This is a genomic window from Streptomyces sp. NTD91 (assembly GCF_059510455.1).
In genome coordinates this window covers 57,672-115,342 of sequence record NZ_JCAJZW010000010.1, presented here as the reverse complement: position 1 = coordinate 115,342, position 57,671 = coordinate 57,672, and the positions used below count along the sequence as shown (strand labels likewise).

Below are 57,671 nucleotides of genomic sequence, written 5' to 3'. Positions count from 1 at the left end.
GCTGCTGTTCCGCCCGGTGGCCGTGAAGGCGCTCCGGCCGGAACTGGCGGCCGATGCCGAACACTGGGCGCGTTTCCGTCGTGAGGTCGTCTCGGCGGCCCTGTTGGGCCACCCGTCCGTCGTCGCCGTCTACGACGCGGGGGAGGACGCGATCGACGGCCACCTCGTCCCGTACCTCGTGATGGAGTACGTCAAGGGCACCACGCTGCTCCAGTTCGTGCGCGAGGCACGGAACACGGAACCGGAACATGCCCTGGAACTCACCGCCGGCGTGCTGGAGGCGCTCGAGCACGCCCACCGCCACGGTATCGTCCACCGGGACATCAAACCGGCCAATGTCATGCTCTCCCACGAGGGCATCGTGAAGGTGACGGATTTCGGAATCGCCCGGTCGGTGGGTCGCACGGGTACGACCCTCACCCGCACCTCGGTAGTGGTGGGGACGGCCGAGTACCTCTCACCGGAACAGGCCCGGGGCGAGCAGGTGGACGTCCGCACCGACCTGTACTCGACCGGCTGCCTGCTCTACGAGCTGCTCACCCGCCGCCCCCCGTTCACCGGTGACACACCGCTGGTCGTGGCCATGAAGCACCTGTCGGAACCACCGGTGCCTCCCTCTGTCCACGTTCCGGAGCTGCCTGCCGTCTACGACACCCTGGTGCTGCGCGCGCTGGCCAAGGATCGTGCGGCCCGCTACCAGACCGCCGAAGAGATGCGCGACGCCATCGGGAAGGTGCTGGCAGGCCGTGCCACGGCGGTCACCTCGCCGCTGCCGGAACCGCCTGCGACGGTTCGGCACACCCAGGATCCCCGGAAAGTACGCCCCGCGCGCCGACAGTACATCCGCCGGCCGGTCCAGGCGATGGCAGTGCTGCTGGCAGCCGCCGTGTGCGCCTACGTGATCAACGGATCCCACACGCCTGCTCGGTCCCGGGTCGCGGCACCCTCGCTGATCGGCGAGACGATGAACGAAGCCCGATCGAGCGCCCAGGCAGCCGGCTTACGCCTCCAGCCCGTCCGACACCGAGTGTGCCCTCACCCCGGCACGCCCGTCGGCCGAGTATGTGAGCAGACGCCCCCGCCCGGCAGTGAGGTGCCACGTCACGCCATCCTGCGGGTCATCCTCTCCGCTGGCGCACCTCATCGAAGGTAGAACTTCTCTTGCGCCACCAAGACCGTATCGTCAGCCGCCAACTCCCGCCGACGGCCGGGACGCCTCGATCGCCGCCATCTCTCTGCTCGGCGGTGTGGTCGACCTCAAGCCGTACACCGACCTGGCGTCCTTCCCCGCCGACGCCGTCCACCGGACCCTGATGGGGGACTGGGGCGTAGCAGGTGTCCCCGGCAGCCTGCTCATCGGCCGCCTCGTCGGCCGCACGCCGCAGCCGCCCCCTTCGCCGTCGTCGCGTACGTACCCGCACTGCTGACGGCGGCTCACCCGGCCTGCCGACGGCGGCCGTGGTCGGCCCGTGGGCGATCGTGGTTCACAGGGCGTCGGCCGGCCGTCGCCCGGGGCGGGCGGGCTTGGTTGTGGCCGTCGGTCAGATCCAGTCCTTGCGCTTGAAGGCCCAGTAGAGCAACACGGATGCGACGACCATGACACCGGTGGAAGTGACGAAGCCCGCCTGGGTGTTGACCCCCGGGTAGGGAACGTTCTGTCCGTAGAAGCCGGTGACCGCCGTGGGTACAGCCACGATCGATGCCCAGCTGGTGACCTTCTTCATGATGAGGTTCATGCGGTTGCCCTGAACGGTGAGGTTGGTCTCCATGATGGACGTGATCAAGTCCCGCAGTGACTCTGTCCACTCGGTGGCCCTCAGGACGTGGTCGTACACGTCCTGGAAATAGGGAAGCAAGGGTTCGCCGACGATGTGCAGGTCGCGCCGGAGAAGGCTGTTGACGACCTCCCGCATCGGCAACACCACGCGGCGCAGTCTGGTGAGGCTCTTGCGCAGCGCGTAGGACTCCCGCTGGACGGAGTCCATCTGCTCGCGCCCGTCGTCGAAGAGCAGATCCTCCACTGCTTCGATGCGGTCGTCGAGGTCCTGCACCGCGGCGAAATGCCCGTCGACTATGTAGTCCAGCAGCCCGTGCAGGAGGAATCCCACTCCGTACTTGGCAAGATCGCTGTTGTTGTCCCAGCGTTCGACGACTTTGTCCATGTCGAACCGGTGGTCGGGGCGGATGGTGATCAACGCGGTGGGTGTGATGAAGACGGACAACTCACTGGCGGTGAGCTGCCCACTGGTCTCGTCCGCGCTGACGGCGTAGGCGCTCAGAAAGGCGTGGGTGCGGTAGCGATCCAGTTTCGGCCGCTGATGCTCGTGCCGTGCGTCTTCCACCGCCAGCTCGTGCAGTCCGAACTCCTCGCTGATCATCGCGAAGTCAGCGGAGCACGGGTCACACAGGTCGAGCCAGACCGCCACGTCCGGATCGTTCACGTATTCCGAGATGTCGGCGGTCGGAAAGTCCTCGAGGATCAGGGAGCCGTTGCGGTAGAGCCGTGTGCGCGTCATGCCGACGCACCATAAGGTGCCCTGGTAAGAGCACCGCCTCACCTCTTTTCGGGCGATGGGCGGCCTCTTCCCGGTTCCCTCGCGGCACTTACCTCCCCGGACGCCGCCCTGAGGACCGCCTTCGTCCGGGGCCACCCGACTGTGACGAGGTCCGGCGAAGTGTGCATACAGGTGGGAACCGAAAACGAAGCGTGAGCCACCGGGCCGGTTCCCGACTCCACCGCGCCGGCTGACCGGTCATCCGGTGACGAGGGTCCAATGCATGTCGTGCAGGGTCTGTCCGATCGGAACGTAGTAAACGCCGGCCAGGCACCAGGGTGTCCTGCGACGACCGTCGAGGACGCTGTCGCGGTTGTACGCGGGCGGGCAGGTGATGGTCCGGTCGAGGGCGGTGATGATTCCGCGTGCTTCATCGGCGGTGTGGTTGCGGACGCCGGCGAAGACGGGCCGCCGCTGTCGCCGTTGACGGCTGCGACACCGCCGGGAGTCGTGGAGGTGGCGTAGGCGAGGTCCACATCGGGGCGGTAGATGTGGTGGGGTCCGGTGACGCCGATGTCCGTCTGGGTGATCCGCACACCGCAGTGCACACCGGACGAATGCCATCCATCTGGGACGTGCAGCGTGCTTCATGTGCCGCTGTCTTTCTGCTGGAGCCAATGTGACGTGGACGTGCTTTTGCGGGCCCAGTCCGTCGGACAGAGAGGTGATCGGATTTCGGAGAAGGCCGCGAAGCGGTAGTCGCAGGGCCGAGGTGGACAGCGCGGTCCGGCCGGCCCCGTGCCGAAGTCCGTACGGTCTACGGAGGCCCGGCGTCGTGGCGACCACGCGGTCGGGCGATCCACGGCCCGCGCGTCGATCGAGAACCGCCTCCGGTCCCGCGCTCCACGGGGCGTCAGCGTCAATGGCTCAGTGTGCGACCAGTCGCTCGCTCAGCCACTGCAGCATCGGCGGGATCTCGCGTCGCCAGGTGTTGAAGTTGTGCCCGCCGCTCGGAAGGATGATCGACGAAATCCTGGTCACGTTGGTGTTCTGCACGCTCTTGATGAACTTGAGCGTGTCCTTGTAGTTGTGCTCACCGACCCTGCTGCTGGTGACGAGCAGCGACGTCTCGGGCGCGGTCAGATGCTTGAGCATCCAGAAGAGGTCGGATCGATTCCGCAGGTTCTTGTCGCCGTGGAAGAGGTCTCCGGTGGTGGGGTCGATCGGCGCCTTGTAGTACGGCGACAGGCCGGCGGCCGCCGCGTAGGAAGCCGGGTGGTGCATGGCGATCTTCAGCGCGCAGTAACCACCGGTCGAGTCGCCGGCGATGCCCCAGCTGGCGGGCGTCTTGTCCACCCGGTAGTGGGCCATCACCGCATCGCGCAGATCCTTGGCGAAGAACGTCTCGGTCTGCGGGCCACCGGGAACGTCGACGCACTCGGTGTCCCGCGGCGGCGCCACGGTGGGACGCAGCATCACCAGGATCATCGGCTGCATCTTCCCCTGCCTGGCCAGCTGCTGCGCCGTACTGGGGTAGTGCAGCTTGTTCACCAGCGCCTCGGCCGTGCCGGGGTAACCCGTGAGGACCACGGAGACCGGGAACTTGCGCGCGCTGTTCTTCGGCTGGAAGTACTCCGGCGGCAGATACACGAACGCCGGCGTGGCGAGGTGTGTCGTGCGGCCGATGATGTCGACCTTCTGGACCTGGCCGGCCACCTGCGGCAGCGTGCTGCTCGCACCGATGACCTTGGATGTGGCGACCACCTGGACGGAGCTGTTGGCGCCGCCCGCGACATGGTCGACGACCACTCCCTGGGCATTCTCCTGGCCGAACAGGTCGGCCCAGCTGGCGTAGAAACCGAAGGCCTGGTTGACCGCCAGGCCCACCGAGGCGAAGAGCGCCAACTGGGTGCCGAACAGCAGAACCACTCGTCCGCTGACGGCTCGCCAGCTCTGCCGGGCCAAGCGAGGCCACAGCCAGACCGTGCCGAGGAACAGGAGGACGGCGAGGACGACCGCCAGCACCAGCACTTTGTTGCTCGTGAGTCCCATGGGCTGTTTCCTGCCTGCGCTTTCCGCCCGGCGCCCGCACGCGTTTCGTTGCGAGGGCTTGTCCGGGGCTTTTCCTTGGTCTTTGACCCGTGGCAGATGTGCACATGTCGGTCGAGGTTCCGACTCGATCCAGCCGGCCCTGACGTATACCGCGCGGCCCGTGCCGCGAGCCCGAAAGAGTGCAACGGCTGCGAAGCACACTGGTCTCTGGCCGGTTCAGTGTCCGGTTGGCGGCTGGATGCAGCCCTCCAGGGGGGCCGCCGCGAAGCCCTGTTCCCGGATACGCTTGCGCGGATTCGCGAACGTCTGCGTCATGGTGGCGCGCCTGAGCTCAGCAGGGCCGTGGAAATGAGCGAGGATGATGTCGCCGCCGGGCCGCAGCTTCTTGCCCGGCTCCTCGTGCTGCACAGTGCGTACCTGCATGGACTCACGCCACTGGACGATCGTTCGTGGCCCGCACTTTCCCACCGTGATCCCGGTGTTGTCGTACGCCCCGTAGCGTGGCGCCGGAAGAGCAACGGAGCGGTGTCGAAGCGCCGGGTGAGGGTCTTCTGGCCGCAGTCCGGCTTGACGGCGTCGTTCACCAGGAACATCGTGATCGGGACCTTCAGGTCCCGCATCATCTCGATGCACTCGGGCTCCTTCTCCGGTCCGTCGTTGTCCGCCGGGGGCTCGGGAGCCGCGGGCAGGGGTGTCAGGCCCCACGTGTGCCAGGCGGCAGGCTCAGCCGTGACGTGCGACGCGGTCCCGGGCGTGCCACCGAGGGCGGCGGACGCCGACGAGGCGGCCGCCGGACCGGACGCGTCGCCACCGCTCAGGCCGCAGTCGCCCACGCACAGGGGCAGAGGCGTGCCGGCCGGCGGCGGGTGGAACCCGCCGTCCATGGTGCGTCGCTTCACCGTACCGGTCTCCTGACTGCCAAGCTGTCCTCGGCCCTGCCGGGAAAGTAACCGCGGCATGAAAGGCGAAGTTCAGCTGCATGAAAGGCGAAGTTCAGGGGAGGGTGAGAATGTCACCAAGGCGCCGTCGTCCCCGGCGCCGTGCGGGCCACCCCGGCCGACCCGGGCAGGAGGCGCCGGGTGCGGCGGGTGAGCCGCGCAGCCGCTCGGCGGCCGAGGCCTCCTCCCGCGCTCGCCGTCGGAGCCTTGTGGGCCAGCTCGAGTGCGCGCGAGATCGATCTCTCTCCTCCCGGTCCTGGCGACCGCCTACGCAACGACGCCCGGCCTGCTGCTCTGCCGCAGGTCCACGGCCCCTCACACCGCAAGATCGACGAGCGGCCGCAGGAGACGAACATGGCGTCTGCCACCGGCATGACGCCGAGCGCCACGCCGATGTTGTCGAGGCTGATCGTCGCGCGGATCGCCACAGCTGCTCAGGGGCGGAGCACAAGCCGTTCGGGTACGGCTCGCAAGCCCATGACGTCGCCGACCCGGCGGCGGCACCGTCGCCAGTGCCCCGGCGGGCAACGTTTGCCCGTCGAGGAGCGGCGTCCGGTGCGTGCTGCACCTGACGCCGCGCGGCCGCCCTGCGGGCAACGACGGGAATCGTCGGACAGGCCCTGGGTGGCCCCTCGACGGAGGCAGGGACGGGCTCGCGCACGTAAGAAGGACGTTGCCTCCGCGTGTGACCTCTCAGCAGTCTCGAGGCCAGAGGGTGAATGCGCCGGGTGATTGCATCCAGTCGAAGGTGGTGACGCTGGAGTGGCCTTGCCGGGCGAGGTACTGCACGCGTTGGGCCGCGGCGGTGGGGTCGGGGTTGGTGTCGTCGAGCGTGGGGACGACGCTTTCGGCCGAGCCTTCGACGGTGAGGTAGTGGCTGCGGCAGTACCACGACATGGTGTACCCGTCGTTCAGCCAGCGGGTGGCCTGGGTGTCGAAGACGACGAACCAGGGGCGCAGTTCGGCGTCGTAGATGAGGCGGGGGTCGCCGTTCGGGCTCGGTTTGGTCATGGCAGGCCACATGGAGCCATCTCCCAGTCGGCCGGCTGCAGACAGGTCGGCCAGGTGCTGGGCGTATTCCTGTTCGGTGGAGAGGTTGTCCAGCTTGTAGGCCGCGAGCTTGTTCTCGATGGTGCCGGTGATCGGGAAGACGATGAACTTTCCTCGCAGCTGGTTCCAGGTGGGCCAGGCTCCGGCCTTGGCCGCGGCGTCGAGGGTCGCATAGGTGGTTCCGAGCATGTCCGCGGGAGTGTAGAGGTTCCGGGCGCCGAGGTGTCCGGCCACCAACTGGTCCAGTTGGGTCGGCCCCATTCCGGCATCGGACCGGAAGCCCCATTTGAGTTCGATCTTGATGTAGACGGGGTCGTGGCGGGGGTGCGCGTCGCTCCAGGCCCTGAGGTCGTCGAGGCAGGTTCTGAGGCTGCCGTTCTCCCAGGTGGTCTTGAAGATGCCGGACCCGGTGGTGTAGGTGCAGTTGTTGTCGTTGACCAAGGGGTCGGAATGGCTGACGATCCATCCGCCGGGGTTGCCGTAGGTGCTGTACGCGTCGATCTCCAGCAGGTGCGCTCCGAGGTCGAGGCCAGCGGTGATCGACTTGGACTTGCCCTTGTCGTAGGCGTTGTGCAGTCCGGACGCGGAGACCTGGTCCAACGGAACATTGTCGAAGGCCGATGTGTCTGCCGCCGTCTCGACCGTGGCGGTGTGACCGGGCGTCGCGGAGGCCCGTGACGAAGCCAGGCCGAGCAGCATGACAGCGGCCAGAACACAGGTCCTGCGGCGCCAAGGACGGGCTTGCGTTCGTGGGGAGGGCATCGGAACTCCTTACGTCTGGGGGAGTCGTGCGCGTCGCGAGCCGGCAACGAAGGTGGATCGCTTCGCCGTCGGCCGTGCCCTGGGCCGTCAGGCTCGGCGCGTACCTGGTTGATGTCCGCGCGTACGGCGGGCGAGGTGGGGTCGTCGGGGGCGGCCGGTACGGCGAACTCCGCGAGGTGGCCGGCGATCCTCAACCCGCCCGCGCCGGCGTGCTGTCGGGCCGCGCCCGCCAGAGCTTTCGCACCGCTCGCGAGGTCCCCGCCCGACCACGCGCTGTGGGACTCCCCGGCGGCGGCCGCCCAGCGCCCGCGCAGCCGGACACGTCCGTCACCGGGGTGCCGGCCGGTACGGCGGTGGTGTGACGCTGACCGCGCCGGGGGTCGTCGCCGTCGGTGCGACCTTGCCGGTCACGCCGACGCGGTGGCGAGCCGGCTTGCGGGAGCCGGTTCGAGGTGCGCGGGGTCGCCGTCGTACCACTTGGCACGGCGCCGCCAGAGGTCGCGCACCATGAACTCGGTTTCGTCGTACCTGGCTTGCAGGTGGAGGCGGTCGGCCGGATGGGCGGGTGGTCGCACGGAGTGGATCAGGTCGTCCAGCCGGGCACCGGAGTCGAGTCCGTCGAGCGTCTGCCGGACCAGGCTCTCCAGCCGTTCCGCGGTCTCGGTGAGCGCCCGGCGGATCCGGCCGGCGCCGAAGACCGGCGCTCCGTGCGAGGGCAGCATGATCTCCGCCCCCCAGGGGGACGACGCTGTCGTCGACGGCGCCGTGCCAGGCCCGGTCCGCGTAGTCGGTGAGGGAGAAGCCCATGGTGCTCATGCCACCGCGAGCGCGGGCAAGAGGCAATCGGCCGCGAAGCCACTGACAGCCGCCCAGTGTTGTGACGTGTCACAACCAGATGCCGTACCGGAGGTGTGCGATCCGGCCGGCCGCACGCCTCGAACCGCGGGTCAACCAGCCGGCCACGGCCATCGTGGAACGTCAGCGGTCCGAGGTGCCCGGCTTCGATCTCCTGCCCGGAGAGATGCGGGACGTGGAGATCGCGGCGACGGCCCGCCACGCGATACGCGGGTTCCTCCGCCACGTGCAAGGCATGCCGGACACCGACAACGGGGGTTCCGGGAACGCGCCGCCGAACGCGCCGAGGTAGGCCCCCGCTGGTGCAGCGGCTCAGGGGCCACCACGTCGATGCCGAGGTACTGCTGTACGTACTGGGCCAGTTGGCCGGAGGTGGTGCCGCACCGACTCGATGAGGCCGGCCTCACCGACGTCTCGCGCGTGGTCCTCGGCCCCGCTCTCTTCGCTGCCGCCGACCCTGCGCCGGACCGCCGGCCGAGACCACCGGTGACGACTCCACGCGGCGGTCCCTCCCCGGGCCTCCGGCGGGCTACCGGCGCAGGTCGACCACCGTGCGCAGCTTGCCGCTGGTGGCGGTGCGCTCGAAGGCGGCCCGCGGCACGATCTCCACGGTGAACGACAGCAGTTCCTCCGCCTCGGCCGTAGCCACCTCCGCCACCTCGGTGGCAAGGGTCTCCCGCGCGGCCGCGGCGTCGGACACGTACTGCTCGTCCAGACGCACCGTCAGCCGCTCACGGCCGGAGCCGGGGGAGACCAGCAGCTGGACCTCACCGCGGTACCCCAGCCGCTCCTGCGCCGCCTGCAGGAAGCGCCGGTAGTTGAAGAAGTACGTGCCGGCGCGCACCACATCGCCGTAGCGGCCCAGAAGTTCCAGACGCGGTACGTGGCTGCCGCACGGGCACGGGCCCGCCACGGCACGGCCCAGGTCACCGATCTCGTAGCGCTCCAGCCGCTGTCCGGTACGCGCCCGCGAGGTGAAGACCAGCCGGCCGATCTCACCCGGCGCCACGGGCACGTCCTCGCCCGGGTCGAGGATCTCCAGTGTGTGCAGGTCGGTCAGCACATGGTGGACCGACCCCCGCGACGCGGCGCACTGATAGCCCAGCGGACCGAGGTCGGTGCTGCCGTACGCGGCCGAACGGATCGACTCCACGCCGAACTCGTCGGTCAGCACTCGGCGTTGCTCCGACGTGAAGTGCTCACCGCCGTAGAACACGGTGCGGATGCCGCCGTAGGCACGCAGCCGGTCCGCCTCGGCGTGGAACAGCTGCCACAGATAGGAGGGCATCCCGAACACGGTATCCACCCGGTGTCCGACCAGCGCTTCGGCGACCATGGCGTGGTCCGGCCCGGCGGCCATCGGGACCTGAGTGGCGTTCAGCCGTTCCAGGATGGAGAAGAAGCTGATGAAGCTTCCGTACATTCCGCCGCAGTAGAACAGGTTGGCCGCCCGGTTGTGGGCCGGGTCGAATCCCGCGGCGAGCAGCCCGTCGGCGGCGGCCCGCATCTGGTTGTCGTAGTCGTCGCAGGTGAACACCGACAGGGCCGGGGCGCCCGTGGAGCCCCCGCTGCGGAAGTACAGGTGCGCGTACTCGTCGGGCAGCGAAGTGAGCGCCCGCTGCACGTCCTCCTTGCCCAGCGGCCGGCCGTCCGGCGGCGGGGGCAGCACGGGCGGCGCCACCAGGTCGTCCAGACAGGGCACCGTGCGGAACGCCACCTCGGCCGCGCGGACGCTCACCCGCCGACTGTAACGCTGCAACGCGTAGACCCCGTCGTGCGGTTCGCCCTCGTAGCCGTCCAGCATGGAGCCGACCGGAGTGACCCGGGTGACGCCCGCGGCCAGCACGGCTCGCGAGAGCTCGGCCACATCCGCCGGTCCGCCGCTGATCGCCGCGGTCTGCAGGTACCGCCGCATCGGCCGCAGGGTCGCGGCGACCGCGCGCCGGGGCAGCGGTTTCACCCAGACGCTGCGGTGCAGCGGGGAGGCGGTCAGCGCGCTGCGGGCGTCGGCCAGCACCCGCCAGGTGCCGTCGCCGGCCGTGATCACCCGGGTCAGACCCAGGTGCTGTTCGAGTCGGGTGAGCTGTTCCACGGTCGTGATCTCGGCCTGCTCGGCCGGGCCCGGCAGCGACGCCCGCCGGGTGTCGGAGACCTTCGCGAGCCGCTCGGCGAACCTTCCGGCGAACGCGAAGAGCGCCTCCTTGTCCTCGGTGTCGAGGTAGACCGCCTGCGGACTGGAGCACGCCTGCTGCTCGAAGCGGCAGACGTCCTCGGCGAGCGCGTCGAGGACGGCGACGTCGGCCGCCGCGTCGCGGGTCAGGTAGGCGAAGGAGATCCGGTGTCCCCACTCGACGACCCGGCAGCCGGGCGGCGCCAGGTCGCTCACGGACCGCACGGCGTCCTCGCCACCCCACACGGCGATGGCGTCGGCCTGCCCGCACAGCGTCTGCAGCCACTCCCGACGCGACGAGGGGAACCGCAGGGCCACCACCCGCTCGCCGATCATCCCGGTGGGATCGGCGGCGCACAGCGCGGCGAGCAGCTCGACGGCCGGCGAGGCGCCGGAGCTGCTGGTCTTGAGCACGTTGAGGTTGCCCGCCAGCAGCCCCTCGACGACGCTCAACGGCGCGACGGTGGCGGCGTTGCCCGGGGCGATGTGCACCAGCAGACCCACCGGCGCCCAGGCCTCGTACACCGTCCTGCGGGCGTCCGGCCGCGTCAGCCGCTCCGGGCGCAGGCCCCCCAGCTCCCGCCGCAGCTTTCGCTCCAGGGCCTGCCGGGTGAGGCCCGCGGCCAGTTCGACGAGGACGGCGTCGGCCTCGTCCGCAGGCAGGTGCGCCGTCAGCCGGGCGTGCAGCGCCGAGCCCGGATCGGTCAGTTCGGTGCTCACCGCGGCACAGGCGCCGATCACCACGTCGGTGGGCAGCGGTCGGACGACGACGCGCCCGGCCAGCTCGGCCAGCCCGGCGAGCCGCCGGCCGGCCTCGGCGTCGTCGACGAACTCGCCCTGCCACAGGTGAGGTTCGGGATGGAGTACGGAGGTGGTCACGGCGTTCCCTTCAGGAGTTCGGCGGCGGCGACCGCACAACTGCGGTTTCGGCTCACCCCGGCCCGGCCGTGCACGGTGAACCAGTCGGTGGACAGCGGGCAGCCGCACTCCTCACCCGGGTGCAGTGACGCGAGGTCGCCCATCACGACGCTGTGCGCCGGTACGGAGGTGATGTAGGGGCTCACCAGGTGCAGGAAGCCACGCTCCCCGTAGGGCAGCGGGTGCAGCGTCGCAGTGTCGCGGACGGCGGCGCGCGACCACACCGGAACATGGAGACGGTGATGTGCGCACTCGACGTACGGCACGCAGTGTTCGACGGAACCGAAGGTGTCGCGGATGCGTGCACCGGGGATTCCGAGGAGTTCGGTGACCTCCGCGTAGAAGGCCTCCTTGCCGATCCGCCGGTCGGCGTGGCCCTTCCAGCCGCCGCCCAGCACCACCAGCGACCCCTCCGGCAGCCGCAGCGGCGGCATGCCCATGGCGCTCATCCGCTCCAGCGTGAAGTGCAGGAACGCGGGGAAGCCGAGGATGCGCACCGGTATGTCGTCCTCGGCGTACCGCCGGAGCGCCGCGATGCAGCCGTGCACATCGAACTCGTGGCCCGCACCGGTGTGCCGCAGCGCGTGCGTGGTGTGCCGGGCGGGAGCGAAGTCGCACAGGTAGTTGTCGGTGAACGAGGTGCCCAGGTTCAGGGACGGCGCCGGCTCGTAGCTGTAGAGCAGATAGTTGACCGGCTGATCGGGGGTGATCCAGCCGTAGTGGTCGAAGATGCGGGCCACCATGCGCTGTGCCGAGCGGATGGTCCACTCGTCGAAGAACATCTGCGACTTCTGGCCGGTGGTGCCCGAGGACGTCAGATGCAGGAAGACGTCGTCGCGGGGGATGGACAGCACCTCGTGGCGCTTGAAGAACGCGGCGGGCACCAGCGGAGCGCGCACCCGTTCGCCGACCGTGGGCGACGCCTTCTCCGGCGGATCCTTCAGGAGCGAGGCGAAGAACGGCGAGCGTCGCGCGTGCCAGGCATTGGCTTCCGCCATCGCGGCGGCGAACAGTTCGTCGGCCTCGGTCCCCGTCGCGTACGGCGACCGAAGGTCGCACAGCCGCTGGATGTGGCCGAGCGCCGCCGGGTCGGGGACCTCGACGGGAGCGAGATGGGGGTTCATCGGGACACCTCGTGAAGGGGCAGGTAGGTGGCGGTCCAGACGGTCAGGTAGGCCCTCAGGTAGGGCTGGAGCAGCGGGCTGACGGCCGTCGTCCTGAAGTCGATCTGACGGCTGGTACGGGACAGCACCACGTAGTCATGGAAACGGTCGTCGATGCGGCGCATCGCCGGGTACACCGCGCTCGGCACGAAACCCGACATCAGGAAGACCTCCAGGGCCTCGGTGTCGGTCAGCGGCAGCAGCGTCTCGGCGTAGTCCGCGCCGGCCCGGGTGACCGCTGTCATCAACGCCTCGAGCGCGCCGGCCACGGCCGCCGGACGCGGGTGGACGGCGACCAGGGCGCAACTGCCCGCCACCGGATCGAGGTCGGCGTACGCCTCGAAGCCGCCGTCGGCCGCGACCAGCAGCGCGTTCGGAGTGTGCAGGGGGAAGAAACGGTCGTCCGCGTCCGGGAACCGCTCCAGGAAGCGGCGGCGGACGAAGGCCGGGGCCGCGATCAGTTCGATCGGCTCGGCTTCCGTGACTGCTCGAGTCGCGGGAGGGGTGGGGACCCGTCCGGTCCCTGCGCAGTCGATGCCGATGCCCGAGGCCGCCGCGTACAGCAGTGGCGCAAGGCGTTCCGGTACGTGCCCGAGGGGGGCTCGGCGCTCCAGCACGCCGTCCGCGTAGCGGGCGAACAGTGCCAGACTCTCGCAACCCTCGACCTCGACCGCGTTGGGCAGCAGGCCGAGCGGCCGGAAGCCGTTGCGTACGACGACGCTCTGCGGGCCCTCGGTGACGACACGCACGGTGGCGAACACCGAGTCGAGGCGCCCGGTACCGAACGCCTCCTCGCACACCGTGCCGGTCAGCCGGGAGGCGAGTCCTCCGCCGCGGTGCGCGGGGTGAACGGCGAGTCCGACGAGCTTGCCGACGCGGCTGCCGGGATCGGTCTGCACGACGGCGGAGCCGACCAGCTCGCCGTGGTCCGTGCGGGCGGTGAGCCAGTGGGCGGTGCCGTCACTGATCAGCCGGCGCATGACGGCGGGATCGCTGCCGAGCGGCACCGGATAGCCGTGCCCGTACACGTCGAAGTACAACTGCCGCAGTTCTGCGATGTCGTGGACCGCGGCGGGCGTGAGGACGTCGGTCACGACGCGTCTCCCGTCAGGGCCGCTGGGTGAGCGCGCCGGTCGCGCCGCTGCGGTCCGGCGTCGTCCGCACAGCCGCGCAGCCACCACAGTGCCGCCGCGACCGGAAGCAGACCGGCTCCCTGCACCAGACACAGCGTGCGGGCGGTCAGATGGTCGCCGAGTGCGCCGAAGACGAGCGAGGAGACGGGGAACGTCGCGCCGAGCAGCGCCTGCATCACCGCGAAGAAGCCCGGTTTTTCCTCGGCGGGTACCCGACGCTGGAACAACGCGACGAACCGGACGCCGATCACACCGACGCACCAGCCGACGACCAGCAGCGAGCCGACCGCCACGACGTGACCGGTGAACAGGCCCGGTACAGCGAGCGCGGCCGCCATGGCGGCCAGGCACGCGCTGCCCACGGCGATCGGACTGCCCGGAACGCGCCCGCCGGTGAACGATCCGACGAGCGTGCCGGCGCCCAGCGCCGCTTCCAGCAGCGCGGCGGTCGAGCCGGTCGAGTGCAGGGCGCCCCGGGTGTACAGGGGCATGACGACGTAGACGGCGGTGGTGAAGACATTGGCTGCGGCGAAGCAGACCAGCACACGGCGGACGAAGGGCAGGCCGGTCAGGACCCGGCGCAGCGTCCGCGGCCGGGGCGCGTCCTCGCTGGCCCGACCGCTGCCCGCCGTGGCACGGGGGAAACGGGCCGAGGCGATCAGCAGGGCCGCCGACAGGTAGGCGCCGGCGCACCCGGCCACCACGCCCGCCAGGTCGTCCGCGTCCACCACCAGCGGGCCCAGCAGTCCCCCGACGAGCCCGGCCAGCGACTGGGTGGACAGTTCGAACGCGGTGGCCGCCTCGATGTCGGTGTCCTCGACCAGCGCGGGCACCGAGGTCGTCAGACAGGGGTCGAAGACCGCCTGGCAGGTCGCCAGTGCCAGCCCGGCGGCGTAGAGCGCGACCGTCGGCAGCGTGGCCGTGTACGCCCACACAGCAGAGGCCGCGCCGCCGACGCCCGCAGCTGCCGTGGTCATGACCAGCACCGTGCGGTGGGCGTGGCGCGCGACGACGCGCGCGACGACGGGGGCCAGCACGACCGCCGGCAGGCTGCTCACCATCAGGAAGAGACCGGAATCCAGGCCCCGGTGATCGCTGCCGGCGCCGCCGACGAGCCACCAGACTGCGCCGACCTGGAACATCCTGCACGCCGCCTGGCTGAGGACCTGACCGGCCCAGACTCTGCCGAAGGACGGGTTGCGCAGCACCACGGGCAGACGCCGTGCGCGCGGAGCGGCGGCGCTCATGAGTGCGGCCGTTCGTCGACCACGCGGATCAGCTTTCCGGAGCGGGCGTTGACGGCCAGGTCGCGGTGGTTCACCCACTCGACGCCGAGGGGATTGATGTGCCCGGCCGCGGTCGCGCTCGCATAGAGCGGACGCTGCTCCAGCACCGCCGTGACGATGGACTCGCCCAGCGCCGTCCCGCGTTCCGCCGGCTCTGCCGTCGCCAGCCGCAGCAGCAGGCCGTCCCGACCGTCCTGACGGCGCACCACGAGTTGCAGTCCGCTCACCCGGCCGGCCACGTCGGCAGCCGTCACGATGTCGTGCACGTCCTGCGTGTACAGCGAGACGGGGCCGACCCGCACGCCTTCCTCGGCCCGGCCGAGGATGCGGAACACGCCCGCCTCCCGGTCCACCCATTCGGCCCGGTCGCCGACGGGGTAGCGCAGTACGGGCATCAGCCGTCTGCGCAGGTCGGTCACGACCAGCCGTCCCGGCACGCCGTCGGCCTCGACCGGCAGGCCGGCCTCGTCGTCGAGGATCTCCACCACCGTGCATCGCGTGAACGCGCGATGCGCTCTCGGGTCACCGCCGGGTACCGCCTCCCCGAGCAGTCCGGCGTCCACACTCGCATAGCCCAGGGAACGCGCCTCGGCGTGGGGGAAGGCGGCCTTCAGGAGTGGGAGTTGGTCCCCGAACAGGCACTCGCCGCCGAAGAAGAGCAGTTCCACGTCCGGCAGGGTCCGGTCGGCAGAGGCGAGCCGCTCGGCCAGCGAGCACAGCGTCGTCGGCGTGCCGGCGAGGACCTGTGCCCGGAACTCCTCCAGGGTGGCCGCGGTGGATTGCCAGGGCGCCGCCCCGCCGATGGGCAGCCGCACATTTTCCACGGGAGAACGGTGCAATGAATCGAGAACGAAGCTGAAACTGGCGTAAAGGTCACCCGCGTAGAACAGGTCGGCCACTCGGTGACCCGGCCGCAATCCCGCGGTGACGAGTCCGGCGCCGAACGCCGCAGTGAATTCGCGCCACTCCGTGCGGGTGTAGTACGAGAATTTCGGGGATCCCGTGGTGCCGCCGCTGCGGAAGACGACCGCTTCATTCAGCGGTGCGGTCAGCAGCCTGTTGTCACGGGGCGAGTTCGCCTGCCAGAAACCCGTCTGCGGCACCACCGGAAGGTCCGTGAGATGCGCCACGTGGTCAGGGAGGTGAGCATAAAGGTCCTGGTAGAAGGGGGAGTTGTGACGCGCGAAGCGTATGAGCTCCGCGAGTGGTTGAACGGGCATCAATTCCTGCTCGAAGCCTGCGGAAGTGGTTCACTCCGAAACAATGGAGAACCTGTCACTCATGAGATGGTTCAGCCGGGCACCCGGCAATTCGCGGTGCCTCGAAGTGTGACGTCATCTCACCATTCGAAACACTCTTGCGTCAACTCGCAGAGTGTCCACCGGACTTCAGGCCGCTGCGGTCGGACGGAATCCGGGCGTGCTCGGTTCCGTTCCGTGACGGAGCCATCCGTCACACAAGGCTGCCGACCCATAAGGAAGGGTTGAGTACTCCAGAACCCGCGATTATGGACCTGCGGCAGCGGGATTCAGAACGGCGCCGCGGGCATCGTGCAAGCGCGTGTGGCAGGAAGGGGCAACGAGTCGACCCACCCGGACGGCCTGGGGCGAACTGACCGGCGGCGACGGGGACTGCGCGTGGCAATGTGGAAGTGTCGGGCCGCCCGGGCAACGGGTTCCCTCGGGACGGCACGTCCTGGTCGACTCCCCCTGCCAGGGATCCCGTTCCGCGGCGGCATCGAGCTGGTCCACCTCCTCGCCACCATGACGGAACCAGGTTCCCCTTGACTTGGCGGCAGCGGCGGTTGGAGAGGCTGCGCCGGGCGGGATGCCCGCGGGTCCTGTGACTGCCGCCCCGGCCCCGACCGGATTCCAGGACTACCTGGACGGCCACGAAGTCCCTCGGCCGGGAACCTGTCGAGCCGTCAGCGGATGAGCTCGACGACTGCACGATCCCGACGGCGTCGAGCTCAGGCCGGGAAGCCGTAGCCGTAGCCTTGAGAGTCCAGCTCGTCGAGGAGGCGGGCGAGCGCCTGCACCGTCTGCGAACGGTCACCGCCGCCGTCGTGCATCAAGATGATCACGCCGGGTCGCAAGTCCTGGTTGATGTTGCGCAGGATGCCGTCCACACCCGGGCGCCGCCAGTCGTTGGCGTCGTCGCTCCAGCCGAGCGACTGCAGGTGGTTGGTGCCGGCTATCCCGCGGATCGTCGGGCTCCAGTCGCCGCCGGGTGCCCGGTAGTACATCAGCTTCACGGCGTTTCCCGCGGCGTTGGTGATCTCCCGCTTGGCGTCGGTGATCTCGTGGATGTTGTACTCGACCGACTTGCGGTTCTGCTGCTCGTCATGATGGACCGAGTGGTCGCACAGCCGGTCCCCGTCCGCGACGATCGCCTTGGTCAGGTATGGGTAGCGCTGGGCGAGCGGCCCGATCTCGCAGAAGGTGGCCTTCGCGTGGTGCTGGGCGAGGAGTGAGAGTACCTGCGGGGTCCATCGCGGGTCTGGGCCGTCGTCGAAGGTGAGCGCTACGGATTTGCCGCTGCCCTCCACTCCGTGGCTGATCAGCGCGTCGGAGCCCGTCGGGGCGCTCGGCAGCTGCCCGAAGGCGTTCGCCGAGCCCGATTGCGAAGGGGGCCCGGACGGCACCGCGGGGGAGGCTCCACTGCGGCCGGACTGCGTTCCTCCTGCGGTGCGGCCGGATGTCGACGCGGACGGGGAAGCGTAGGAGGGTGAGGGCGCCTGGGAGGGCGAGTGCGGCCTGGAAGAGGACGGCGTCGTCGAGGGAATCACGCTGTCGGGCGAGCTCTTGGGTGTGTGCCCGCCTGCGTGGTGCCCGCACGCCGTGATCACGGCTCCTGCGATCGCCGCCGTGAGGACGGTTGCCGTCGCCACTTTGATTCTGGCCAACGCCACAGATCTACCTCCGTCGGCACCACTCGGTGCTCAAATCGGTGCTGGTACTGGTCGTGTCGAGGCAGGGCCGAGCGCAGGCCCGCTGCCGGTCGACGGCACGGCGGCATCCATGGTCGGGATCCGCTGGTGATCTACGTCCCTGTGCGCCGGTGCCCAGGGGTTGCCGGTCGCTCCAAGTGCTGCGGGGCCGGTCCGGCGGCGGGCTTCGTCGCCCGGCCCCGGATCCCCGCTGCCGATGGAGATGGCTGGTACATCCGGTTTATTCCTGATGTCCGACCACACTAAGGGGGGCCTGCCGCCTTGCTTAATAATTCCGGTCTGTGATGAATGTCGCTTTGTCTCTGAGGTGTAAGGGGGAGTGCCGAAACAAGCCGTTCGGCATCGAATCGGAGGACGAGAAGTCAGGGTCCGTAACATTGTGTGATGGCCTGATCGGAGCTGTGGTGGCTGCATGTGTAGCGGTCCTGCGCCGGTAGGACGATTGCCCGGGATGCGCCGACGAAACCTGGTCGCTGCGGCCGGCAGCCGACAGGCAGAGCACCAGGGCCCGGCCTCGAGACGATGAGGGCCTGCGGCGAGGTGGGGTGTCGGCGGGCGTGCAGTACCAGCTGTTCGGCGGCTTGGGCGCTGCCCCGGGCCGGGCCGGGGCTGGGGTCCTCGAGGGTCATGCGGTCCATGAGAGCGGCTCGACGCCGTGGTCAGGCGCGTTCCGTCGTGGCCGCGTCCATGAGCGGCTCGGTGGCGTCTCGTGGCCGGCGGCCGTCGCGTTCGGAGAGGGCGAGCAGCTGTGTGTCTCGTGGCGCAGGCCGGGAGCGTCGGCGTACGCCTCCTGCGCGAAGGAGACGTCGTCATCGCGGTCCCGGCCGCGTGGAGCCTGGACGGCGGGCGGCGGGTGCGCGCCGCAACGTCGACAGGGAGTCGCCCCGTGCGCGGGGTCGCGAGCAGCGGGATTCCCCGGACTCTCCGCCGGCGGGGTGTCCGCGCGGCCGGACCGCAACAGCCGTCCACGGGACAGGGTTTGTGGATGGGCGCGACGAGTACCGCTTCATCCGCGTCGTGGGTCTCCTGTTCCTGGTCCAGGCGGGCGGCTCCTTCGCGCTCGCCGTCCTGCTGCTGGCAGGGGCGCCGCCGATGCCGTGGTTGAGGGCTGCCGTGGCCGGCGTGGCGTCGGAGCCCTCGGCGGCTTCACCGCTTCACGCACCGTAGGGATGCTCATACGGTGGCGCAGCCGCTGGCCGGACAGTTGTCGCCGACCTACTGGAACGTGAGCTCGCTGGCGACGCTCTCGCGCCCCGCGAGCCACATGCTCAGCGCTTCGGTGGTGCCGCGGACCACCTGGCCGCGACCGCGCGGCTTTCCGCCCGGTGTGAGGGGGACGACCCGGTAGCGGGTGAGCTTGCGGCCGAACGGCCAGCTCCAGATGACTCCTTCACGGTACAGGGCGCGGGCCACCGGCTCGGGAATCTCACGGTTGCGCCCGAGGCCCCGCAGAACGTCCTGGTGATGCATCGCCATGTCTCCGGTGAGCAGCCATGCCATGGCCTGTGCCTGGCCGGAGGGCTTCGTGGCGGACTTCCACCCGAGGTCGGTCAGCTCCGCACGGCTCAGCGTCCTGCCGTGCGCAACCATCCGTGCGTTGCCCCGGTTCACCGTCAGTGTCGACGGCCGCACATAATGGGATGCCATTCGGTCCAGACCGACCACATGTGCCAGGACGTCCCGTGGGGCCCAATCCGCACACAGGGTTTTCGCGTTGTTGAACTCGTCGTCGGTCAGCTCGCTCATGGTCTCCATGAACCGAGTGCGTTCCCGACGCAGTTCCAAGTGCCAAGCGGTGGACACAGTGCCTGCGGTTCCTTTCCTGGATGAGTCTGCTCCGCGACCACGGGCCGGACCGCGCGGTTCGGAGAGGTGACTTGTGCAGCGCACGGACGGCAGCGCCGCTCGCCTGTCCCGCAGGTTGTGCGGCAGCACCGGAGCGCCGAAGTGGTGAAGCGTCCGCGTGCGGCACGGGCCGCTCGGGGGCCCGGTCGTCTCACAGAAGTGCGAGGACGCTCCGGAGAAGCCGGTTCGTGCCGGCAGCGTCGTGAGGACACTGCTCCTGCGGCGTCCGGTTTGTCATGCACGGCTCCGTGCGGGACCGGCTCCTTCCCGGTGGTGCTCCGGCGCGGGGTCAGCAGCAGGGCGCCGGCGTTCTACGCCGTCGCCCAGGGGTCGGACCGCTCCTCGGCGGCGACGGGCCGGCCGGATCGTAGGCCTTCGTGGCCGCGGCCGGCGTGTCCTTGGCCGGCCGCGTGATCCGCAGCGTCAGCCGTTCCAGCAGCGCGATCCGTTCGGGCGGTCGACCGCGGCCACGCCGAGCGCCCGGCCGATCGCGGCGGTGCCGAAGTCCGGTGGCGTGCTCACTGCCGCGGCTCCTGGTCGGCTTCCGGTATCTCTGCTCGCACGGCCGAGGCGGTGCGGGCGGCGCCGCGGGCTGCGGCCCGGGCCGCGGCCCGGGCCGCGCGGCGGGCTGCGAGTTCCTCGGCTTCGCGCCGCTCCAGCCGCGGTACGTAGGTCCACACGTACACCGCCACCAGCCCTGCACAGGCCAGCAGCAGCACCAGCGGGGCCACGGTGAACTGAGGGCCGACGCTGACCGAGGCCAGCAACCCCATCAGGGCGAAGACCACCATGAGTACGGCCGCCACGGGCACGCCGCCGCGCAGCCGGTGGGGGCGGTGCGTGCCGGGCTCGCGGCGCCGCAGCTTCCACACGCAGTACCCGGCGGCGCTGTACACCCCCATCTCCAAAGCCGCGCACAGGGAGACGATGACGGCGAAGGAGCCGGTGGCGGCCACGACCGCGGCCAGAACCAGGGAAGCGCCGCCCAGGATCCACACCGGGAGCACCGGCACCGCCTGCTCGTTGAGCCGGGTCAGCGGGCGCGGCAGCTTGCCCTCGCGGGCGACCGCGTACATGAACCGGGAGAGGGTGACGAACCCGCCGTTGAAGGTGTTGACCGCGGTCAGCGCCGTGACGGCGAGCATCACCAGCATGCCGGCCCGGCCCAGCGCCTGCTGGGCGACCAGCAGTTGCGGGTAGGCTGTGCCGAGCGCGGTGGCGTCGAGAGTGGCGCCCATCGCCACCGCGAACACCGCCTGGCAGCCGGCCAGGACCAGCACGGCCACGAGCATCGCCCGCGGGATGATCCGCGGCTCGGTGACCTCCTCGGCGTTCGTGGTCACCCACTCGAAGCCCGTGTAGACGAAGATGCCGAGGACCAGAGCCTGGACCGGCGAGCTCGACGAGCCCGCGCCGAGCGCGGCGTGGTGGCCCGGGTGCGCGATCGCCGCGACCCCGATCGCGACGGTGGCCAGCACCACGATCGTGGTGACGATCCGCTCGGCTGCTCCGGCGAGCTTGATCCCTCGCAGATTCAGCCAGGTGGCCAGGACGAGCAGCAGGGCGACGTAGCCGATCGCGATCAGCCGGCCGTTGCCGAAGGCGTACGCCAGGGCTTCGCCGATGATGTAGGCGTCGGCGGCGATCACCAGCACGATCGCGACCATGTAGGTCAACGTGATGGTCAGCGCCGCCTTGTCCGGCATGGCGCGGGCCAGCCACAGCCGGATGCCGGCAGCCGTCGGGTGCATACCGTTCAGCTCGGCGAACACCGACCGCACTGCCAGGATGACCAGCCCGCCGGCCGCGACGGCCAGCCAGGACATCGGCCCGCTGACATAGGTCAGCAGCTGCGCGAGACCCAGGAAATTGATCGCGGCGAACGCCAGTCCGGTGGAGATCGCGGAGGCGCCGCCGAATGACAGCGCCCGGCGCAGCACCGGCTGCGCCAACGGTTCGGCCATGGTGTTTCCCTTTCGGATGCTCAGTTGCAAGATCACGGGCTTCGTGAGGTGCCGTGGCGCGGGCTTTCCGGCCGGCCGCGCCGGATGCCCTCGGCCGAGCCGTCGACGGGCGGAGGGAAGGCGGGCGAGCGTGCCGGGGCGTGGGGCCACGCCCCGGCACGAGCCGTTCCGCGCGGTGCCGGTTACTGGCCCAGGAAGACGAACATCGCCATCGCGTCCAGGCGCATGACGTCCTCGGCCCGGCCCTGGGTGCGGATCGCTCCTTGCATGTAGTTGGACACCGGGTTCGCGTCGCCCCAGAAGATCTCGGCCAGGTCGAAGCTGTGGCCGCGCACCACCAGATCGGCCGCGCCGGACATGCCGGCCGTCGGCGTTGCGGGCCTTCCGCCGGAGATCACCAGGGTGAAGGCCGCGTCGTGGTCGGTGGCCAGGATGTGGATGCGGCAGTTCCAGCCGCCGAGGGTCTTGCCGACCCGGGGACTGGCCCCGGCCTTGGCCGCGTACTCGCTCAGCGCGTCCAACAGCTCGTCCGCCCCGACGCTCTCACGCATCGCCTCGCTCATCGGGCGGCCTCCACCGGCCCGCTCAGTTCGGCGCCCATGTCCAGCTCGGCTGCCACCGCGGCGGCAGCCTGCTCGCCCGAGCGCACCGCGCCGTCCATGTAGCCGCTCCACACGGTGGCGTACTCGGTGCCGGCCCAGTGGATCCGCCCGACCGGCTCGCGCAGCGCCGGGCCCAGCGTGGACCAGGAACCCGGGCTCAGGATCCCGGTGTAGCAGCCGCGCGACCACTCCTCCTCGAGCCACACCTTCTCGTAGGTCGCGATCGGGTGCGCTGCCTCGGGGCCGAAGACCGAGACCAGTTCGGCCACGACCTGCTGCTGCCGTTCCTCGGGGCTCATCCGCAGCGCGCGCCGCGCGGCGTCGCAGTCGGTGAAGCTGACCAGCACGCCCTCCGCACGGTCCGGGTGGCTCTGGTCGAAGGTCAAGGTGTTGTGTCCCGTGCTGTGCCCGGTCAGGCCGTCGGCGCGCCAGAACGGCTCGGGGTAGACCACGGTCGTCTTGATGGCCGAGCCCATGAACACCCGCTGGGTCAGCTGGTCGCGCAGGCCGGGCAGCGCCGGGCTGTAGCGCAGCCGGCCGGCCAGCGGCGGCGGGACGGCGACGACGGCGTAGCGTGCACGGACCCGGCCCTGCTCGTGGTGCACGACGACACCGCACTCGTCCTGGTCGATCCGGTGGACCGGGCAGGACAGACGGACCCGGTCGCCGAGCACCCCGGCCAGGGCCAGCGAGACGCCCATCGCTCCGGCGCTCAGGCGGGTCTCCTGCGCGCTGTTGATCACTCCGATCATTCGCTCCACGCCGCCGCCGGAGGCGATGTAGAACAGCGCGTGCAGCAGCGACACCTCCCCGGGCTCGGCGGGGAACAGGGCGCGGGTGAACGCGCGCAGCCACTCCTTCGCGCCCGCGCAGTACGGCTGCGCGCCGATCCAGCTCTCGACGGTGGTGGAGTCCAGCACGGCGGCCTGCGGGTGGGCCCACGGGGCCTCGGCGCCGACCTCGGCGGCCAGTGCGGTCAGCTCGACCATGGCCTCCATGAGGTCCGCGGCCACCACCGGGTCCCCGGTGGGGATCGCCCCGTGGTAGCGCAGCAGTCTGCCGTCCTCGGTGCGTTGCAGGTTGTCCCCGTCGCTGTACTGCGTGAACGTCGCCAGACCGAACTCCTCGACGAGCGCGTTGATCCGGTCCTGGGTCGGGCCGATCCACTGCCCGCCGTACTCCACCAACCGCCCCTCGTCCTCGACAACGGAGCAGGTGCGCCCGCCCACCCGGTCACGCGCCTCCAGAACGAGCACGTCCACGCCTTGGGCGTGCAGGGTGCGGCCGGCGGTCAGCCCGGCCAGTCCAGCGCCGACGATGACGACATCGGTGTCGTAGTTCTCGGGCACGAGGCCACCATCCAGATTTGGTCAGATGAACAGGTCGGTCGACTTGGGCAGCTGACCAAGTCGGGTGGCCAGAGTGAAGTATGCTTCGCTGAGGGTGTCAAGGGGTGACCGGAAGACCCGGTCGCGGACCTGGGAAGAAGGTGACGGACCTGCCTCGGATGAAGGTCGAAGAGCGCCGCGAGCAGTTCGTGAAGGCCGCCATCGAGGTCATGGCCCGCGAAGGTCTGGACCGCGCCACGACGCGCCGCATCGCCGAACAGGCCGGAACGGCCCAGGCCGCGATCCACTACGCGTTCCGAGGCAAGGACGAACTGCTGACCGCCGTCATCGGTACGGTGACCGAGCAGGTCGAGCAGATCCTGCGCGACGCGGTGACGCCCGAGAACGGACTGGCCACGGCGATCGGCGACGCGGCACGCGCCTTCTGGGCCTTCGTGGTGGGCGACGACGGGCTCCAGCTGATGCAGTACGAGCTGATGATCTACTGTCGCCGCAACCCCGGCTTCGAGTGGCTCGCCGCCTGGCAGTACACCCGCTACTGTGTCTGCGTCGAAGACGTCTTCCGCTCCGCGCTCGCCCACGAGACCTCACCACCGCCGATCGACCTGGCGGCGCTGACGCGGTTCCTCGTCGCGGCGATCGACGGACTGATCATCCAGTACGAGGTTCACCACGAGGACGAACAGTCCCGGCGCGACATCGAGAACGTGATCACCTGCGCCCTCTCGCTGGCCGGCCTCGCCCCCGCGCTTCCGTCCGTGGAACCTGAAAGCCCTGTGTAGTCGCGACCGGCGGTTACGCGACCACAGCCCGGGCCCCCGCACGCGCATCGATCAGGCCGTGGGGCAGGGGCGCCGCGTTCTGCTGCTTCAGGACATCGCGACGGTGACGGGGGCCTGGCGGGAGGCAGGGCCATGGAGACGGGCAGCACTGGGGTCCCTCGCCGGTCGGGCGTGCGCCGCGGCCGCACCGGGCCGAGCGGGCGCCGCACCTGGTGAGGTTGCTGCGCCGGGCTGTTGCGATGTTCGGTTGCGGAGATCCGGGTCCGTGCGAGACGCGTACGCCCCGTCCGGCACGCGGAGGTGACGCTCCGGCAGGTCAGCGGCGGTGCCCGCCGGAGAGGGCTGTGACTGGTGACGGTGCTGGTCATGCAGGCCGACGCATCGTTGTGTCGGCCCGGGGACGTGTCGGGCCGCCCCGTGCTACGGCGAGGTGGGCAGGTGCGGGGAGCGGAGCACGAGCAGGGTGATCTCGCTGGGGGCGAAGACGCGGAACGGCGGGCCCCAGAAGCCTGTGCCGCGGCTGGTGTAGAGGAGGGTGCGGGTGCCGTGCCGGCTGAGGCCGGCGAGGGCGGGCTGGTCGATGCGGACCAGGTGGTGGAAGGGCCAGATCTGGCCGCCGTGGGTGTGGCCGGAGAGCTGGAGGTCGATGCCGGCCGCTGCCGCTCGGTCGACGAACTTGGGCTGGTGTGCAAGGAGCAGGACGGGCAGGTCGGGGTCGGCGCCGTTCAAGGCGCCGGCGAGGTGGGCGCGGTGGCCTGCCAGGCCGGAGGACTCGGCGGTGACGTCGTCCACGCCGGCGACCACGAGGGTGTCGCCTCCGCGTTCGAGCAGCAGATGGCGGTTGCGCAGTGGCTCCCAGCCCAGCTCGTCCATCAGGTCCACCCAGCCCTGGGCCTCGGTGTAGTACTCGTGGTTGCCGGTGACGTAGACACGGGCCCGGGTGGCCCGCACGGTACCGAGTGGGGCGGCCTGGGCGCGGCGGCGTTCGGCCGTGCCGTCCGCTATGTCGCCGGTGTGGCAGACCAGGTCGGGCTGCAGAGTGTTCACCGTCTCGCATACCCGTGCCGACCAGCGGGCGCGATCGAGGGGACCGTAGTGGGTGTCGGTGATGAGGACGACGCGCATCCCGTCCAACCCGGCCCCCAACCGTGGGAGTTGAAGGTCGAGTCGGCGCACGCGTGGCACGCGGAGGGCTTCGGCGTACCCCCAGGCGAGTAGTACGGCGGTCATGCCGAGGACGGCCCACGTGACGATTCTGGCCCGGTCCTGGCTCCCGTCGACGCCGGCCACGGTCAGGGCGAGCCGCAACGGGACGCCGATCAGAACGGACCAGGTGAACAGGATCCAACTGGTGCCCAGCAGGGTGTCACCGACGATCGCCGCCCGGTCGTGCCGGCGCCGGCCGTGGCCGCGCACCATCGCGAGCGGCATACCGATGAGGCCGAGGACGAACAGGGCGGTGCCGACCAGCGTGACGGGCAGCGGCCAGTGCTGGCCGCTGTGCAGGAGCACCCAGCAGGGCACGGCCCACAGCAGGACGGGGGCGATCAGGGGGATGCAGCGCATCAGGCGGTGCACTCGGCTCTGCCGCGGCGCTTGCGCTTCCTCCTCGGCGGACCGGGTGTTGCTGGTGGCGGTCATGCGTCCCCTCCCTGACCAGGCTGCCGTCCCGCGCACTGTATCCGGTTGCCCGGGGGCGGCCGGGCCGGCGTTCACGAGCGCGGCCCCTTGGGGCGAAGGATTCAGTGCGGGATGGCGAACGGCGCCGCAAACACCCCCCTCGGCATGAGCCGCGATCAGGGGTGCTGCAGGCCCTGCTTGGTACTGCCGTCGGTGGAGCGCGCGCCGGCGGGACGATGGCCCACGCCGATGACGGCGAGTGATGGCCGCACTGGACCGGTCGATGCGCTCCCGTAACGGGACTTCGCTGACTGCGGGTCGGGGCGGACGTGCTCGATGGCGACACGGTTCGTGCGAATCTGTCGGTGCATCACGTCATCCGCCTGCACCCTGAACTCCAGGAGCCGTTGCGCGTACCTCCAGTCCGCCTTGGTCCGCTTGCAGCTGCTGGGGACATCAATGCCGTGCCGCAGTCGAGGACGCCCCTGTTCCGTCTGATCCTGGATGGGCGAGGTACCCGGCAGGGGACGGATGCCACCGCGGCCTTGGTCGTCGTGCGCCGAAAATACCTGAGCGACCGCTTACCGCCATGCCAGCCGGTGCATGCCTCCACCCCCCGTCATGCGCTGCTGCCGCGGCCGTCACGGAGAAGGGATCTCGCGCGGCTGCCGAGCGGTCACCAGGCGGAGGACGTCGGCGAGACCGCGTTCGCCGGTCCGGTTCTCGGCGGGCAGGATGTAGGTCCGCAGGCCGCATGCGGTCGCGCCGCCGTCACGGGCCGGGTTGTCGCCCACCATGAGGGCGGCCCGGGGCTCGGTGCCGAGGTCGGCGCACGCCTTGAAGAACAGGTGAGGGTCGGGTTTCTCGCGGCCCTGTTCGTAGGAGATGACGCAGCTGTCGATGAGGTGGCTCAGGCCGTGGTGGGCGAGGTGGGTGCGCAGGTCCCAGGCGAAGTCGCTGACGATGGCGATGCGCAGGCCGCGTGAGCGGAGCGCACGCAGGGTGGGTTCGGCGTCGGGGTACGGGGTCCAGGCGTCCGGGGCGGTGAGTTCCAGGTAGGCCGCGTCTTCGGCGCCGCGCAGGAAGTCCACGTGCCCCCACCATCCGAGCATGGCCTGCCGGTGCCGTTCGGGAGACAGGTCGCGTCCCTGCTGCAGTGCGACGACCGATGGCAGCCGGAAGGCGGCGCGCAGCTGACGGGAGATCTCGGCCTCGGCGCCGGGTTCGTCGAGCAGGGCGAGGCGGCCGGATGCGCGGCCCACTCGGCGCAGCCATGCCTCCAGGGAGATCATCTGGAAGAGCGTGTTGCTGAAGTCGAAGAGGACGGCCTGCACACGGGGTACCGGCGCGGCCTTCTCGGCGTCGCTGGGGCGATAGGCACTGGGCGTTTCGAACAGTGTCTGCATCACGAGGGGGGCTGTTCTTCGGGGGCGACCGTCTCCACGGGCACTCCCAGGTCGCGGATGGCGGCGAGCTCGGCGTCGGGAGTGCGGGAATCGGTGATGACCGCCTGGTAGTCGGTCACGGTGCCGTAGGCGTACGTGGCCGTCTTGCCGAATTTCGAATGGTCCACCAGGAGCAGGGCCTGGTCGGCGGAGGCGAGCATGGCCAGTTTGACCTCGACGTAGTCGGTCATGGGGTGGAAGAGCCGGCCCTCCAGGATGGCGGTGGCGGACATCAGCGCGAGATCGGCGTGGATCTGGGACAGGGCACGGGTCACCGCGGGACCGGTGCAGGAGTTGAAGTCGCCGCGGTAGCGCCCGCCCAGAAGGGTGATGTCCGCCTTCGACTCGGATCCGAGGCGCTGCGCCAGGCCGACCGAGTTGGTGACGACATGCAGCTGGTCCAGCCGGGCCAGTACCGGGACCAGCGGGAACAGGGTGGTGGAGTCGTCCATGAGGACCGTGGTGCCCGGCTTGATCCGGTGGGCGACGGCCGCGCAGAGGGCGTTCTTGGCCGGGAGGGAACTGCTCTCGCGGAAGCGGGTGGCCATCTCCATGGTGAGTGCGGGAAAGGCGACGGCCCGTCCACGCTCCTTGCGCAGGAGATGACGTCCGGCGAGGTCGTCCAGGTCCCGGTGCATCGTCATCAGGCTCACGGCGAAGTGCTCGGCGAGGTCGTCGATGCGGGTCTCTCCATGCTCGGCGACGTAACGCAAAACGGCCTTGCGCCGCTCCTCGACAACGGCGTGCGACGATCGCGTGCGGGCGGCCACAGCGCCCCTCCTTCCCTTCGGTCGTGCTTGTTCGGCGGCGGGGAACGTACGCCGGCCTCACACACGGCTGCGATTGCGGCGTTGTCGACGTGAAGCGGTCGCTGACGCCGGTCTCGCAGTCTCGCACATGGGCCCGGGCGGACAGGGGCCCTGCCCGGGCCCTGGGACGAGCGGAGCCGGGGCAGGGCGAGTGCCCTCCCTGCCGAAGCATCAGCGGCTGTCCACGGTTACCAGGACCTTGACGTGTTCGGGATCGAGGGAGGCGGAGAAGGCGGCGGCGGCTTCCTCCAGAGGATGGGTGGCGGTGACGATCTCGGCGGTGTCGAAGCCGCCCGAGGCGATGAGGGACATGGCGACGCGATAGTCGTCGCTCGTGTACATGAGGGTGCCCTCGATGCGGATCTCCCGGTCCTGGACCAGGTCGAGGCGGACCGGGGTGGTACCGGCGGCACCCACTCCCACGACGACGACATGGCCGCCCTTGGCGACCACGTCGGTGGCCTGGGCCATGGACTGTTCCCGGGCGACGCAGTCGAAGACGACATCGGCCGGGCCACCCAGTGCCTCCCGGGCCAGGGGAACCAGGTCGGATGCGTCGGCGGGCAGTGCTGCGTCGGCGCCGAGGCGCAGTGCCCTGTCCCGTTTGCCCTGCCGCAGGTCGGTCACCACGATCCGGCCGGCACCTGCGTGGCGGGCGGCGATGAGCGTGAACAGGCCGATGGGGCCGGCACCGAGGACGGCGACCGTACGGCCGGTGAGGTCACCGGCCTTGGCCACGGCGTGCACCGGGGTGGCCAGGGGCTCGACGAGGACGGCCTGGAGGTCGGTCATGCCGTCGGGGACGCGGTGGACGCGGTCGGCCGGGACGGTGAACAGGTCGGCCAGGGCGCCGGGTGTCTGGCAGCCGAAGACCTTCAGTTCCTGGCAGATGTTGTAGCGGCCGGACCGGCACTGCGCGCACCGACCGCAGTGGAGATTCGGTTCGACGATCACCCGGTCGCCGGGGGCGAAGTCCTCGGCCCCTCGGCCCGTGGCCACCACGACACCCACCGCCTCGTGACCGGGGTGGTAGGGGAGGTCGATGAACGGATGGTGTCCGGCTGCGGCGTGGGTGTCGGATCCGCACACGCCGACGACCGCGGTGCGTACGAGGAGTTCGCCGTCCCCGGGGACGGGGGCGGGCACCTTCTCGACGACGATGTCCTCGAGGGAGCGGACGAGGACGCGGCGGATCAACTGGGTCATGAGGTTCCGTTCAGTTCGGGCGTTCACGCGGCGAGAGGGCCGGGTCAGGTGTGGGACTGGTAGCCGTGCCGGGTGTGCGGTGGGCGATCGTGCGAGCCGGCGGTGAGCGCCCGGTAGCGGTTCTCTGCCTCTGCCGGCGGCTCCGGGCCGCACCGCTGCGCGGGGCCGGACGGCACGAGCGGCGGCCCTCATTTGACGGCTCCCAGGGACAGGCCGCGCACCAGCTTGTCCTGGGCGGCGAAACCGGCGATCAGAACGGGCAGCGAGACCAGCGTGGCCGCCGCGCACAGCCTGGCGAGGAACAGGCCCTCGTTGGTGATGAAGCCCACCAGGAACACCGGTGCGGTCGACGCCTGCGTAGCGGTGAGGTTCACCGCGAACATGAACTCGTTCCAGCTGAAGATGAAGCAGATCAGCGAAGTGGCGGCGATCCCCGGCATGGCGACCGGTGCGACGATCCGCAGCAGCACCGTGGGCAGTCCCGCGCCGTCGACCTCGGCCGCCTCCAGGATCTCCCTGGGCACCTCGGCGAGGAACGACCGCATCATCCATACCGCGATCGGCAGGTTCATGGCGGTGTAGAGGACGACGAGGGTCCAGATGTTGTCGAGCATGCCGATGTCCTTGACGATCATGTAGATCGGCAGCAGGGCCGCGATGAGCGGCAGGAACTTCGTGGACAGGAAGAAGAACATCACGTCGGTCCACTTCTTGACCGGCTTGATGGACAGCGCGTAGGCCGCGGGGAGCGCCAATGCGAGGACCAGCAGGGTGGAGAAGACGCTGGCCATGGCCGAGTTGAGCAGGAACGGGGTGATGTCCCGGCCCAGCAGCAGCTTGTACTGGTCCAGTGTCAGCGGTGCGAAGGGACTGGGCGGGTTGGTCGCCGCGTCGGACTCCTGGTGGAAGGACGTGAGGACCATCCAGGCCACCGGCGCGAAGAAGGTCAGGGTGACCAGCCACGCGAGGAAGGTCCACAGGGGCGACAGACGCGGCGACTGTCCGGGCTCCTCGCGGTGGTGACGCCGGAGCCGGCGCAGGACGGTGCCGGACGAGGTGCGGGCAGCTGCGGTCGTGCCGGTCATCGGGACACCTCTTCCCGGAACAGGGAGGCGACCACGCGCAGGGCGAACGTCGCGATGACGATCGAGCCGATCACCACGACGACACCGGCGGCCGCGGCCTGGCCGTACTCGAACTTGCGGAACATGGTCAGGTAGATCTCGTAGGGCAGATTCGTTGTCTGTGAGCCGGGGCCGCCCTGGGTGATCGTGTAGACGGCGTCGAAGGTCTGCACCACGAAGATGCTGCCGAGCACGATGCCCAGCTCGATGTACTGCCGCAGATGCGGCAGGGTGATGAGGCGGAAGGTCTGCAGCGCCGAGGCCCCGTCGACCCTGGCGGCCTCCAGCACGTCACCGGGTTGCGCCTGCAGGCCGGCCAGCAGGATGAGCATCATGAACGGTGTCCACTGCCACACGAGCGCGACCACCACAGAGGGCATGGGGAAGGACGACACCCAGTCGACGGTGGGGCCGTTCGCCACCCCGAACAGCCGGTAGACGGCGTTCAGAGTGCCGTTGAGGAGCCCGTAGTCCGGGTTGTAGATGGCGTGCTTCCACACCAGGGCGGCGGCGACCGGCATGACCAGGAACGGCGCGATGAGCAGGGTGCGCGCCAGGCCCCGGCCGAAGAAGTGGCGGTCGAGCAGCAGTGCAAGGCCCAGACCCAGTACCGCGCTGAGGACCACGACGGATGCGGTGAGGACGACGGTGTTGATGACCGCGTTGCGCAACCGCTCGTCGGTGAACACGAAGGCGTAGTTGGACAGGCCGGTGAAGTGGCGGTCACCCGGACGCAGGATGTTCCACTGGAACGTGGAGATGACGAGCGTGGCCACGAACGGCAGCTGAGTGACGGCGATGGTGAAGATCAGTGCGGGCAGCAGCGGAAGGCGAAGCCGCCACGTGCGTTCACCCATGGACTTGAGCGGACGCCCGGCCGGTCGTCGATGCCGCGTAAGGGGACGGTCTAGCGTGATCATGAAGTGACTTTCTTCCGCCGCGGAGCGGTGGGGGCTGGGACGGCCGCTCCGGCCGGCTCGGGCGTCGGCCGGAGCGGGTGGCTCACTTGTAGTTCTTGGCTACCTCTTCGGCCTGCTTCTGGCCGTCGTTGAGTGCTGTGTCCACGCTGGTCTTGCCGGCGATGGCGGCGGAGATCTCCTGCGTCGTCTTGGTCCCGAGGTCCTGGAACTCGGGGATGGCGACGAACTGGATGCCGACCGTGGGCCGCGGCTGCACACCCGGGTTCGCGGGATCGGCCTGCTGGATGGACTTCAAAGTGATGTCGCCGAAGGAGGCGGCGGCCTTCTTGTACTGCGGGATCTGGTAGGTGCTGGCACGCTTCCCCGCGGGCACCCGCGCCCAGCCGAGCTTCTCGCCGACGAGCTTCTCGTACTTCTTGCTGGAGGCCCAGAGCATGAACTTCGAGGCGGCGTCGGCCTTCTTGGTGGTCTTCGGCATCGCCCACGCCCAGGCCCACAGCCAGCCGCTGCTCCTGGTCTTCTCCACGGGGGCGTACACGTAACCGATCTTTCCGGCAGCCTTGCTGGTGCTCGGGTCCTCCAGTGAGCCGGCCGCGCTGGTGGCGTCGTACCACATGGCGACCTTGCCCTGGCTCATCGCGTTCAGGCACTCGGTGAACCCGGCCTGTGCGGCGCCCGCCTCACCGTGCTTGCGGACCAGATTCACGTAGAAGTCGGTGGCGTTCCTGAAGCCTTCTCCGTTGACCTCGGCCTTCCAGTCTTTGGTGAACCACGTGCCGCCGAAGGTGTTGACCACGCTGGTCAGCGGCGCCCCCAGCTCACCCCATCCCGCAAGGCCGCGCAGGCAGATGCCCCTCATTCCCGGCTGCGCGCCGTCCACCTTCGCCGCCAGGTCGGCCACCTGCTGCCAGGTGGGGTGCTCCGGCATCCTCAGGCCCTTCCGGGCGAACACGTCCTTGCGGTACATGAGGAAGGACGATTCGCCGTAGAACGGCAGGGCGTAGAGCTTGCCGTCCGAGCCGGACACCGATTGGACCATCGGCTTGAGCAGGTCGCCCTCGTCGAAGCTCTTGTCCTTGTCGGCGTACGAGCTGAGTTCGTGCAGCCAGCCGTTCTTCTGCCAGATGGGCACCTCGTAGGCGCCGATGGTGGCGACGTCGTACTGCCCGGCCTTGGTGGCGACGTCCTGGGTGACCTTGTCGCGCAACTCGTTCTCGGGCAGCACGGTGAAGTTCACCTTGATGCCGGTTTCCTTGGTGAAGGTGCTCTGCGTCAGCTTCGCGATGTCCTCCATCTGGGGGTTGCCGACCATCAGCACGTTGATGCTCTTGCTGTCCGACGAGGAGCCGCCTGCCCCGGCGCCGGAGCAGGCGGTGGCGAGCAGGGCGGTGGTGGCGGCGCATGCCGTCAGGGCATATCTCGTCGATCGGGTGAAGCGCGTCGGACGCATGACGGGGACCTCTCGTGCGGGTGGGTCGGGAAATGGCCGGTGAGGCACTCATGGCGGCACGGCTCGTGGGTGCAACCGCTCAGCGAGGGCTCTCGTCCGTGATGTCGCCCGAGGCTCGCCTGAGGAAGGGGATGCCTCCCTGGGTGTGGGGTGCGGCATCGATGCCGGAATTATTAGCACCACAGAGGCGCTTTGTTAACACATCTTGCGAGAAAAGTTTCTGAGATCTATCGTCAGCCGTCTTGCGGGCATTCATCTGTTGGCGTTCCGCGCCCGCCCTGCCCCCGTCCCCGAGGAGACCCGGATGCGCGCCAGGCCCGACTCCTCCAGGCGACCCCGCGGTCGTCGTCGCCGGAGGTGCCCTGGTGGATCTCACACCTGTCCGGACGGTCACCGGCACATCGCCCACCAGCCACGGCCGGGGGGTGCCTGTCTCGATGCCGCGGCGGTCCTCGTCGCACCGGGTGTCCGGGCGGCCTGCTCCGTGGGGTGCGGTGCTCGCAGGCGCATGCCCGCGCCGGCGGCGGACATTGTGGACACCGTGGGGGCAGGGGATGCGCTCACTGCGGGGGCGACCGCCCTTCTGTACCGGACCGGCCGTCTCGACAGGGAGAGTGTGGCCGCCCTGTGCGCGAGGGGGCTCGCCGGGCTGCTCGCCTACGTCGTCGCGGTTGCGGCTGACACCTTCACTCGGGCGCGTGCGCAGCCGCCGTCCCGTCACCGCGGCGTGCCGATTCCTTCGCGGCAGCCTTGGCGCGCCGGTCGGCACGTCGGGCTCTGGCTGCTTCCCGTTCATCGGGCATCGCCGGACTCAGTCCGCTCCGATGAGGGAGGCCGTGACGGCGAGGCAGGCCAGAATCCAGGTCCCGTGGTCGTCGTGGTGCAGGTCGACCCGCGTGGACAGGGTGTGGACGATGTCGAGACCGCGGCCGTGCTCGTCCGGATCGTCGTCCGAGGGACGCCGGTGCGGGGGAGCGGGATCACCGTGGTCACCCACGATGATGCCAAGAGTGCCCGGGGTGAGGACCAGATGGACCGACATCTCGCTGCGCCCGTGGGCGGCCGCGTTCGCAGCCAACTCCCCCACTATCAGGAGAGCCGAGTCCTGCGCGTCGTCGGACAGTTGCCAGCGTCCGAGCACTGTTCGGGCGGCATGTCGCAGGCAGCCGACGAGTGACTCGTGCGCCGGAAGTGTGAACCGGGCCCTCACCGGGTGGTGCGGGCTCGAGGAGCGGGGCCCGGGGCAGTGGATGCCGCTCCACGGAGGGACAACCGGGGTGCCGTGATCGATCGGCGGGGCGGTCTCGGAAGGCATGGCCGGAGCTTTCGGACTGGGTCGGGGAGTCGGTGCCACGTCGAGTGGCCGGTGACCGGGCCGCAGAGAGCCGGGCCGAAGTTTCTCCTTATGTCTGTCTACGCCGCCTCTTGGTCATATGCAATAGAAACTCGAAGAATGTCACAGAAAATGTGATAAAGGACTGACTGCACCCTGCCCGGAGCCGTAGCGGTGCCACCGATGTGTCCTGCCCGGCTGGTCACTCCGCCGCGCTCGTCGAGTCCAGGCGGGCCCAGACCGGCCAGAGCGCTTCCTGGGCCTCTCGATAGGCGTGGTAGGCCTCCTCCAGTACCGCGACCCGGTCAGGGGCCGGGTCGTGGCGCCTGATGACCGGGGCGACGGCAAACGGGGCCGTCCCGTCGCCGACCGGTCCGACGGCCCTTGCGGCGAGCAACGCGGCCCCGCGGGCGGCGCTCTCCTCGACGCCCGTCACCAGGACCGGCCGCTGCAGTGCGTCGGCGAACATCTGGCTCCAGACGGCGCTGCGCGCGGCACCGCCGGTCAGCATGACCGGCCCGGTGAGGTGCAGGCGGGACCGGAGCACGTCGACGTGCCACCGGTGGTTCAGGACGACGCCTTCCAGCAGGGCACGCAGCAGGTGCCCGCGACCGTGCCAGCCGCGCAGGCCGAGGAAGCCGGCGGAGGCCGGCCGTTGGTGGGGGGAACCGTAGACGAACGGATGGAACAGCACCTCCGACGGGCCCTGCAGGTGTTCCCCGACCTCCCGTCCGATGGCGCCGTAGATGTCCTCGCCGTGCCCGGCCGGTGCACCCATGGCCCGCAGGAACCACCCGAGGTTCGCCACCGAGGCGGGCGAGGTGGACATGATCATCCACTGCCCTGGGTGGAGGAAGCTGCGGCACTGCCAACGGAGGTCCGTGACGGGGCGGTCCCAGACCACCTGGTTGATGCTGAACGTCCCCGCGATCAGGCAGAGCTCACCCACCTCCGTGGCCCCGATACCCAGCGCCGCCGCGTCGACGTCGTGCGCGCCGGTGATGACGGGCGTGTCGGCGGCGAGCCCCGTGAGGGCCGCGGCCTCCCGGGTCACCGTTCCGCACACCGCGTCGCAGGCCCGCACAGGGGGGAGCTTGTCGGCCAGCCGTCCGAGCCCGAACAGATCGAGCAGTTCCTGCGAGTACTCACCCCGGCGCATGTCGGTGAACGAGGCGCTGGCGTCCGTCGGATCGGTGGCGACCACGCCCGTCAGATGCCAGCGCAGCCAGTCCTTGCAGGACAGCAGCCAGCGGGCACGTTCCAGTTGGCCCGGCTCGTGCCGGTCGAGCCATGCCAGCAGGGCGGCCGGAGAACCCGCGAAGGGGACCGTGCCGGACACGGTGAGAGCACGGTCCCAGACCGGAGAACCGCGCCACTGTGCCAGCACAGGCTCGGCGCGCGTGTCCATGGCGACGATCGCGGCCCGCACCGGCCTGCCGTGCTCGTCGACGAGGTAGAGGCCGTCGCCATGTCCGGCCAGGCCCACCGCGGCGACGGCCCGTCCGTCGACGCCGAGCGCGGCGAGGGAGGCTCTTATGGCTCGGTGGGTGGTTCGCCACACCTCGTCCATGTCCCGCTCGACCCAGCGGGGACGCGAGGTGTCGAGCGGGACCGTGCCGACACCCTGCGCCACCTGCCGGCCGGCGGAGTCGAAGAGCACGGCCTTGGTCACGGAATGCCCCGCATCGACGCCGAGCACCAAGTCGCCGGCCACCGCTCACACCCACCCCAGCTCACGGGCGTTGATCGCGGACACACACCGGCCCGTGGCGGACAGTTCCGCTATGGCTTCGGCGACCAGCCGCGCCGAACGCAGGCTTGTGGTCGTCGTATCACCGGCGAAGTGCGTGGTGAGCGTGACATTGTCCAGCCGCCGCCACGGGCTGTCCGCCGGGAGAGGTTCCTGATCGTGCACGTCGAGCGCGGCCCCGGCGATGCGACGGTCCGCGAGGACGTCGTAGAGAGCGGTGGTGTCCACCAGGCGGCTGCGCGCGGTGTTCACGAAGTAGGCGGTCGGCGGCATCAACGCGAAGTGGCGCGAGCCGATGAAGCGCTCGGTCTCGGCCGTCAACCGTGCGAAGACCTGGACGAAGTCGGACTCCCGGAACACGGTGTCGAGGCTTTCGGCCCGTACGACCGAGTGCTCGGCCAGAACGGCGTCGGACACGTACGGATCGTAGGCGATCAGGCGCGTGCCGAAGCCCTGCAACACCGTAGCGAACGCCCGCCCCACATGGCCGAAGCCGACCATCCCGACCCTGCTGTCGCCGATCTCGCGGCCAGGCCGACCTCCGGCCTTGCGCCAGCCACCGGCCTTCACCGAGGCATCCACCCGGGCGATGTCCCGTGCCTCCGTCAGCATCAGAGCGACAGCGAGCTCGGCCACGGCCGTGGCGTTGCGGCCGAACACGGGCACGACGCCGACTCCGCGGGCGGTCGCAGCAGCCACATCGACGTTCTCCAGCCCCGTGCGGGCCACACATACAGCCCGCAGCGCCGGGGCGGCCACGAGCACCGCGCGGGACACCGGAGCGAAGTGCACCGCCAGCACGTCGGCCTCCGCCACCGCCTGCAGGATCTCATCGGGCACCGCCACGGCGTCGGGACCTTGCCACTCCATGGTCTGCTGCGCGGCGTGCTGTTCCGCCTTGGTCCCCGGCCACTCCACATTGCGAACGGGGCCGAAGCCCGGGCTGCAGGCCTTCGCCAGGGCGTCGGCATACAACTCGGCAGGAATGAAACGGTCACCGACAATCACGACACGCAACGCGACCTCCAGGCGTGCCCTCTCCCGCTCTTCCGCAATCGTCCCACGCGCGCATGCGAGGCGCCCGGCGTCGTCACCGCGTCGCCGAAGGCGTCCGTTCTCGGGTGCCCCGCGCGCGGCGCCGACACGTCCAGGCACCGGCGGCGGGGTCCGTTCGCAGATCGGTACGCGTGGCGGTGCCGATGCGCTCCTCCGGGCACTCGACGACCCGGCGAGCCGTGGCGTCGGCGGTGCCGGGTGCGGTGGTCGCCGGGCAGTTCGGCACGACCGCCGGCCGGCTGCGGGTGATCACGCCGGCACGTTTCCACGTCAAGCCCGGGTGTCACAGCTGCCGGGGGACCGGGCCACCTTCCTCGTCAAGAGCGGGGCGCCACCCACCACCGGATCCGGGCACTCCGTGCGCAGTACCCGTCCGGTACTGGCTTGAGGGCTTCTCGGCGGCATGGGCGGTTCCGGGCAGCCCTGCTCACCCCGTTGCCGTCGGACGCAGCGCGGTGCCGGCTGCTCCTCGGGTGAAACGGGTGACGCCGACCGCCAGGCCTCCCCGCTCGGTCGACCAGCTGAAGAGCCGTCCTGCCGGATGCGAAAGATCACCGCGTGTCCCCAGTGGCCGGCCCGACGGTGACTGCTTCCCGACCGCCTTTCAGCCGTACCGACCCGCGGAAGCGCCCTCGTGACCACCTGGCGGCTCGGGGGGCGGGGCCGTGGTGGCCCGGGGAACCAAGTGCGTAGGGAGGACGATGTGTTGCTTGTGGTCCGGGGCCGAATCATGGATGAGCTTCAGGGCCAGTTCGCCGGCGAGGCGGCCCATGTCCGAGGGTGACTGGGCGACCGTGGACAGGTCTGTCCATTCGGCCATCTGATGGTCGTCGAATCCGATGACGGACATCCGCTCGGGCACCTGTACCCGTGCCTTGCCCAGACAGTGGACGATGGCGATGGCCAGCTCGTCCGTCTCGGCGAAGATGCACGTGGGCGGCTCCCTCAGGCTCAGCAGGTTCCCGAGTCCCTCGGTGATGCTCCGCCCGTCCTCGAAGGACATCGTGACCACGAGGTCGTCGTCCAGAGGAATATCCGCTTCGGTGAGTGCCTGCTGGTAGCCGAGCAGCCGTTCGCGCGAGCTGAAACAGAAGCCGCTGGCCCCCACGGTCGGTGCGAAGGCGATCCGGCGGTGGCCGAGGTTGAGCAGGTGCCGGGTGGCCTTGACGGCTCCGGCCACGTCGTCCACGTACACGCTCGGGCGGCCGTCGACGTGCTGGCTGACATAGATGACCGGCATTCCGAGGTCATCCAGTCGCAGGGTCTCCTCGTCGGTCAGATCGAACCCGAACACCACGAGCGCGTCCGCGTTCCGCCGGGCCGGAAGACGCTCGAAGAACGCGGTGCGCTCGGCCATGTCAGGTATCACGTAGACGGACAGCTCCATGCCCGCGGCGCGCAGCAGCGGGCCCAGGCTGGACAGTGCCGACCCGTGGAACCACGAGTTGAGCGTGGGTACGAGCACCGCCACGACCCCGGTCCTGCCCGTGACGAGACTTGCGGCCTGTCGCGAGACCGCGAAGTTCAGCTCACGAGCGGCCTGTTCGACCCGGGCACGGATCTGCGGCGAGACGCTTGGCAGGCCGCGCAGGGCGCGCGAGACGGTGGATGGGGAAACGCCCGCCCGTTCGGCGACGTCGACCATCGTGGGGAGCCGTTGAGCGGATGACATGAGCGGAAGTTAGCACAGATGCGACCCATCTGTTCGCGGCCCATGACAGCGCTGTCATCGCATCTGATTGAGCGGTTATGCCCTTTTTCGCCGTAAACAGAATGCACGATGCATCGGTATCCGCTCAGCATTACCGGCAAGTTACGCATTGACATCCCCCAGGTGCACTCCTAGCGTGCAAGCGTTGTCTCGACGGGGTCCAATCCGCTTCGCAAAAGAAGTCTCTTGGTTTGCTGACCTGCACTTTCCTCCTGTGCAACGTTGTGACATCCCTGTCAGTCACGCTTCGGTTTCCGCACGACCAGGAGAAACAAAGAGTGAAGACCAAGACCACTGGAGCCCTTCGGAGTTCGGCTCTCCTCGCCATCGCCGGGCTTCTCCTCAGCGCCTGCGGCTCGTCCGGGAACAGCGGCTCCGGGGAGCAGGCCGGGAGCACGTCCTTCCAGGGCCGTGGCCCCATCACCTACGTGGCCGGCAAGGACGCCACGGGCGTCGTGCCGAAGGTCATCGCCCGCTGGAACACGCTGCACCCGAAGGAGAGGGTCACCTTCGTGCAGTTGCCGACGGACGCGGACTCGCAGCGGCAGCAGATGATCCAGAACGCGGAGACGAAGTCCGACGCCTACACGGTGCTCTCCCTCGACGTCGTGTGGACCTCTGAGTTCGCCGCCCACCAGTGGATCGACCGCTTGCCCGAGCAGCAGTTCCCGCTGGGGAAGATGCTCAAGCCGGTGGTGGAGACGGCGAAGTACCGCGGAGGTCTGTACGCGGCCCCCGCCAGCTCGGACGGCGGCATGCTGTACTACCGCACCGACCTGCTGAAGAAGGCCGGTATCACCCGGCCGCCCGCCACCTGGGCGGAGATGACGGCCGACTGCGCCAAGGTGAAGAAGCTGCCCGAGGCCAAGGGCATGTCGTGTTACGCCGGTCAGTTGCAGAAGTACGAAGGCCTGACGGTCAACTTCGCCGAGGCGGTGAACTCCGCGGGCGGTACCGTCACCGATGCCAACGGGAAGCCGGACGTCGACACTCCTGCGGCTCGCAAGGGCCTGGACTTTCTTGCCGGCGCCGTCAAGGACGGGACCATCCCCAAGGAAGCGGTCACCTACCAGGAGGAGGACAGCCGTCAGGCGTTCCAGGCCGGCAAGCTGATATTCCTGCGCAACTGGCCGTACATGTACGCACTTGCCGAGAAGAGCAAGCTGGCGGGGAAGTTCGCGGTCGCGCCGCTGCCCGGCCTCGACGGCCCCGGCTCCTCCAGCCTCGGCGGCCACAACCTGGCCCTCTCGTCCTTCGCGAAGAACAAGGCCACCGCACTGGACTTCATGAAGTTCTTCAGCAGCGAGACCAGCGCGAGCACGTTCCTGAAGGACGCCTCCCTCGCCCCGCCGTACGCGAACCTGTACGACGATTCCTCCCTGGTCAAGCAGTATCCGTACCTGCCCGTCCTGAAGCAGTCGATCCTGCGTGCCGTCCCGCGCCCGCGGGTTGTGAACTACGGGGACGTGACGTCGGCGATCCAGCAGGAGGCGTACGCCGCGCTCACCGGCAGCAAGAGCAGCGCGCAGGCGCTCAAGGACCTGCAGAGCGAGCTGCAGAAGTCCACGGCGCAGTGAGGAGCGTGGCCATGGCCGACACCAGGACCCCGCCCGAGACAGCGGCGGACGAGCCCCGCACTGCGGCCGGCAGTCCTTCGGGACGGCCCCCCGGGGCGACGAACCCTCGCCGCACGCGGACCGGGGCGACCGCGAGCCAGGGGCGGATGGCGGCCCTGCTGGTGTCCCCGACGCTCCTGGTGCTGTCGATCGTCGTGCTCTACCCGACGCTCATGGCGCTGCGGGAGTCACTGTACGGGACCAAGGGGTTGGACCCGAGAACCGGTTTCATCCGCACCACTGAACCTTTCGTCGGACTGAAGAACTACAGCGAGATCTTCGGCGCAGGCGGGGACCGGTTCTGGAACGCCTTCTGGAACACCACCTTCTTCACCGTCGTCACCGTGGGGCTCGAGACCGTGATCGGGGTGGCCATGGCCCTGATCATGCACAAGGCGTTCCGGGGCCGCGCCCTGGTACGGGCCGGCATCCTCGTCCCCTGGGCGGTGCCCACAGCCATCTCCGCCCTGCTGTGGCGCTGGATCTTCAACAGCGACGGCATCGCCAACGCCCTCCTCGGCCACCAGGTCCTGTGGACCACCGAAGGCTTCCACGCCAAGGTCGCGGTCATCGTCGCCGAGGTGTGGAAGACCGCGCCCTTCATCGGGCTGCTGGTCCTGGCGGGGCTGCAGGTGATCCCGAAAGAGGTCTACGAGGCCGCGCGCCTCGACGGCGCAGGCGCTCTGCGCCAGTTCTGGCACATCACCCTGCCCCTGGTGAAGCCCGCGCTGCTGGTGGCGGTGCTGTTCCGCTGCATGGACGCGCTGCGGATGTTCGACCTGCCCTACATCCTCATCGGCGCGCAGAAGAACTCGGTGGAAACCCTGTCGATGCTGGCGCAGGACCAGGCCTCCAACGTCCGCTTCGGACCGGCCTCCGCCTACGCGGTGCTCCTCTTCCTCTACGTCTTTCTCATCGCGTTCGCCTTCGTCCGGCTGCTCGGTGCCGACCTCGTCGGCGGCACCGGACGCAGCACCACGGGAAGGAACAGGCGTCGGCGTGTCCCGGCCCTGCGCCGTGCGGAGGTGACGTCATGACCATCACGGCGAAATGGCGGAGCCGACTGCTGTACGTGGGTGTGGTCGCGGTGGTGGCCTACTGCCTGGCCCCGTTCTACTGGATGCTGGTCTCCAGCCTGCGGCGCAGCTCGGACATCTTCGACACCTCACTGTTCCCCGGCGTGGTGTCGTTCGAGAACTACCGCGCGGTGTTCGGCCCCTCCCAGGGCTTCACCAAAGCGCTGCTCAACAGCCTGATCGTGGCCGGCATCACCACCGCGCTGGCGCTGCTGCTGGCCACCTTCACCGCCTATGCGATGGCCCGGCTGGAGTTCCGGTTCAAACGGTTCATCCTCACGCTGATCATCGCCACCTCGATGTTCCCGGTGGTGTCCATCGTGGTTCCCCTGCTGAAGCTGTTCACCGACATCGGATGGATCAACACCTACCAGGCCATGATCGTGCCGAGCATGTCCTTCGTGCTTCCGCTGGCGGTGTGGAACCTGACCACGTTCTTCCGGCAGATGCCCGACGAGCTGGAGCACGCCGCCATGATCGACGGCTGCACTCGTGGCCAGGCCTTCCGCAAGGTCATCATTCCACTGGCCGCGCCCGGCATCTTCACCACCGCGATCATCTCGTTCATCGCCGCCTGGAACGAGTTCCTCATCGCCCTGTCGATGACCAACAAGCCGGGCATGCAGACCGCACCGGTCGCCATTTCCAAGTTCTCCGGCGCCACCCAGTTCGAGACCCCGTTCGGCAGCCAGATGGCAGCAGGAGTCCTGGTCACCGTGCCCCTGGTGGTCATGGTGCTGCTCTTCCAGCGCCGCATCGTGGCCGGACTCACCGCCGGCGCGGCCAAGTAGACACCGGACGGCACGCCCGTCCCGTCCTCATTCTCGAAGGAGCAACGCAGCAGTATGTCCGGTACCGCACCGTGGTGGCGCGACGCCGTCATCTACCAGGTCTACATCCGCAGTTTCGCCGACGGCAACGGCGACGGCGTCGGCGACATCGCCGGCATCCGCTCCCGCCTTCCGTACCTGAAGTCGCTCGGCGTCGATGCCATCTGGATCAACCCGTGGTACAAGTCGCCGATGGCGGACCACGGTTACGACGTGGCCGACTACCGCGCGATCGACCCGCTGTTCGGCACGTTGGCCGAGGCCGAGGAACTCATCGCCGAGGCACACCGGCACGGGATCCGAGTCATCCCCGACATCGTGCCCAACCACACTTCCGACCAGCACGCCTGGTTCCAGGCCGCCCTGGCGGCCGGCCCCGGCAGCCCGGAGCGCGAACGCTACGTCTTCCGGCCCGGCCGCGGACGTGACGGCGTCGAGCCACCCAACGACTGGGTCTCCTGCTTCGGCGGCCCGGCCTGGACCCGGCTGACCGACGGGGACTGGTACCTGCACCTGTTCGCCCCCGAGCAGCCCGACCTCAACTGGGAGCACCCCGAGGTGCGGGCCGAGTTCGAGTCCATCCTGCGCTTCTGGTTCAGCCGGGGTGTCGACGGCTTCCGCATCGATGTCGCCCACGGCCTCGTCAAGCACCCCGAACTGCCCGACCTGCCTCTCCGCAAGGAGTCGGCCGGGCCGGGTCCCCTCGTCTCCACCGACCCCTCGCAGGAGCGGCCCCAGCAGCACGTCGACCACCCTCACTGGGACCGCGACGAGGTCCACGAGATCTACCGTGCCTGGCGCAAGGTGGCCGACGAGTTCCCCGGCGACCGCTGTTTCGTCGCCGAGGCGTGGGCCGACACCCCTGAACGGCTTGCCGCCTACGTCCGCCCGGACGGTCTGCACACCGCCTTCAACTTCGACTTCCTGATGTCGAGTTGGAACGCCAAGGACCTGCGCGCGGTCATCGACGACTCCCTCGGCATGCTCGGCGCGGTGGGCGCACCGGCCACCTGGGTGCTCTCCAACCACGACGTCATGCGCCACACCAGCCGCTACGGCCGTACGACGGTCAAGCGGTGGGTGGCCAACGAGCCCTACCGGCCCGAAGGTCCCCTGGATCTGGAACTGGGCACCCGGCGCGCCCGCGCCGCAGCCCTGCTGATGTTGGCCCTGCCCGGCGGCGCCTACATCTACCAGGGTGAGGAACTCGGCCTCCCCGAGGTCGAAGACCTGCCCGAGTCCGTGCTCCAGGACCCCATCTGGGAGCGGTCCGGACACACCGACCGTGGCCGAGACGGCTGCCGGGTGCCCGTCCCCTGGTCCGGGCAGACGTCACCGTACGGCTTCAGCCCCGAGGACACACCCGCGGCGCCCTGGCTGCCGCAGCCGGCGAACTGGGGTGAGTACACCGTGGAAGCGCAAACCGGGGACGAGACGTCGATGCTCGAGCTCTACCGCGGCGCCGTGCGGCTCCGCCGGGAGCACCCCGCGCTCGGCGACGGCACCCTCACCTGGCTCGACGCCCCCAAGGGCGTCCTGGCCTTCCGCCGGGACCCGGGCCTCGTATGCGTCGTCAACCTCTCGGCCGAGGCGTACCCGCTCGGCGACCACACTTCGATCCTGCTGGCCAGCGGCGCCGTGGAGGGCGGACTGCTGGCACCTGACGGGGCGGTCTGGCTCTCCGTGTAGCGCCACCGCACGCTGTGGACGAGGGACCGCAGTGCTCGGCGGCTGGAGCATGAGCCGCGGGGCAAGTCAGTGGCCAGGATCGGTCCCTCGGTTGCCTCGCCGTGCTCCGCCGCACGCCGGCTCGCGCGGCGGGGCACGGCGACCGGTCTGCCGTTGCGCCTACGTCGCGGGCTTCGTCAGGAGCAGTTCGGTGTTGTGGTCCGCGGCGGTGCCGATGCGGGTGCCGGGGGAGGCGTAGGGGTCGTTGAAGGCGAGTTCCCGGTACAGCGCGGCGAGGCCGGGATCGGAGGTGTCGGTGAAGTCGGTCCGGTAGGGGGCGGCGGACTCGATGAGCGTGGTGAACAGCGACAGTGTGCCGTCCTGGTTGTCGGCGATCTCGATGATCCGGGCGTGGTGCGGGTAGTCGACGTGGGAGGCCGTGTTGATCTCCCAGAAGGCGCGCTCGGGGACGGTGTGGCCGTGCGGGATGATCTGGTTGGTGTGGGTGTGCCCGTTCACCCAGGCCACGACGTTCGGGAAGCGCTGGAGCAGGGCGACCAGTTCGTCGCCGCTGTGGCGGGCTTCGAAGGGATGGTACGGGTCGGGCAGCAGGTTGCCCATCGTGCCGCTGGTGTGGTGGCTGAAGACGACGGCGAGGCGGCTGCCGGATCCGCCCCGGACCACGTTGCCGTCGGTGTCGTACCAATGCCCGCTGTGCGCCTTGAGGACCGACTCCAGCCAGTTCAGCTGCGCGGTGCCGAGCGAACCGTCCGCGAATCCGGCCCGGTTGGTGGTGTCGAGGCTGATGCCGAGGACGCCGTCGGCGAGGTCGAAGGTGTAGTAGAGGTGTCCGCTGCTGACCGAGTCGTCGGTGAACCCGTGGCCGACGGGGCCGACTCCGGTGTAGGCGGGGTTCAGGTGCGCCTTGGCGAACTCGGTGGGCGTGAACGGGTGGCGCCGCTCGTCAGGGGTGACCGTGCGGATCGCGTCACCCCTGGTCAGCAGCTTGCTCAGCAGCAGCACGGCCTCCGCCGGGTCGTGCAGTACGGCGTCCGCCAGCTGGATCGCGGTGGCGTCGTCGCAGCCCTCCAGCTTGCGGGATCCGGTGTAGAGGTCGTTCAGCAGGCCGAGGTCGGGCAGGCTGCCCTCGATGCTGTCGTCGTGGTTGCCGACCGTCGTGTACCACGGCAGGCTCAGACCCGGGGCGTCGAAGGGGCGGACGGCGCTGCTCAGGAAACCGGGGATCTCCGGCAGGCCCTTGGCCTTGTAGGCGTCCTGGAGGGACGACTCGGGGTTCCAGTACTGAGCGCTGCCGGAGTTCTGCACGCCTTCGTAGCGGGAGACGTTTCCGCTGTTCGGGGTGATCCGGCCGCCGCTCATGACCGTCAGGTACCAGTCGAGCTCGATTCGTTCGTGGTTGTCGGTGTTGTCACCGGTGGCCATGACAAGGCTGAACGGCAGCCCGGTGTAAGGCCCTTGGCGCACCGCGTTGACTCGTTCGACGAGTGACGAGGCGCCGCGCACGGTCAGCGCCTCCTGCGGCCGGTGCGCGCTGTCGTTCAACCGCGCCAGGTACTCGAACCGCACCGGCGACTCGGTGTCGGTCAGATGCAGGTCGGTGAACTGCACAAAGGAGGCGAGCCCGGTCCGCCGGTCGTCCCGCCCGGACGCGGCACCGGCCAATTCGGCGCGCACCATGAGCGGCCAGCCGGGCCCCGCTGTCAGCCGCTTGTACGTTCCGCCGCCGGACGGCGTGGCCACCTGTTCCAGCGTGGTCCCCTCGATCCGCACCGCGCGCACTGCCGTGGCGGCCAGGGTCCGGTCCTGGGCACGTGCGCTGCTCGGTGCCAGCAGTGGCCACAGGGCGGCTCCCGCGGCTGCCGCGGATGCTCTCGACACGAACCGGCGACGGCTCATCTGGCTCATGAATCCCCCTGTCCGTGGCGGAGATCGAGTGTCACGTCCGAGGACCGGGCGCGTCCGCCGGGGCAACCTTACTGACGGGTAGACAGGTGTCCAGAGGCAGATGCAAACTTGGCGGAAACAGGGGGGACGAGTTGCATCGGCCGACGGGGAACTCGGACGAAGGTCCTCTCCCCGCGTCGTGGCTCGGCGAGTACGACCACCGCCTCTTCCGGTTCGTGTCGGTGACGGGCGCGGCCGGCTGAGGGACCTGGCCGATGCCGCCCGTGCGACGGCCGAGGCGTTGGACGTGCACGCGGACGCCGTCCAGCGGGCGAAGAAGAGGCTGGGGTACGAGTTGGAGCTCGCTGGTGCGACGCCAGTGGTCGGCGGCGCGTTCTCCGTCGCCACGGACGCCGCCGTCGTCGGCGGCGGCCGACATTGCGCACCTCGCGGCGCGACGGCGCGTTCGGGGCTTCCCCATGGGCTGCCGGCTCGAGCACGGGGGGTCTTGTCGGTTCTGCACACCGGGATCGTGTGGCGGAGTGGAGTGCGGCCGGGGTCTGGCCCCGGCCGCACGAGGTCTTCCTCGCCGGGCTCCGTGGCGAGTGGGCGCCCGGCGAGCGCGTGCGATGAGGAACGTGCCGCGTGCCGCCCTGCGCGGCACGTTCGTGCGTGGCGGGCCGGGAGAGCGAGGCGGCTTTGGACGGAGGCGAGGACCAACCCGTGAGCCGTCGCACAGCCACCGCGCCGATGCCTTCCCGCCGGAGCGGGCTCGCCGGGACGGCGGGGACTGCGGCCAGGGAACCCGTGCTGAACGGCCCTGCGCGCACGCTCGGTTGCCGGGCCCGAGCGGGGAGGGCGGCCGTGTCACGGGCCGCCGGAACCACGTGTCGCAGCGGCGCGAGTGACGAGCGAGGACAAGACCGCCATGAGCTAACGCCTGGTCAGCAGGTCCGTCATCGGCAGGACACCGCCCTCGGTGTCACCGGAGTACCGCAGGTGGCCGAGGCGCCAGTTGTCCTGGACGGTGCGCAGCAGGGAGTAGTGGTTGTACGGCGTGTGGCTCACGGCACCGCGCGGGCCGCGGCTGGTGATCACCACGGCCGGGCTCAGACCGCCGCCGTAGATACCACCGGGCCAGTTCGACGGGGTGGTGGAGGCGGGGTAGTCCGGGTTGAGGCGGACGTCGTGCAGCGGCACGTACGGTGAGTCGCAGCAGCCGTCGGCGCTTTCGTATCCGCCGTTGTCCGCGCCGCCGATCCAGTCGTTCTCGTCGGCGACGACGAAGATCGCACTGTTCTCCTTCCAGGCCGCGGAATGCGTGATCGTATCGACGGCGTGCTGGACCCAGATGTCGGACTTCGACTTGAGGGTCTGGTCGTTCGCGTCGCCCGGGGACCCGGCGTACGGGCAGGGCGTCTCGGGATGGCCGGGTACCGCGACGTCCACTCCGCCGTGCATGTCGTTGCACTGGTTCGGCGTGAGCCATGCGAAGTCCGGGACGTCACCGCTCGCCAGATCTGTGGCGAACGCGCTGTACGGCTTCACCGCTGCCATCCGGGCCGGGTCGTCGGCGATGTCGTCGAAGAGCACGAAGGGGTTGTGCTTGCGCGCGTACAGATGGACCTGGCTGCCGTTCACCACGGGACCGAAGCGGGCCTGCTTGTCCGTCGGCAGGTCCTCCATGTACGCCGCCCAGGTCCTGCCGTGTTCCTCGAGCTGGTCCACAACGTTGCGGGCGGTGAGGCGAGTGACGTTCTCGTCCTCGTCGTCCTGGATGCCGAAGGTGTCACCGGCCGTCGCCGCGAGGTAGTTGGGCATGCTCGGGTGGGTGACCCCGAAGTAGTGGTCGGCCATCCCGTAGGTGCGGGCGAGCCGGGTGATACGGGGGGCGCCCGGATCACCGATGACGCCGTCCTTCGAGTGGTTTTCCAGCATGATCACGAAGATGTGGTCGAGGCGGCCCCTGCCGTGACCGTGCGGGCGAGGAGCGGCGCCGGCCACTCCGGACGCCGTGCCTGCCAGCAGTGCCGCGCAAACCGCCCCGACAAGGCGTTTCGCCTTCAACATCGGCAAGTCTCCTTCTCTCTCCCGGACTGAGGGCGCACCGCCTCGACCGAACTCTGCTCATGTTGCGTTATTTACAACTCATTGCGTGAAACGGGACACGGTGCGCCTGAGGCTCCCTCACCGTCGGAAAGACCGCAAGGCCTTACCCGTGCGTAACAAGCGGCTCGCGTTCTGCGAACGGATACGACACGCCCGGCGTCCACGGGACTTACCCGTCCTGGCTCAGTGGCCGTGGGACTGCCTCGCCGGCGCGCACGAGGGCCCGGAGCGGCTGTCGGGCCCCGTCGGTGAGTGCATGGGCAAAGGCGGTCGGTGCTGCGGGGCGGTCCGGCAAGTGTCCACGAGGCCGCCGCACGACCGGTTCGGCAGGACGGCGGCGCGGGCCGGCCGGGAGCGCGGGGACGGCATGTCGTCCATCCCAAGCCGACCGGCTCGATCGGGGCCGGGCGACGGGCACGATCCACTCGCTCGTGTGCCGCATGACGCCCCGGGCGACGTGGGTGTGGTCCTCCAGCTGCGCGGCGTCGAACACCACGGCCGGCCCGTTCTCGAGGAACTCGCTCACCCGCCGGTGTACGTCGCCCACGGGAGGGGCGAGCACAGGGAACGGCAAACCGCCCGGCACTTGGCGCCCACGCGGTGCGCGAGAAGCGGGGTCGCTGTCCACCGGCAGGGGTGACAGGTCTTCTCCGGGTATGGGGTTCACGCATGCATGGCTCGGCGGCACAGGAGCCGACGCTAACGGCCGGGCGCCGGCGGCAACCGCAGACGCGCGGTCGCGGGCGCGTGGTTCACCCCGCGGCGCCTGGGAATCATTCCCGCGGGTCAGGGCCTGTCCGACAATTCGCGTCGTTGCCCGAAGGGCGGCCGCGCGGCGTCAGGTGCGATGGCGTCGCGCGGCAGACGGATCGTCAGCCAGGCCCTGACTGCCCGGCCCTCCTCCGAGCGGCTGGGCAGGGCTCCTGCCGACGGGGCCGACGCCGCCCGCCTCCGGCGAATGAGCAGCTCGACGAACGCCGCACGGTCCGGGGACCCGGGGTCGCGGAGCACGAGCCGCACGGTCTCGAGCGGGGCAGGTCGCCGGACGACGGACCCTCGTTCCGTCATGGCGGGGAACCCTACGCAGGCCCACCGAGCCGGCACGCGCTCTCACCGCCCACGAAGAAGGCCACGGCCCCTCGAGGGACGACCACCCCCTATCTGCTTGGTCGGGAAGAAGTCGCCCGCAACGACTGCCGGGCATCCCCGCGCCGGTCGGCGCCGGGATGCCCGGTTGCTGCTCCGGAGGGTCAGCCGCTGTGCACGGCGCTGACGAGGTCGGGCAGCAGCTTCGCCGCGTTCGGCGTGCCCAGTCCGGTGACGGGGTCCCAACCCGTGGTGGCCGAGTAGCCCGGGACCGAGGGCTCGGCGGTGTTGTTGCCCACGGTCACGTCGTTGAAGTCAGCCGCGTAGGTGGCCGGGTCCGACGCGAGCTTGTACAGGGCCGGATTGATCGGTCCGAGTCCACCGCCGTTGAGCTGGTCGGCGAGGGAGACCAGGCCCGCCCATTCGGGACACGCCAACGACGTGCCGCCGATGTCGTACCAGCCTGTGCTGCACGGTGTGCTGCCGCACTTCAGCCCGCTCTGTCCGTCGGGCGGGAGAGACACGTACACCAGCGCTCCCGTGGACGGGCTCGCCTGCAGGGAGACGTCCGGAACGCCGCGCATCGCGCCGATGGAGGTGCTGCCGGCCGGCAGCACGCCCGACTGGTAGTCCGGCTTGGCGAAGACGCTGCTGTAGCCGCCGCCGGAGCCGACCCAGGCGATCTCCGACTGGCCGGGAGCCTTCTGGCAGGCGCCCGGCGGGGAGACGCTGTCGACGACCCTGCCGCCGGCGGCCCCGGGGTCGGTGCACAGGTCCGTGCCGCCGACTCCGGTGACCAGCGGGTCGGACGCGGGCCACTCGACGGCGGGACCGGCGAGCGTCGACCCGCCCTGGCCCACAGGCGTCTTGGCCGAACCGGCGCTTCCGTCGTCACCCGAGGAGCCGAGAACGGTGACGCCGTTCTGTGCCGCCGACTTGTAGGCGTACCTCAGGTTCTCCAGTGACTGGACGCTGCCGAACGCGCCCTCCGCGGAGGCGAACGACTGGGAGATGACGGTCGCCAGGTGGTGCTCGACGACGTACTGCTCCGCGGCCATCATCTGGGGGAATCCCTGCACCCCGAGGGTTTCGGCGGTGGGGGTTGTGACCAGCAGGATGTCGGCGCCGGGTGCCATGGCGTGGGCGGTCTCGACATCGAGAGCCACCTCCAGCGCCCACGCGCTCTTGTCCTCCTGCCCGGGGGAACGGCTCGTGGACGGCGGCGCCTTGGTGGCGGGCGAGCCCTGCAGATGAAGCTCGCTGAAGGTCGGCATGCCGGGCGCACAGGTGACGCCCTCTTCCCCGCACATGGATGCGATGCCGAATGCCTGGTCGAAGACGTGCAGGTCGTGGGCCATGGTGTCGCTGCCGTAGGAGTCGACGATCGCGATCGTCTGACCGCGGCCATCGTTTCCGGCTGAGTGCAGCGGGCCTACGTTGTAGGCCGCCTGGACGGCCTGGGGGGTGAAGCAGCGGCGACCCACTGACGCGCACTGCGCTTGCGTCGGTGGAGACTGGCTCGTCGTCAACTGGGTGTACTCGGCGACAGTCGGCCGTACTCGCGGATAGGTTGCCTGGTGGGCGGCGCTTGTCGCGGGCACGGTGCCCGCCGCTGCGAGGCTGAGGGTGCCCAACCCCGCGAGCAGCCACCGTCTGATGGTGCGTGCCATCAGAGTCCTCTCTTGAGATCGAAAGGGGACTTGCGTGTCCGCCCCTCAGGTGGGGGGTGATGGCACAGGGGTTGCGGACGGGGCGAGGTTACTCTCGCGGTCGTCGGGCCGATAGACTTGTCCTGTCAACAATGACCAAAGAAAGGTGCTGCCGGGTCAGCCGAGCGGTGGCGCAGTGTGCGGGTCCGTTGCGTTCGCCGCGACGTGGCTGCCGGCGTCCGGCGTGAGCGTGTCCCGCCACCTGTGGCGGCCCGGGGGAGCCGTTGGAACGGTCGTCGATGTCGCACCGGAGCCGGCTGACCACATCGACGACGCTCTCCACGCGCCGGGCCGGCCGCCCCACCGCAGGGACGCCACCGCGATGGTGGAGGCGTCCTTCCGGCTGATCCCTTCGCCTCCGAGGACGGCCGCCGCCCGTGTGCCGGCGTGGGCGGCGGCCGTGGCGCGGTCGTCGTGCCTCCCTCGACGCACGACCCGCACGGACGTCCTCGTGGCTCCTCGGCTGGTCCGGACAACCGCCCCACCTCGAACGAGGCCAGAAGGACGTGGCACCGGAACTCGTCGCCGGAGCGTCTGGACGGACCAGGGGTCGAACGACCTCCGGAAGCCGTCGTCGACGAGGGACGTCACCGCGGTCCTGTGCCCCCGGCGGTGAGGGCCGTGTGGCCCAAGCGGAGCCCCGCGAGTCCGTCCATGCTGGAAATACGGTGCACTGGCGGAGATCCTGCCCTGGCGCCCGGCGACGGGTACGGCGCCGGACCGTCGCGGGTCCTTGTGCGAGGGGGGACCTCCGCTCGCCACCGCTGCGGCGGCCGGCCGTCGCGGTGGGAATGCCCCGACGAGGAGTGACGGATCATGGCCGAGCAGACACCGTCGTACGGCGCGGACCAACCTCCGCAGGGCGATCTGGGACGCCGCCTCGAGCGGCGGCGCACGGAACTGGGGCTCACCCGGGAGCAAGTCGCGTTCCGCGCGGGCATGGCTCCGAGCTGTCTCGCCCACCTCGAAGAACACAGCACGGCGGAACCGAAGGCGGGCACCCTGCTGCGGTTGGCCGGAGCCCTGCGGACCACTCCGACGGAACTCAGCGGCGGAAACGTCGACCTGCCACCCGGTGTCGGACGCGCCGCCCGGACTCCCCGCCTCACCGAACTGAGCGAACAGGAGTGCCGCAGGCTGCTCTCCACCCACGGTGTGGGCCGACTGGCGATTCCGACCGGCGCTGCACCCGTTGTCGTCCCCGTCAACTACTCCGTCGTCGACGACGCCATCGCGTTCCGGACCCGGCAGGACTCCGTGCCCGCGCAGGGGCTCGGCCAAGAGGTGGCCTTCGAAGTCGACCGCGTGGACGACGCGTTGAGCCAGGGGTGGAGCATCTTGGTACGCGGCCGTGCCGAGGCGGTCACGGACCCCGACGCCGTACGCCGTCTCACCGAGCGTGCCCGTAGCGAGCCGTGGGTCGGAGGGGTGCGTGACCTCTGGATCCGCATCGAGCCCGCCGTCGTCACGGGCCGCCGTATCGAGACGTGGTGACAGCGCCCGCAGACCTCGCAGCCGCTGTACCGGCGCCCACGCGCCCGGGGCCGGGCGGCCCAGCGAGCCGATGCACGAGCGGCGCGCCGACTCCTGCGCGTCGGCCGCTCAGGCCGTACGCTCCCGGTGACGGCCTCCGTCGCCCTTCTCAGAGTCTCGGATGCGGAACGACCATGACCGGGCACAGGGCGTGATGCAGCACACCCTGGCTGACGGAACCGAGCAGCAGCCCCGTGAAGCCACCCAGTCCCCGGGTTCCCACCACAAGGCCCAGCGCGTGTGCGGACGCTTCGGTCAGCACCTTCACGGGATGGCCGCACACAAGCTCATGGTGAAGCTCCACATCCGGGTAGTCGGCGGCGCGGCCGGCCACCGTCTCCGACAGCAGCCTGCGGCATTCCTGCTGCGCGGCCTGCTCGTCCAGGACACCGAGAAGCGGCGGGTGCCACACGTACAGGGCCCGTAGCGCCGCGCCGCGCAGGGCCGCCTCCTCGAACGCGTAGTCGACAGCCGTCTTCGCGTCAGGGCTGCCGTCCACGCCCACCACGAGGAACGGGGGCTGCTGCATGCCGTGTTCGGCCTCGCGCACGACGATCACGGGGCAGGGGGCGTGGGCGACAACGGGCACCGCAACCGCGAGGGACCGGGCAAGCTCCTGCATGGCTGTCAGGTGCCGGGAGCCGAGCACGACCGCCGCCGCTTCCTGTGCCTGCCCACGCAGGACCGAGGCCGCCTGGCCCTCCACGAGCAGCGCCGACACCTCCACCTGGGGCCGTCGCTCCTTGACGAACGCCTCCGCCTGCTCGAGGGCGCGCGTGCCCAGGGTGCGAAGTGCCTCGTCCCAGGTGCCCCAGGCCGATGTCAGTTCCGCCGTCCGGTACTGGGAGGGCGGTTCCTCGCGCGCATGCACCAGGCGCAGCGGCAGCCTGCGCCGGTCCGCCTCGTCCGTGGCCCAGGCCAGCGCCGACCGGTGCGAGGGATCGGGATCGACGCCCACGACGATCGGCCGGGCATGAGGTGGACTGGACATCACGTACCTCCCCAGGTGGTCCTGTCACTGGAACGACGAAGCGGCACACCGCATGGACGGTTCGCCCGTCGAGGCCCGCAGCGCCGTCCGGAATGCCGCGCCACAGGGTGAGCGGTGGCGCGGACAGGCACGGCCGCGCCGCGCCTCATGCGGCGGCCGCTCGCTGTCGATGCGGCGGAGGACCGGGCCGTGATCGATACGGGCCCTCGCGGCCCGCGTCTTGGCAACGGGGGCCGTCAGCATCCTGCACTCCGCAGGGCGGACGGCGGCCGGTTCACCGGGGACGTCGTTCATCACGCATCCCTGCCTGATCGTATGTGTTCCCTACCTCCACCATGTCCGGGACAGCCGGGGGCCGCCACTTCAGCCGTGGCCCGTGCGTCCGGCCGGCGGGTGCGCAGGCCACGGGAGACGAGCGGCCACAGGTGCTCGGCGAGCGGGGTGCTGCCCGTGGGGGGCGAAGGACGATGTCAGCGGCCGCTTGTCGCTTCCATCGGCACCGGAGCCCGTCCACCGGCCTCGACCCGGCCGCTCCCGGTGGGGAGGGGCGAACGGTCCCGACGGGCATTGCCTCGTTCGGAGCCGGCCCGGCCCCTCCGCCGTGATCACCTTGTCGGCAACACGAGCGTGCAGGTTTCTCCCGGTGCGACGGTGACGGCTCGGTCGGCCAGCACCACGCGGATCGGTGACTCCTCCGAGTCGGGCACGCCGATCCGCAGCTGCCCGCTCTGCAGCCGTACGCCGACGCCCCAGTGGCCGCGGTAGCGCAGCCAGAACCCGTATTCGGACAGTGCCGGAAGGGGTACCGGGTCCAGCCACAGGGCGTCCTCACGGGTTTCCAGCCCCGTCAGGCCGCGCTGGACGAGGTCGAGGGTGCCGGCCATGGCTCCTAGGTGGATGCCTTCGCCGGTCGTGCCGCCCTGGATATCGGCGATGTCCGCTTCCAGGGCCTCCTGGACGTAGCGCCATGCGTCGGCCCGTCTGACCCGGGCGAGGACCCAGCCGTGGACGAGTCCGCTGAGGGTGGAGCCGTGGCTGGTGCGCTGCAGGTAGTAGTCGACGGTCCTGTGCCAGATCTCGTCGTCCAGGCGGTAGCCCAGGCGCTGGAACAGGTCGCGCAGTTCAGCGGGGGAGAAGAGGTAGCCGAGCATGAGGACGTCGGCCTGCTTGGAGGCCCTGTAGCGGTTGACCGTGTCGCCCTCGGACTCCAGGATCCGGTCCAGGCGCCGGATGTTGCCGTACCGCGCGCGGTAGGCGTCCCAGTCCAGCTCGGCAAGACTGTCGTAGCCCTCGAACTGGCTGATGACGCCCTCGTGGTACGGCACCCGCAACCGCCGGGAGACCTCCTCCCACTTCGGGAGTTCCTCGGCGTCCAACCGCACGCGCTCGAAGAGTTCCTCACGGCGCCATGTGGGAAGGCGCCGCACGACGTCCAGGGCGCGGCTGAGGACCCAGGCGGCGGTGACATTGGTGTACGTGTTGTCGTCCAGTCCGGGCTGTGCGCTGCCCGGGTAGCTGTCGTGGTACTCGTCGGGGCCCACGACGCCGCGGATGCGGTACCGGCCCGAGCCGGGGTCGAGGACAGCGATGTCCGCCCAGAAGCGGGCGATCTGCAGCAGCATCTCCACGCCCTTGGTGTGCAGGAACTCGGTGTCGCCGGTGGCCTCGCAGTACTGCCACACGTTGTACGCGATCGCCGAACCGACATGGTGCTGGAGCCGGGAGTGATCCGGCAGCCAGCGGCCCGAGCGGGGGTTGAGATGCAGTTCCTGACTCTCCTCGCGGCCGTCGCTGCCGCTCTGCCACGGGTACATCGCCCCCGTCCTGCCGACACCTGCGGCCGCCCTGCACGCCTGGGGCAGGCGCCGGTGACGGTAGTTCAGCAGGGCCCGCGACACCTCGGGCAGGTGCAGGTTCAGATACGGCAGCACGAACAGCTCGTCCCAGAAGACGTGGCCCCTGTATGCCTCGCCGTGCAAGCCCCGGGCCGGCACACCCACGTCGAGGTCCGCCGTGTGCGGTGACAGGGTCTGCAGGACGTGGAACAGATGCAGGCGCAGGATTCGACCGGCCTGGCCGGGCACCTGGAGGTCGGTGCGCCGCCACAGCTGCTCCCACGCGGCGGCGTGGGACTGCAGCAGGGGTGGGAAGTCCGAGGCCGCGGACACATGGTCGACCGCGGCTCCGAGCGGCTCGCTGATCGCCCTGTCGCGTGAGGTGTGCAGCGCCAACGTCTTCTCCACGCCGACGGGCCGGCCCGGATCGACCGGGATCACCATGCGGTGCAGGGCGCGGTGCGGGGTGGAGCGCACCGCCGAGGGGACCGCCGTTCGTCCGGTGACGACTGTCCGGGCCGCCATGGCGACGGCGATGTCGGAGGTGCTGGTGCGGCAGTGCAGCCACACCGTGTCGGGCTCCTGCGTTCCGGTCCGTACACGGGCCAGATGCCTGCGGTTGAGAGACCGGTAACGGCGTACGTTGCTGTTGGCCACGCCGCCGTCGAGGGCGGCCTCGACCTCGATCTCTCCCGACCAGTCCTCCGCCGTGAAGACGGTCCGCAACGCCGCCAGGTGAGGATCTCCCATGTGCACCAGGCGGGTCTGCTCCACACCCAGTACGCCTGCGGCCTCATCCCGAAAACGAAACGTGCGGGTCAGTGTGCCGCGGCGCAGATCCAGGGTGTGCCGGTGGTCCAGGAAAGAGCAGACGGACGGGGAGAACCACTGGCCCCACGCTCCCTGGACGCGACGGCAACGGAAGCGCAGGAGCAGCCAGTTCGGAAGGTTGACCAGGTCCTCGTTCACCACCTGCCGCCCCGCCACGGTCGACTCCAGACGGTTGTAGCAGCCGGCCACGTAGGTCCCCGGGCAGTGCACCAGACCTGCCCTGCTCTCGGGCACCGCGCCACGGGTGGCGAAATAGCCGTTGCCGAGCGTGCACAACGCCTCACGCAACCGCTCGGCTGCGGGGTCGTAGCCCTCCCATTCCCATGTCCACTCCGACATCGGAAGCCACCCGGGCTCAGACACGCTGGGGGATGACGGCCACCGGGCACCGGGAGTGGTGGAGCAGGGCGTGGGCGACTCTGCCGAGCTGCAGACCGAAGTGGCCCTGCCGCCGCAGCGCGCCGACGACGATCAGGTCGGCGTCGGCCGAGGCCTCCAGCAGGACGCGATGGGCCGGCCCCTCGACCGGTCGGCGGAGCGTCTCGACACCGGGGTGGTCCTGCACGGCCTCGCGCAGCGCGTCGTCGATGGAGGCCGAGGCCTGTTCCTCGTGCACCTGGGTGGCGACCTTGACCAGAGGCTGGTCCTCCAGATGCCCGTGAGCCGGTCTGCGCCAGGCGCGCACGGCCTTCAGGGCACAGCCCCGTGCCTCGGCCTCGCCGATCGCGAACCGTGCGGCGGCTGAGCCCCCGGTCGAGTTGCCGATCCCGACCACCACCTGCCCGAAGGCTCCCTGCCGGTTCTTCTCCGAGCCACGGACCACGACGACCGGGCACACGGCGCGGGCCGCCACCGCAAGGCTGACCGACCCCAGCAGCTGCCCGGCGAGCTCACCCCGCCCACGGGAGCCCGTGACCAGGGCCCACGACGCGTGCCCGGCCCGCAGCAACGCGGAGTCGGCGTCCTCGGGCAGCACCTCGCCCGAGGCCTTCACCGCGGGATTGCGACGCCGCGCGCGTTCCACGCCGGAGGCGATGATGTGCTGCGCCATGATCTCTTCCGCGGGTCGCTCGGTGCCGAGGGACGGCGTGCCTCCCTCGTAGCGCTCCCACAGGGAGGCGTGGATCAGACGGAGCGACAGCGCCCGGCGTGCCGCCTCGTCCACCGCCCAGTCCACGGCCTGCAGGCTGGAATCGGATCCGTCGACGCCCACGACCAGCGGAAATACCATCGGTCCCATCGCCTTCCTGTGCGGTCACCGAGAGGTCCCTGCGTGAATACCGTCGCACCGCTCAAGGCTCGCCGCGACACACGGCGCCGGCTCTCGGGCCGGGCCTTCGAGGCGCGCCGCGCGCTTACGGTGTGTCAGGCACCCCGGCCGGACCGGGGGACCCGGAGTGGACGGGGCAGGCACCGGCGTCGTGGCCGGGGCCGTCACTCGCTCCCGGCCGGAGAGATGTGGCGGCCTGTGAGCCGCGTGGGCTGGATGCGCACCCACATCTCGCGTTCACCGCCCGCCCATGGCTCGGTGTGGGCACCTTCGACCAGCCGACGTACGGCCTCGGGATCCGTGACGACCCGGGCGGGACCGACGACGAGCACACTCCAGCCCAGGCTCATCGCATCATCCACGTGGTCGACCTCGAAGGCGACGTCCGTTCCCACGGCTGCCGCGGGTACCGCGTCCGGCGTGGTCCGAAAGGCGATCCCGTCGCCGACGACCTCATAGTTGACCGGGACGACC

42 protein-coding genes (2 of these 42 cut by a window edge) are annotated in these 57,671 nt (G+C 70.1%); 9 read left to right on the top strand and 33 right to left on the bottom strand.

Going from position 1 to position 57,671, the window contains the following annotated elements:
- Together AC5WRT_RS14110 and AC5WRT_RS14105 are read left to right on the top strand one after the other, a co-directional pair.
- A protein-coding gene (locus AC5WRT_RS14110) for a protein kinase domain-containing protein (RefSeq protein ID WP_496100265.1) crosses the window boundary here: on the top strand, nucleotides 1–1,153 show its 3' portion. 92 nt of this gene lie to the left of the window's left edge; only the last 1,153 of its 1,245 coding nucleotides appear in the window; the start codon falls outside the window, past its left edge; it ends in the stop codon at nucleotides 1,151–1,153.
- Between the two features lie 94 nt (nucleotides 1,154–1,247).
- A complete protein-coding gene (locus AC5WRT_RS14105) occupies nucleotides 1,248–1,427 on the top strand; it encodes a hypothetical protein (RefSeq protein ID WP_496100264.1) in 180 nt (59 codons plus the stop codon).
- A gap of 114 nt (nucleotides 1,428–1,541) precedes the next feature.
- On the opposite strand, the gene AC5WRT_RS14100 is transcribed toward AC5WRT_RS14105, so the two are convergent.
- The 11 genes from AC5WRT_RS14100 to AC5WRT_RS14050 all read right to left on the bottom strand — a co-directional run bounded on the left by AC5WRT_RS14100 (nucleotide 1,542) and on the right by AC5WRT_RS14050 (nucleotide 17,466).
- Nucleotides 1,542–2,516, bottom strand: coding sequence for a magnesium transporter CorA family protein (locus AC5WRT_RS14100; RefSeq protein WP_496095243.1), 975 nt, complete (start codon nucleotides 2,514–2,516; stop codon nucleotides 1,542–1,544).
- Between the two features lie 906 nt (nucleotides 2,517–3,422).
- Nucleotides 3,423–4,547, bottom strand: a complete 1,125-nt coding sequence (locus AC5WRT_RS14095; protein WP_496095244.1) for an alpha/beta hydrolase — start codon at nucleotides 4,545–4,547, stop codon at nucleotides 3,423–3,425.
- A 216-nt stretch (nucleotides 4,548–4,763) separates the two neighbouring features.
- Nucleotides 4,764–4,970, bottom strand: a complete 207-nt coding sequence (locus AC5WRT_RS14090; protein ID WP_496095245.1) for a hypothetical protein — start codon at nucleotides 4,968–4,970, stop codon at nucleotides 4,764–4,766.
- A gap of 1,208 nt (nucleotides 4,971–6,178) precedes the next feature.
- Nucleotides 6,179–7,135 carry a Ca2+-dependent phosphoinositide-specific phospholipase C gene (locus AC5WRT_RS14085; RefSeq protein ID WP_496095246.1) on the bottom strand — a complete coding sequence of 319 codons (957 nt, stop codon included), beginning with the start codon at nucleotides 7,133–7,135 and terminating at the stop codon, nucleotides 6,179–6,181.
- Nucleotides 7,136–7,704: 569 nt separating this feature from the next.
- Complete coding sequence (locus AC5WRT_RS14080; RefSeq protein ID WP_496095247.1) at nucleotides 7,705–8,019, bottom strand: alkyl sulfatase dimerization domain-containing protein; 315 nt, start codon at nucleotides 8,017–8,019, stop codon at nucleotides 7,705–7,707.
- A 662-nt stretch (nucleotides 8,020–8,681) separates the two neighbouring features.
- Nucleotides 8,682–11,201, bottom strand: coding sequence for an acyl-CoA reductase (locus AC5WRT_RS14075; RefSeq protein WP_496095248.1), 2,520 nt, complete (start codon nucleotides 11,199–11,201; stop codon nucleotides 8,682–8,684).
- A complete protein-coding gene (locus tag AC5WRT_RS14070) occupies nucleotides 11,198–12,364 on the bottom strand; it encodes a LuxE/PaaK family acyltransferase (RefSeq protein WP_496095249.1) in 1,167 nt (388 codons plus the stop codon). Before AC5WRT_RS14070 ends, AC5WRT_RS14075 begins: the two co-directional genes overlap by 4 nt.
- Nucleotides 12,361–13,497 (bottom strand): GNAT family N-acetyltransferase, encoded by a 1,137-nt coding sequence (locus AC5WRT_RS14065; protein WP_496095250.1) that lies wholly within the window; start codon nucleotides 13,495–13,497, stop codon nucleotides 12,361–12,363. Before AC5WRT_RS14065 ends, AC5WRT_RS14070 begins: the two co-directional genes overlap by 4 nt.
- On the bottom strand, nucleotides 13,494–14,783 hold the full coding sequence (locus AC5WRT_RS14060) for an MFS transporter (RefSeq protein ID WP_496095251.1): 1,290 nt from the start codon (nucleotides 14,781–14,783) through the stop codon (nucleotides 13,494–13,496). Before AC5WRT_RS14060 ends, AC5WRT_RS14065 begins: the two co-directional genes overlap by 4 nt.
- Complete coding sequence (locus AC5WRT_RS14055; RefSeq protein WP_496100263.1) at nucleotides 14,780–16,042, bottom strand: phenylacetate--CoA ligase family protein; 1,263 nt, start codon at nucleotides 16,040–16,042, stop codon at nucleotides 14,780–14,782. The genes AC5WRT_RS14060 and AC5WRT_RS14055 overlap by 4 nt, the downstream gene beginning before the upstream one ends.
- 749 nt (nucleotides 16,043–16,791) lie before the next feature.
- Nucleotides 16,792–17,466: a polysaccharide deacetylase family protein gene (locus AC5WRT_RS14050; RefSeq protein ID WP_496095253.1), complete on the bottom strand. Its 675-nt coding sequence runs from the start codon at nucleotides 17,464–17,466 to the stop codon at nucleotides 16,792–16,794.
- A 1,287-nt stretch (nucleotides 17,467–18,753) separates the two neighbouring features.
- Here AC5WRT_RS14050 and AC5WRT_RS14045 point away from each other — a divergent pair.
- Nucleotides 18,754–18,939 (top strand): hypothetical protein, encoded by a 186-nt coding sequence (locus AC5WRT_RS14045; protein ID WP_496100262.1) that lies wholly within the window; start codon nucleotides 18,754–18,756, stop codon nucleotides 18,937–18,939.
- Nucleotides 18,940–18,987: 48 nt separating this feature from the next.
- On the opposite strand, the gene AC5WRT_RS14040 is transcribed toward AC5WRT_RS14045, so the two are convergent.
- The 4 genes from AC5WRT_RS14040 to AC5WRT_RS14025 all read right to left on the bottom strand — a co-directional run bounded on the left by AC5WRT_RS14040 (nucleotide 18,988) and on the right by AC5WRT_RS14025 (nucleotide 23,532).
- A complete protein-coding gene (locus AC5WRT_RS14040) occupies nucleotides 18,988–19,575 on the bottom strand; it encodes a maleylpyruvate isomerase family mycothiol-dependent enzyme (RefSeq protein WP_496100261.1) in 588 nt (195 codons plus the stop codon).
- A gap of 560 nt (nucleotides 19,576–20,135) precedes the next feature.
- Nucleotides 20,136–21,581: an APC family permease gene (locus tag AC5WRT_RS14035; RefSeq protein ID WP_496095256.1), complete on the bottom strand. Its 1,446-nt coding sequence runs from the start codon at nucleotides 21,579–21,581 to the stop codon at nucleotides 20,136–20,138.
- Between the two features lie 182 nt (nucleotides 21,582–21,763).
- Nucleotides 21,764–22,144 (bottom strand): SCP2 sterol-binding domain-containing protein, encoded by a 381-nt coding sequence (locus AC5WRT_RS14030; protein WP_496095257.1) that lies wholly within the window; start codon nucleotides 22,142–22,144, stop codon nucleotides 21,764–21,766.
- Nucleotides 22,141–23,532 (bottom strand): flavin monoamine oxidase family protein, encoded by a 1,392-nt coding sequence (locus tag AC5WRT_RS14025; RefSeq protein ID WP_496095258.1) that lies wholly within the window; start codon nucleotides 23,530–23,532, stop codon nucleotides 22,141–22,143. The genes AC5WRT_RS14030 and AC5WRT_RS14025 overlap by 4 nt, the downstream gene beginning before the upstream one ends.
- A 158-nt stretch (nucleotides 23,533–23,690) precedes the next feature.
- Here AC5WRT_RS14025 and AC5WRT_RS14020 point away from each other — a divergent pair, with 158 nt between their 5' ends.
- A complete protein-coding gene (locus tag AC5WRT_RS14020; protein WP_496100260.1) occupies nucleotides 23,691–24,314 on the top strand; it encodes a TetR/AcrR family transcriptional regulator in 624 nt (207 codons plus the stop codon).
- A gap of 420 nt (nucleotides 24,315–24,734) precedes the next feature.
- On the opposite strand, the gene AC5WRT_RS14015 is transcribed toward AC5WRT_RS14020, so the two are convergent.
- The 11 genes from AC5WRT_RS14015 to AC5WRT_RS13965 all read right to left on the bottom strand — a co-directional run bounded on the left by AC5WRT_RS14015 (nucleotide 24,735) and on the right by AC5WRT_RS13965 (nucleotide 38,699).
- Complete coding sequence (locus AC5WRT_RS14015) at nucleotides 24,735–25,955, bottom strand: metallophosphoesterase (protein WP_496095260.1); 1,221 nt, start codon at nucleotides 25,953–25,955, stop codon at nucleotides 24,735–24,737.
- Between the two features lie 620 nt (nucleotides 25,956–26,575).
- The gene (locus AC5WRT_RS14010; protein ID WP_496095319.1) at nucleotides 26,576–27,340 is read right to left on the bottom strand and encodes an HAD family hydrolase; all 765 of its coding nucleotides are present in this window, start codon (nucleotides 27,338–27,340) and stop codon (nucleotides 26,576–26,578) included.
- Complete coding sequence (locus AC5WRT_RS14005) at nucleotides 27,340–28,149, bottom strand: DeoR/GlpR family DNA-binding transcription regulator (protein ID WP_496095261.1); 810 nt, start codon at nucleotides 28,147–28,149, stop codon at nucleotides 27,340–27,342. The genes AC5WRT_RS14010 and AC5WRT_RS14005 overlap by 1 nt, the downstream gene beginning before the upstream one ends.
- 210 nt (nucleotides 28,150–28,359) lie before the next feature.
- Nucleotides 28,360–29,394, bottom strand: a complete 1,035-nt coding sequence (locus AC5WRT_RS14000) for a zinc-dependent alcohol dehydrogenase (protein WP_496095262.1) — start codon at nucleotides 29,392–29,394, stop codon at nucleotides 28,360–28,362.
- A 188-nt stretch (nucleotides 29,395–29,582) separates the two neighbouring features.
- The gene (locus AC5WRT_RS13995) at nucleotides 29,583–30,479 is read right to left on the bottom strand and encodes a carbohydrate ABC transporter permease (RefSeq protein WP_496095263.1); all 897 of its coding nucleotides are present in this window, start codon (nucleotides 30,477–30,479) and stop codon (nucleotides 29,583–29,585) included.
- Nucleotides 30,476–31,438 (bottom strand): carbohydrate ABC transporter permease, encoded by a 963-nt coding sequence (locus AC5WRT_RS13990; RefSeq protein WP_496095264.1) that lies wholly within the window; start codon nucleotides 31,436–31,438, stop codon nucleotides 30,476–30,478. Before AC5WRT_RS13990 ends, AC5WRT_RS13995 begins: the two co-directional genes overlap by 4 nt.
- Nucleotides 31,439–31,520: 82 nt before the next feature.
- Entirely contained in the window at nucleotides 31,521–32,888 is a 1,368-nt protein-coding gene (locus tag AC5WRT_RS13985; RefSeq protein WP_496095265.1) for an ABC transporter substrate-binding protein, read from the bottom strand.
- An 811-nt stretch (nucleotides 32,889–33,699) separates the two neighbouring features.
- Nucleotides 33,700–34,203, bottom strand: coding sequence for an ATP-binding protein (locus AC5WRT_RS13980; RefSeq protein WP_496095266.1), 504 nt, complete (start codon nucleotides 34,201–34,203; stop codon nucleotides 33,700–33,702).
- 220 nt (nucleotides 34,204–34,423) lie between these two features.
- Nucleotides 34,424–35,935 carry an FGGY-family carbohydrate kinase gene (locus AC5WRT_RS13975; protein WP_496100259.1) on the bottom strand — a complete coding sequence of 504 codons (1,512 nt, stop codon included), beginning with the start codon at nucleotides 35,933–35,935 and terminating at the stop codon, nucleotides 34,424–34,426.
- Nucleotides 35,936–35,938: 3 nt separating this feature from the next.
- On the bottom strand, nucleotides 35,939–36,979 hold the full coding sequence (locus AC5WRT_RS13970; RefSeq protein ID WP_496095320.1) for an NAD(P)-dependent oxidoreductase: 1,041 nt from the start codon (nucleotides 36,977–36,979) through the stop codon (nucleotides 35,939–35,941).
- Nucleotides 36,980–37,631: 652 nt separating this feature from the next.
- The gene (locus AC5WRT_RS13965; RefSeq protein ID WP_496095268.1) at nucleotides 37,632–38,699 is read right to left on the bottom strand and encodes a LacI family DNA-binding transcriptional regulator; all 1,068 of its coding nucleotides are present in this window, start codon (nucleotides 38,697–38,699) and stop codon (nucleotides 37,632–37,634) included.
- Between the two features lie 317 nt (nucleotides 38,700–39,016).
- Here AC5WRT_RS13965 and AC5WRT_RS13960 point away from each other — a divergent pair, with 317 nt between their 5' ends.
- From AC5WRT_RS13960 to AC5WRT_RS13945, 4 genes are read left to right on the top strand one after another with little or no spacing between them, the layout of a single operon-like run.
- Nucleotides 39,017–40,315 (top strand): ABC transporter substrate-binding protein, encoded by a 1,299-nt coding sequence (locus AC5WRT_RS13960; RefSeq protein WP_496095269.1) that lies wholly within the window; start codon nucleotides 39,017–39,019, stop codon nucleotides 40,313–40,315.
- Between the two features lie 11 nt (nucleotides 40,316–40,326).
- Nucleotides 40,327–41,391, top strand: a complete 1,065-nt coding sequence (locus tag AC5WRT_RS13955; protein ID WP_496100258.1) for a carbohydrate ABC transporter permease — start codon at nucleotides 40,327–40,329, stop codon at nucleotides 41,389–41,391.
- Nucleotides 41,388–42,221: a carbohydrate ABC transporter permease gene (locus AC5WRT_RS13950; RefSeq protein ID WP_496095271.1), complete on the top strand. Its 834-nt coding sequence runs from the start codon at nucleotides 41,388–41,390 to the stop codon at nucleotides 42,219–42,221. The genes AC5WRT_RS13955 and AC5WRT_RS13950 overlap by 4 nt, the downstream gene beginning before the upstream one ends.
- Before the next feature lie 54 nt (nucleotides 42,222–42,275).
- Complete coding sequence (locus AC5WRT_RS13945) at nucleotides 42,276–43,949, top strand: glycoside hydrolase family 13 protein (protein WP_496100257.1); 1,674 nt, start codon at nucleotides 42,276–42,278, stop codon at nucleotides 43,947–43,949.
- A gap of 159 nt (nucleotides 43,950–44,108) precedes the next feature.
- Here the strand turns inward: AC5WRT_RS13945 and AC5WRT_RS13940 are convergent, their stop codons facing one another.
- The 3 genes from AC5WRT_RS13940 to AC5WRT_RS13930 form a co-directional block, all read right to left on the bottom strand.
- Nucleotides 44,109–45,854 (bottom strand): TIGR03767 family metallophosphoesterase, encoded by a 1,746-nt coding sequence (locus tag AC5WRT_RS13940; RefSeq protein WP_496095273.1) that lies wholly within the window; start codon nucleotides 45,852–45,854, stop codon nucleotides 44,109–44,111.
- A gap of 912 nt (nucleotides 45,855–46,766) precedes the next feature.
- Complete coding sequence (locus AC5WRT_RS13935; RefSeq protein WP_496095274.1) at nucleotides 46,767–47,903, bottom strand: alkaline phosphatase family protein; 1,137 nt, start codon at nucleotides 47,901–47,903, stop codon at nucleotides 46,767–46,769.
- A 1,289-nt stretch (nucleotides 47,904–49,192) separates the two neighbouring features.
- Entirely contained in the window at nucleotides 49,193–50,698 is a 1,506-nt protein-coding gene (locus AC5WRT_RS13930; RefSeq protein WP_496095275.1) for a S53 family peptidase, read from the bottom strand.
- Between the two features lie 855 nt (nucleotides 50,699–51,553).
- Between AC5WRT_RS13930 and AC5WRT_RS13925 the strand changes: the two genes are divergently transcribed.
- Nucleotides 51,554–52,231, top strand: a complete 678-nt coding sequence (locus AC5WRT_RS13925) for a helix-turn-helix domain-containing protein (RefSeq protein ID WP_496095276.1) — start codon at nucleotides 51,554–51,556, stop codon at nucleotides 52,229–52,231.
- A gap of 148 nt (nucleotides 52,232–52,379) precedes the next feature.
- Here the strand turns inward: AC5WRT_RS13925 and AC5WRT_RS13920 are convergent, their stop codons facing one another.
- From AC5WRT_RS13920 to AC5WRT_RS13905, 4 genes are all read right to left on the bottom strand, one after another.
- The gene (locus tag AC5WRT_RS13920) at nucleotides 52,380–53,261 is read right to left on the bottom strand and encodes a universal stress protein (protein ID WP_496095277.1); all 882 of its coding nucleotides are present in this window, start codon (nucleotides 53,259–53,261) and stop codon (nucleotides 52,380–52,382) included.
- A 605-nt stretch (nucleotides 53,262–53,866) separates the two neighbouring features.
- Entirely contained in the window at nucleotides 53,867–56,266 is a 2,400-nt protein-coding gene (locus AC5WRT_RS13915; RefSeq protein ID WP_496095278.1) for a glycoside hydrolase family 65 protein, read from the bottom strand.
- Nucleotides 56,267–56,282: 16 nt separating this feature from the next.
- On the bottom strand, nucleotides 56,283–57,158 hold the full coding sequence (locus tag AC5WRT_RS13910) for a universal stress protein (RefSeq protein ID WP_496095279.1): 876 nt from the start codon (nucleotides 57,156–57,158) through the stop codon (nucleotides 56,283–56,285).
- Nucleotides 57,159–57,361: 203 nt separating this feature from the next.
- On the bottom strand, nucleotides 57,362–57,671 hold the final stretch of the coding sequence (locus AC5WRT_RS13905) for a pyridoxamine 5'-phosphate oxidase family protein (protein WP_496100256.1). 614 nt of this gene lie beyond the right edge of the window; 310 of the gene's 924 nt are visible here — the last part of the coding sequence; its start codon lies off the right edge, out of view; its stop codon occupies nucleotides 57,362–57,364.

Excerpts from the sequence above, each read along its gene's own strand:
- AC5WRT_RS14100 (WP_496095243.1), bottom strand. The coding sequence starts at position 2,516 with ATGACGCGCACACGGCTCTACCGCAACGGCTCCCTGATCCTCGAGGAC.
- AC5WRT_RS14095 (WP_496095244.1), bottom strand. The coding sequence starts at position 4,547 with ATGGGACTCACGAGCAACAAAGTGCTGGTGCTGGCGGTCGTCCTCGCC.
- AC5WRT_RS14090 (WP_496095245.1), bottom strand. The coding sequence starts at position 4,970 with ATGCAGGTACGCACTGTGCAGCACGAGGAGCCGGGCAAGAAGCTGCGG.
- AC5WRT_RS14080 (WP_496095247.1), bottom strand. The coding sequence starts at position 8,019 with ATGCTGCCCTCGCACGGAGCGCCGGTCTTCGGCGCCGGCCGGATCCGC.
- AC5WRT_RS14070 (WP_496095249.1), bottom strand. The coding sequence starts at position 12,364 with ATGAACCCCCATCTCGCTCCCGTCGAGGTCCCCGACCCGGCGGCGCTC.
- AC5WRT_RS14060 (WP_496095251.1), bottom strand. The coding sequence starts at position 14,783 with ATGAGCGCCGCCGCTCCGCGCGCACGGCGTCTGCCCGTGGTGCTGCGC.
- AC5WRT_RS14055 (WP_496100263.1), bottom strand. The coding sequence starts at position 16,042 with ATGCCCGTTCAACCACTCGCGGAGCTCATACGCTTCGCGCGTCACAAC.
- AC5WRT_RS14035 (WP_496095256.1), bottom strand. The coding sequence starts at position 21,581 with ATGGCCGAACCGTTGGCGCAGCCGGTGCTGCGCCGGGCGCTGTCATTC.
- AC5WRT_RS14030 (WP_496095257.1), bottom strand. The coding sequence starts at position 22,144 with ATGAGCGAGGCGATGCGTGAGAGCGTCGGGGCGGACGAGCTGTTGGAC.
- AC5WRT_RS14020 (WP_496100260.1), top strand. The coding sequence starts at position 23,691 with ATGAAGGTCGAAGAGCGCCGCGAGCAGTTCGTGAAGGCCGCCATCGAG.
- AC5WRT_RS14015 (WP_496095260.1), bottom strand. The coding sequence starts at position 25,955 with ATGACCGCCACCAGCAACACCCGGTCCGCCGAGGAGGAAGCGCAAGCG.
- AC5WRT_RS14010 (WP_496095319.1), bottom strand. The coding sequence starts at position 27,340 with ATGCAGACACTGTTCGAAACGCCCAGTGCCTATCGCCCCAGCGACGCC.
- AC5WRT_RS14000 (WP_496095262.1), bottom strand. The coding sequence starts at position 29,394 with ATGACCCAGTTGATCCGCCGCGTCCTCGTCCGCTCCCTCGAGGACATC.
- AC5WRT_RS13995 (WP_496095263.1), bottom strand. The coding sequence starts at position 30,479 with ATGACCGGCACGACCGCAGCTGCCCGCACCTCGTCCGGCACCGTCCTG.
- AC5WRT_RS13990 (WP_496095264.1), bottom strand. The coding sequence starts at position 31,438 with ATGATCACGCTAGACCGTCCCCTTACGCGGCATCGACGACCGGCCGGG.
- AC5WRT_RS13985 (WP_496095265.1), bottom strand. The coding sequence starts at position 32,888 with ATGCGTCCGACGCGCTTCACCCGATCGACGAGATATGCCCTGACGGCA.
- AC5WRT_RS13980 (WP_496095266.1), bottom strand. The coding sequence starts at position 34,203 with ATGCCTTCCGAGACCGCCCCGCCGATCGATCACGGCACCCCGGTTGTC.
- AC5WRT_RS13965 (WP_496095268.1), bottom strand. The coding sequence starts at position 38,699 with ATGTCATCCGCTCAACGGCTCCCCACGATGGTCGACGTCGCCGAACGG.
- AC5WRT_RS13955 (WP_496100258.1), top strand. The coding sequence starts at position 40,327 with ATGGCCGACACCAGGACCCCGCCCGAGACAGCGGCGGACGAGCCCCGC.
- AC5WRT_RS13950 (WP_496095271.1), top strand. The coding sequence starts at position 41,388 with ATGACCATCACGGCGAAATGGCGGAGCCGACTGCTGTACGTGGGTGTG.
- AC5WRT_RS13945 (WP_496100257.1), top strand. The coding sequence starts at position 42,276 with ATGTCCGGTACCGCACCGTGGTGGCGCGACGCCGTCATCTACCAGGTC.
- AC5WRT_RS13940 (WP_496095273.1), bottom strand. The coding sequence starts at position 45,854 with ATGAGCCAGATGAGCCGTCGCCGGTTCGTGTCGAGAGCATCCGCGGCA.
- AC5WRT_RS13935 (WP_496095274.1), bottom strand. The coding sequence starts at position 47,903 with ATGTTGAAGGCGAAACGCCTTGTCGGGGCGGTTTGCGCGGCACTGCTG.
- AC5WRT_RS13930 (WP_496095275.1), bottom strand. The coding sequence starts at position 50,698 with ATGGCACGCACCATCAGACGGTGGCTGCTCGCGGGGTTGGGCACCCTC.
- AC5WRT_RS13925 (WP_496095276.1), top strand. The coding sequence starts at position 51,554 with ATGGCCGAGCAGACACCGTCGTACGGCGCGGACCAACCTCCGCAGGGC.
- AC5WRT_RS13920 (WP_496095277.1), bottom strand. The coding sequence starts at position 53,261 with ATGTCCAGTCCACCTCATGCCCGGCCGATCGTCGTGGGCGTCGATCCC.
- AC5WRT_RS13915 (WP_496095278.1), bottom strand. The coding sequence starts at position 56,266 with ATGTCGGAGTGGACATGGGAATGGGAGGGCTACGACCCCGCAGCCGAG.
- AC5WRT_RS13910 (WP_496095279.1), bottom strand. The coding sequence starts at position 57,158 with ATGGTATTTCCGCTGGTCGTGGGCGTCGACGGATCCGATTCCAGCCTG.